35 protein-coding genes (2 of these 35 cut by a window edge) are annotated in these 57,671 nt (G+C 60.3%); 16 read left to right on the forward strand and 19 right to left on the reverse strand.

Going from position 1 to position 57,671, the window contains the following annotated elements:
• The 8 genes in view from LRS11_RS02905 to LRS11_RS02940 are tightly spaced (at most 59 nt apart) and all read right to left on the reverse strand, a layout consistent with a single transcriptional unit that may run on beyond the window.
• Positions 1–444 carry the 5' portion of a hypothetical protein gene (locus LRS11_RS02905; RefSeq protein WP_089361195.1) on the reverse strand. It extends 345 nt beyond the left edge of the window, so only the first 444 of its 789 coding nucleotides appear in the window; it begins with the start codon at positions 442–444; the stop codon falls past the left edge of the window.
• Positions 445–503: 59 nt separating this feature from the next.
• Positions 504–968, reverse strand: coding sequence for a 3'-5' exoribonuclease (locus LRS11_RS02910; protein WP_089361196.1), 465 nt, complete (start codon positions 966–968; stop codon positions 504–506).
• Positions 969–987: 19 nt separating this feature from the next.
• Positions 988–1,329 (reverse strand): hypothetical protein, encoded by a 342-nt coding sequence (locus LRS11_RS02915; protein ID WP_260495427.1) that lies wholly within the window; start codon positions 1,327–1,329, stop codon positions 988–990.
• A 23-nt stretch (positions 1,330–1,352) separates the two neighbouring features.
• On the reverse strand, positions 1,353–1,529 hold the full coding sequence (locus tag LRS11_RS02920; RefSeq protein WP_176443235.1) for a hypothetical protein: 177 nt from the start codon (positions 1,527–1,529) through the stop codon (positions 1,353–1,355).
• On the reverse strand, positions 1,526–1,942 hold the full coding sequence (locus tag LRS11_RS02925; RefSeq protein ID WP_260495428.1) for a hypothetical protein: 417 nt from the start codon (positions 1,940–1,942) through the stop codon (positions 1,526–1,528). The genes LRS11_RS02920 and LRS11_RS02925 overlap by 4 nt, the downstream gene beginning before the upstream one ends.
• The gene (locus LRS11_RS02930) at positions 1,935–2,300 is read right to left on the reverse strand and encodes a hypothetical protein (protein WP_260495429.1); all 366 of its coding nucleotides are present in this window, start codon (positions 2,298–2,300) and stop codon (positions 1,935–1,937) included. The genes LRS11_RS02925 and LRS11_RS02930 overlap by 8 nt, the downstream gene beginning before the upstream one ends.
• Positions 2,300–6,388, reverse strand: coding sequence for a MobF family relaxase (mobF, locus tag LRS11_RS02935; protein WP_260495430.1), 4,089 nt, complete (start codon positions 6,386–6,388; stop codon positions 2,300–2,302). Before mobF ends, LRS11_RS02930 begins: the two co-directional genes overlap by 1 nt.
• Complete coding sequence (locus LRS11_RS02940; RefSeq protein ID WP_260495431.1) at positions 6,388–6,729, reverse strand: hypothetical protein; 342 nt, start codon at positions 6,727–6,729, stop codon at positions 6,388–6,390. Before LRS11_RS02940 ends, mobF begins: the two co-directional genes overlap by 1 nt.
• Positions 6,730–7,045: 316 nt before the next feature.
• Here LRS11_RS02940 and LRS11_RS02945 point away from each other — a divergent pair, with 316 nt between their 5' ends.
• From LRS11_RS02945 to LRS11_RS02970, 6 genes are all read left to right on the forward strand, one after another.
• Complete coding sequence (locus LRS11_RS02945) at positions 7,046–7,591, forward strand: hypothetical protein (protein ID WP_260495432.1); 546 nt, start codon at positions 7,046–7,048, stop codon at positions 7,589–7,591.
• A gap of 3 nt (positions 7,592–7,594) precedes the next feature.
• Complete coding sequence (locus LRS11_RS02950) at positions 7,595–8,395, forward strand: hypothetical protein (RefSeq protein ID WP_260495433.1); 801 nt, start codon at positions 7,595–7,597, stop codon at positions 8,393–8,395.
• 2 nt (positions 8,396–8,397) lie between these two features.
• Complete coding sequence (locus tag LRS11_RS02955) at positions 8,398–9,135, forward strand: hypothetical protein (RefSeq protein WP_260495434.1); 738 nt, start codon at positions 8,398–8,400, stop codon at positions 9,133–9,135.
• Positions 9,136–9,168: 33 nt separating this feature from the next.
• A complete protein-coding gene (locus tag LRS11_RS02960) occupies positions 9,169–9,708 on the forward strand; it encodes a hypothetical protein (RefSeq protein ID WP_260495435.1) in 540 nt (179 codons plus the stop codon).
• Positions 9,709–10,092: 384 nt separating this feature from the next.
• Positions 10,093–10,386, forward strand: coding sequence for a hypothetical protein (locus LRS11_RS02965; protein ID WP_260495436.1), 294 nt, complete (start codon positions 10,093–10,095; stop codon positions 10,384–10,386).
• A gap of 44 nt (positions 10,387–10,430) precedes the next feature.
• Positions 10,431–12,572: a hypothetical protein gene (locus LRS11_RS02970; RefSeq protein ID WP_260495437.1), complete on the forward strand. Its 2,142-nt coding sequence runs from the start codon at positions 10,431–10,433 to the stop codon at positions 12,570–12,572.
• Positions 12,573–12,614: 42 nt separating this feature from the next.
• Here the strand turns inward: LRS11_RS02970 and LRS11_RS02975 are convergent, their stop codons facing one another.
• A complete protein-coding gene (locus LRS11_RS02975; RefSeq protein WP_260495438.1) occupies positions 12,615–13,058 on the reverse strand; it encodes a hypothetical protein in 444 nt (147 codons plus the stop codon).
• Between the two features lie 310 nt (positions 13,059–13,368).
• On the opposite strand from LRS11_RS02975, the gene LRS11_RS02980 reads away from it, so the two are divergent.
• A complete protein-coding gene (locus tag LRS11_RS02980) occupies positions 13,369–14,103 on the forward strand; it encodes a conjugal transfer protein TraX (RefSeq protein ID WP_260495439.1) in 735 nt (244 codons plus the stop codon).
• Between the two features lie 12 nt (positions 14,104–14,115).
• Here LRS11_RS02980 and LRS11_RS02985 read toward each other — a convergent pair whose 3' ends face one another.
• Positions 14,116–15,825 carry a hypothetical protein gene (locus tag LRS11_RS02985; RefSeq protein ID WP_260495440.1) on the reverse strand — a complete coding sequence of 570 codons (1,710 nt, stop codon included), beginning with the start codon at positions 15,823–15,825 and terminating at the stop codon, positions 14,116–14,118.
• A gap of 698 nt (positions 15,826–16,523) precedes the next feature.
• On the opposite strand from LRS11_RS02985, the gene LRS11_RS02990 reads away from it, so the two are divergent.
• Both LRS11_RS02990 and trfA read left to right on the forward strand, forming a co-directional pair.
• Complete coding sequence (locus LRS11_RS02990; protein ID WP_260495441.1) at positions 16,524–16,736, forward strand: helix-turn-helix transcriptional regulator; 213 nt, start codon at positions 16,524–16,526, stop codon at positions 16,734–16,736.
• Complete coding sequence (gene trfA / locus LRS11_RS02995) at positions 16,711–17,694, forward strand: plasmid replication initiator TrfA (RefSeq protein WP_260495442.1); 984 nt, start codon at positions 16,711–16,713, stop codon at positions 17,692–17,694. The genes LRS11_RS02990 and trfA overlap by 26 nt, the downstream gene beginning before the upstream one ends.
• Here trfA and LRS11_RS03000 read toward each other — a convergent pair whose 3' ends face one another.
• The gene (locus tag LRS11_RS03000; RefSeq protein ID WP_260495443.1) at positions 17,695–18,936 is read right to left on the reverse strand and encodes a tyrosine-type recombinase/integrase; all 1,242 of its coding nucleotides are present in this window, start codon (positions 18,934–18,936) and stop codon (positions 17,695–17,697) included.
• A gap of 465 nt (positions 18,937–19,401) precedes the next feature.
• Complete coding sequence (locus LRS11_RS03005; protein ID WP_260495444.1) at positions 19,402–19,707, reverse strand: hypothetical protein; 306 nt, start codon at positions 19,705–19,707, stop codon at positions 19,402–19,404.
• 381 nt (positions 19,708–20,088) lie between these two features.
• Here LRS11_RS03005 and LRS11_RS03010 point away from each other — a divergent pair, with 381 nt between their 5' ends.
• The 4 genes from LRS11_RS03010 (at position 20,089) to LRS11_RS03025 (ending at position 26,969) form a co-directional block, all read left to right on the forward strand.
• Positions 20,089–22,341, forward strand: coding sequence for a M10 family metallopeptidase (locus LRS11_RS03010; protein ID WP_260495445.1), 2,253 nt, complete (start codon positions 20,089–20,091; stop codon positions 22,339–22,341).
• Between the two features lie 222 nt (positions 22,342–22,563).
• On the forward strand, positions 22,564–24,297 hold the full coding sequence (locus tag LRS11_RS03015; protein WP_260495446.1) for a type I secretion system permease/ATPase: 1,734 nt from the start codon (positions 22,564–22,566) through the stop codon (positions 24,295–24,297).
• Between the two features lie 6 nt (positions 24,298–24,303).
• Positions 24,304–25,641: an HlyD family type I secretion periplasmic adaptor subunit gene (locus LRS11_RS03020; RefSeq protein ID WP_260495447.1), complete on the forward strand. Its 1,338-nt coding sequence runs from the start codon at positions 24,304–24,306 to the stop codon at positions 25,639–25,641.
• A 2-nt stretch (positions 25,642–25,643) separates the two neighbouring features.
• The gene (locus LRS11_RS03025) at positions 25,644–26,969 is read left to right on the forward strand and encodes a TolC family outer membrane protein (protein WP_260495448.1); all 1,326 of its coding nucleotides are present in this window, start codon (positions 25,644–25,646) and stop codon (positions 26,967–26,969) included.
• Positions 26,970–26,990: 21 nt separating this feature from the next.
• Here the strand turns inward: LRS11_RS03025 and LRS11_RS03030 are convergent, their stop codons facing one another.
• The 3 genes from LRS11_RS03030 to LRS11_RS03040 all read right to left on the reverse strand — a co-directional run bounded on the left by LRS11_RS03030 (position 26,991) and on the right by LRS11_RS03040 (position 48,646).
• On the reverse strand, positions 26,991–27,830 hold the full coding sequence (locus tag LRS11_RS03030; protein ID WP_260495449.1) for a hypothetical protein: 840 nt from the start codon (positions 27,828–27,830) through the stop codon (positions 26,991–26,993).
• 38 nt (positions 27,831–27,868) lie between these two features.
• Positions 27,869–29,704 (reverse strand): acetylglucosamine transferase, encoded by a 1,836-nt coding sequence (locus tag LRS11_RS03035; protein ID WP_260495450.1) that lies wholly within the window; start codon positions 29,702–29,704, stop codon positions 27,869–27,871.
• A 90-nt stretch (positions 29,705–29,794) separates the two neighbouring features.
• A complete protein-coding gene (locus LRS11_RS03040; protein ID WP_260495451.1) occupies positions 29,795–48,646 on the reverse strand; it encodes a hypothetical protein in 18,852 nt (6,283 codons plus the stop codon).
• A 516-nt stretch (positions 48,647–49,162) separates the two neighbouring features.
• Here LRS11_RS03040 and LRS11_RS22325 point away from each other — a divergent pair.
• Both LRS11_RS22325 and LRS11_RS03055 read left to right on the forward strand, forming a co-directional pair.
• Positions 49,163–51,334, forward strand: coding sequence for a calcium-binding protein (locus LRS11_RS22325; RefSeq protein ID WP_312026992.1), 2,172 nt, complete (start codon positions 49,163–49,165; stop codon positions 51,332–51,334).
• Between the two features lie 218 nt (positions 51,335–51,552).
• Complete coding sequence (locus LRS11_RS03055) at positions 51,553–52,443, forward strand: hypothetical protein (protein ID WP_260495452.1); 891 nt, start codon at positions 51,553–51,555, stop codon at positions 52,441–52,443.
• Positions 52,444–52,705: 262 nt separating this feature from the next.
• Here LRS11_RS03055 and LRS11_RS03060 read toward each other — a convergent pair whose 3' ends face one another.
• Together LRS11_RS03060 and LRS11_RS03065 are read right to left on the reverse strand one after the other, a co-directional pair.
• Complete coding sequence (locus LRS11_RS03060) at positions 52,706–53,026, reverse strand: twin-arginine translocation signal domain-containing protein (protein ID WP_260495453.1); 321 nt, start codon at positions 53,024–53,026, stop codon at positions 52,706–52,708.
• Positions 53,027–53,097: 71 nt separating this feature from the next.
• On the reverse strand, positions 53,098–54,885 hold the full coding sequence (locus LRS11_RS03065; RefSeq protein ID WP_260495454.1) for an alkyl/aryl-sulfatase: 1,788 nt from the start codon (positions 54,883–54,885) through the stop codon (positions 53,098–53,100).
• A 97-nt stretch (positions 54,886–54,982) separates the two neighbouring features.
• On the opposite strand from LRS11_RS03065, the gene LRS11_RS03070 reads away from it, so the two are divergent.
• Positions 54,983–55,888 (forward strand): LysR family transcriptional regulator, encoded by a 906-nt coding sequence (locus tag LRS11_RS03070; RefSeq protein WP_260495455.1) that lies wholly within the window; start codon positions 54,983–54,985, stop codon positions 55,886–55,888.
• A 37-nt stretch (positions 55,889–55,925) separates the two neighbouring features.
• Here LRS11_RS03070 and speB read toward each other — a convergent pair whose 3' ends face one another.
• Together speB and LRS11_RS03080 are read right to left on the reverse strand one after the other, a co-directional pair.
• A complete protein-coding gene (speB, locus tag LRS11_RS03075; RefSeq protein ID WP_260495456.1) occupies positions 55,926–56,879 on the reverse strand; it encodes an agmatinase in 954 nt (317 codons plus the stop codon).
• A gap of 11 nt (positions 56,880–56,890) precedes the next feature.
• Positions 56,891–57,671, reverse strand: partial view of a polyamine ABC transporter substrate-binding protein gene (locus LRS11_RS03080; protein WP_260495457.1) — the 3' portion only. The gene runs 293 nt beyond the window's last position; 781 of the gene's 1,074 nt are visible here — the last part of the coding sequence; the start codon falls outside the window, past its right edge; its stop codon occupies positions 56,891–56,893.

Consider the following 57,671-nt stretch of genomic DNA (forward strand, 5'->3'; position numbering starts at 1 on the left):
GTGAGCCTGTACGTACTCGGCCATCACTGGATCGATCACCTTGAGCTCTTTTACAGCCCTTCCGACTGTAAAAGTGTCCCGACAATCCTTATGAGCTTTTTCTGAATCGTGTCGGTGAAACCAGACATCGGCCTTCGCTTCGTCACGTGCGATCAGAAACGCATAACAGGCCGACTCAAGCGCTGTACGAACAATCGGAAATGTTGACACAACATGCCCCGATAGCGCTTGCCGTACCCCGCCAAGAAGCATGGTGTAGGCGTTCATCACCAGCAGGCCGGCCGTTGGATTCACTTCGAAATCCCGGGCGAATATCTCCTCCTGAAAGATCTGATCCATCTGGTCTACCAGGCACATCAGCTGAGGCGGCTCAGCCGCATGATCCTGAGCGTTTTCAGTGGTTGCCACCAGGTAGTCCCGCAGGGTGCCGGCATTAATTTTCATCACGCTCCGTCCATGTACGTTAAATCACAGATTTGTGATTTAACGTACACGAAGCATCGTCATGCGGGATTGGATTTTTCGGCTAGTGCGGCGAGAAGGCGGGCATCTTGGAGAGCATGGTGGGGCGGCTCGTCGCCGCTGTAGTCGGCATCGAAGTCGATGCACAGCAGCCCGGGTTGAGGTTGCACGTTGGCCGGCAACCCTGCCGGGTCGACGAGCCACAGCAGCAGAGTCCAGTCATAATCGGGAGCGTCAGTAATGACCTCTACCGGGCCGAGCGCCTGCAGGAAAGCCAGCAGCTCGCCCCTAGCCAGCTCCGTAGTGCGCCCGTGCTTAGACAGATCAAGCTGCGGCAGAACGGTTTCCCGAACAAAATCAGAGCAATCGCTCTCATCCCAGTTGTCGGTCAGCTCGGCATAAAACTCGGGGCCTTCTTGCACTACTAGGGCGAGGCTGATCAGCTTTGCCTGGTAGCGGTTGAGGCTCGTAAACTCGGTGTCCAGGTAGATGCGGCGCATCGTCATCCGGGGTTGCTCCTTTGAGCTATGCACCGTGCATAGGTCTTTTGGCCTTCCATTCCGAGAAGGCTCGAATCAGATCCCCTTCGGGCCAGCTGCCAATTTCCACCCTCTCGTTGACCCAAGCTTGAAGCTCAGCAGAATCGATGCCTAAGGCATCCAGAAAGGCTTTGCTACGAACTGCGGCGGCCCGTCCAGCCTGCGCGATAACTTGCTCAATGGCCAGTTCAACGGATTCCTCAGAAGGGATCACTCCGTTTTCATGGCCGCATGCGGGTGCCTCCTCCCAAGCCTTTCCCTCAGCAGACTGTGAAGCGCTTAGATCACCTTGCTTGAGCAGGCCATCAAGATTCTTGCGCTGGCTCATCGGAGACACCTCGTAGTTCGTAATTAATATTCTGTGAGTTGTGATTTGATCTCTGCCAGAACGCCGATGATCCGCGCCTGCAAACGTGGATCGTGAAGTGCTGCCGCTGCTGCGACAGCTTCAGGATGGTCGACAAGAGTACGCAGCGCATCAATGTCGTTAGCGTTTAAATCGAGGCTCAATTTGATCTGGATAGTCATCGTGCAGCACCGTGCAGATAGATCTGGATGCCGGCCGCCCGGCACTTCGCCAGCATTGCGGAATTGTCGTGGGAAAAGAGTTCGACTCGACTGCGCACACTCAGCGGGGCGTCGTCGAACAGGGCGTTTCGCAGATCCAATAAAACCGTTTCTGTCGGAGGCCACACGCTGAATAGCGCCAGGTGCCAGTTGGTGTTGCAGTCGCCAGGCAGGCCGATAGCGTGTCTCGGCACGACATAGGCAGCTGTTACAGGCACAACGAGATTGGCGATGGTCATAGCCAGGATGAAAGGGCCGGCCAGGCCGTTGCCTGGGGAGGTATGCAGCTCTTCGAGTTGGGCCTCCAGGCAGGCGATCTGGTGATCCCGCATCCCCTCGGCCAGGCGCTGGATCTCGATGAGGGTGTCAAACACCGGCGACCTCCAGAGTTCGCGTCTGAGCGTGTTTCTGGCAGCGAGTGCGCAGCCAGCCGACAGGTTGGCCTTGGTCGCCGTCATGCCATAAGTGGCCATCGTCGCCACAGATCTCGCAAACCTGCAGGGAGCGATGCTCGATCGGCTGCAGCGCTTTGCGGACATCAGGAGAGCAGGCGTTCGTGATGACGCGCAGGGAGCCAAACTTCTCTTTGATCTGGAGGATCTCGACGCCGGCAGGCAACACGGCCAGGGCTTCGCGAGCAAGGTGGAGCCAGCCTCGACCGGCAGAGATTGGGGTGATAGGGCGCAGCCGCGCGCCCGGGAAGTCGGCGGGGGTGATATGTAGGTCGGTCATTACATAGATCTCCTGTGTGCTGCCGTCTCTTGCATCTCTTCCTCCGCCGTCGCAGGTTTCGGTGCAGCCTGCGACTGAGGGCTCTCGTCCTGCTGCTCGGGCACTGCCTGGGGGGGCTGACTTTCCTGATGACAGCGAAGGAGGAGATCGTTGGGATCCTCGCCCTCAGTCATCCGGTAGTCGTCACGGTGATCAGCGACCTGCAGACCGGGAGCTTGCTCGGCGAGCAGTTGCTTCAGAACTTCGGTGTGCCGAGTACCTGCATCATCTTGGTCATAAACGAGATCGACCTGCCGAACACCGGTACGGTTGGCCAGGCCTCGCAGGGCACGGGCAGTATCCTCAGCAGGATTTCCGCCCGAGCTGACGTAGAGCGTGCGGGCGCGCTGCTCGGGGGTATCGAGCTGATACAGGCTAAGAGCGTCGAGACCGCCCTCGGTGACCTTGATTCGCTCGGGGTTCGTGCAGCCTGGGTTGGCGATGTAGACGCCCCTCTGGCTCTTCGAGAAAAGTGCCGGGCCGTCGTGCTTGCGCTCGAAGCCGGTGAATTTTCCGTCTTCGCGGACATGCGGGAAAACGGCGTTCCCGTGCCGGTCGGTGCGCCATTTCGTCTCCGCGAGCGTCTGTTCATCAATACCGCGCGATGCGAGGAAAGCGTTGGACTGGTCGTTGGTCTGTTTGTACTGTTTATATGCCACTGCCCGGCGGAACTCGGCCTGCAGAGCCTCCTGCTCCCGCCGCTGCTCGGCCTGTGCGTCACGCTCTGCAGTCGGCACACACTGGTACTTGGCCCCGGATTCGAAGTCGCGGCCGAAGGCGATTTTCCGCAGTTCGTCACGGGTTTCGAGAAAGCCCGCGCCGGTGGCGTGCTGATGTAGGTGGAACACATCGCCGCCGACGCCGGAGCCTTTACCGCCCTTTACGGCGATCCAGCACTCTTCACCGCGTGCGTTGGTGCGCAAAGTGATTTCGCGCATCGGGTCAGCGCTGTCCAGGGTCTTATTTTCGAGGCGCAGTTTCGCACCGGCGCCGCTCACCTGGACGTACCCCAACCGCTCGGCGTGGGCGCGAAGGTCTACACCATCGCGGATTGCCTGGGTCTCCCGCTGCTGATCGGCCTTCGTCCACACCAGGCGTTGTTTCACCGGAGCCGGCGGCGACAGATCGTGAGTTGTTTGCGCGACTGGCTGAGCCGGCAGTGGCTCGGCGAGCAGTGCGACACGCTCAGCACCGGCTGGCAGATCATAGGGCTTGCCGGGCTTGAGGCGGGTATCGGCGGGCTGGTCGATCAGGCCAGTGACAGCAAACCCCCTGGCAGCGGCTAGGTCGTGGTCGGCCTGGGTCGCGGGCATCACGCTGATTTCCGGGGTCGTCTTCGGCTCGGTCTGCGGCTGGCCAGGATACTGGAAGCGATCGCCGGCCTTTTCGAGCAGATCTTTCGTGCTCGGCTGCCGGACCTGGATGGGGTTTTCCGGGGGCATGCCGGCCTGGGCGTTGGCACGGATCAGCTCGCGGAATTCGGAGTCGGCATCAAGGGCGCAGCGCTTCGATTTAAACGCGGCGGTGTTGCGGGCCAGCTGGTTGATCTGCTGTTGGTCGTTTTCGATGTAGAAAGCGCAGGCCTCCCGCGAGCGAGTGAAGGCAACATAGGCAAGGCGGCGGTCTGTAGACTCCGAGGTGAGGTAGAAAGCCCGATCTACCGTGAGGCCCTGGGACTTGTGCACGGTCATCGCATAAGCGTGGTCGAGAGAGGCAGAGTCCGACAAAAGCCAACTCACCTCCTCCCCAGTGCGGTCGAGGCGCGCGGTGAGCCTGGTATCGTAGATCGGCTCGCCGTTCTCGCCGGTGTCGGTCTGCACGCGCTCGATAGCAGCCAGGGTGGCCCGGTCGCCGTTGTAGACGGGCTCACCATCAATCTTCTGGTTTTTGCGCAGCATGATCCGGTCACCAGGGGCGAGATCCAGGTCTGCATAATCACCTCGGCCGGTCTCGACCGGCACACGAATTTGCTGGGCCTTATCCAGCTCGCCGGTCGAAAAACGGTACTCACGCACCTTCGAGTTCAGGGCGCGGACAGACTGATTACGGTCGGCCAGGAGCAGAATATCTTGCCACTCAGTTCCAGCCGCGTGAGCCTCCAGGGCATCGCGCATCATGAGGTCGATGGGTTTTTCTTTACTATCGCCGGCCGGCATTTTCAGTAGGCCGCGGTTCACCATCATGTCCAGAGCGTCAAGGCCGCCCTGCTCTGCTGGGCCTTCAAACCAAGTCTGCGAGATTGCTCGGTCGGCGGAGTCTTTTTGACGAGCGATTTCGATGAGCTCCGCGCAACCAACTTCCTGCGTGAGCATGTCGAGACTCGACGCCGAGCCGACGGCTTCGAGCTGACGGCCGTCGCCGACCAGGATCAATTTCGCGCCGGCCGCATCACAGTACCCCGCGAGCTTGTGCAGAGTGCGCAAGTCGGCCAGGCCAGATTCGTCGCAGACGATCACGTCCGTCGGCCGGATTTTTTCTCGAAATTTCTCGTTGTCGTTTTCGAGGCGCATCAACAGTGAGTGAATTGTTCTCGACTTGATGCCGGCGGAATTTTCCAGCTCGGCGGCGGCTGCCCCAGAGGGGGCCAGACCGATGACTCGGTTTCCGCTCGACTCGTAAGCGAGGCGCAGGGCGGTCAGGCTGGCTGATTTCCCCGTACCGGCCGCGCCTTGAAGGATCTGAAAGCGGGAGCCAGAAGCGCAGAGCTGAACAGCGGCGCGCTGCTCGTCACGCATCCTGAAACCTTTTTCGGCCTCGAAGCGGGCGATCGCTGCAGAAACGCGCTCACCCGGAATGGCGAAGCGCGACGCAGGCACTTGTGCGGCGTGGGCATAAGAGAGCAGTTCGGCCTCAAGCTGGCGATAAGTCTCGGTGGTGAACTCCCGCGCGCGGCCTTCTTCTGGCGGAAGTTCAATTACGCCGAGTTGCTGGACCAGGCCGACGCGGATCGCGGGAATAGCTTGCTCGCCTCCGTGCAGGATCGACAACTGCGCTGCAGCACGGTCCAAGGCGTGAGCACCGAACACCGAGGCGTTCCGAAAAACCAATTGCTCGGCAAACAGGCAGGTCTGAGGGGTCAGGTCGCCTCGCTGCAGCTCCTGCTGCAGGTTCACCAGCTGCTCGCGCCATTCGGCGCGGAGCTCGTCGCTATCCTTCTCTTTTTTGCCATCGCGGCTCCGTTTCGCTGCCCCACGTGCAGCGTCAGCACCGCTCGCGCCCATCGCGTCGAGCGCTTGTAATATCTCGATTCGGCGCGTCGAAAACTCCAAGACCGTTTCCCGGCTGATGCCGGCGACACGCAGACCGTTGCGATCCAGATCGACTTCCAGGTGCCGGCCAACCTGCGACAGATCGCGCTGCAGAGCGCGGGAGAGGTAGGTGTCAAACAGCGCAGCGAATTCAGTTTGACGGCGGAACATCTCACCACCGTCGAGCGGACGCCACTGCCCGTCAGCGCCGAGGCAGGCATTCGGGATCTCGGCGTGGACATGGAGATGCGGCTCCTGGTTGCGATTTGTGAAGTGAAGGTAGGTCGCCGCGACCATTCGGCCATTGTGCCGATCGCAACCGCCGGCGCCGGTGCGATAGCAGACATAGCCCTGCCGCTCCGCGTAGTCAAAGACGCTGCGCGAGGCTTCCATCATCGCCCGCTCGACGATCAGCTGATGATCGCGTGGCAGCGAGGCATATAAAAGCGAGATCGTCTTGTCGACGTTGAAACTCGTCGAGTAGCCCGCTAGGCCGGTGCCTCGATCCAGCTCGCCTTGGCGACGTGCGGAAACATAGGACTCCCCGGTGCGCGGGTTCGCGCCCGACATGAGCGCAGCGTAGTCGCCGTCCTGGGGTGTAACTCCTAGCCCCAGCGCTGCACCGGCACTGCCAGCGTACTCGGCAACCAGGGTTCCGGCGCCCGGAGCGTGGTAATAGTCCTCGCCGCCGCTGCGCGGCTCATTAGCGTCGTCCCGAACCAGGCCCTCTCCGCGCTCGAAATACGCGGCGCGGGCGGCGATGTCGGCGGCGGTGAATTTGTCGATTGTGAATATGGCCATCAGTGCCCCTCCCCAAGAGCCGTGGCCATGACCTCGGCAACCGCGCGCTGCGCGCCCAGTCGGCTCGCGTCCGCAATCCGAGCCCCCAGAAGGGAAAGAGAGGTCTCGATTTCGGCGCGTATCGCAAGAGCTGCGTCAGCGTCGAGGCCGACCGTTTTGGCGTCATGCAAACGCAACTCGCCGCGCAGAAGAGCGACCAGATCGGAAGTCGGCACGGCCTCCAGGATCGCCTGCAACACCCCAGATTTCGGTGTGCAAAGGTCGCGCACCAGGCGCTCGAACGCCTGCTGGGACCGCTCAGTAGCAATGGTCTGCGTATGGTTTTTTCGCTCGAAAGCCATCCTGTGTCCTCCCCTCCTGGGGGGCTACTACGCCTGTAGTAGTCATGCCTAAACCGAATGCGCCCAATTGGCGCGGGCTTACACGGCTGCACCTCGCGAAGCGAGTGCAGCCGTGTTCTGTCTTCGCCGCTGATATACAAGCATTTCGCATCTCTTTACGCAAGTTATGCTTGACTCGCACTAGTTTACAACTAACATGAGAAGCAAGAGCTAGATGTTTGCACCGTGTTTGCAACAAACAACCAAGAAAAGGCGAAACCTTTGGTAGAGTTGGTAAGCAGTTTCCAACCAATCACAACAAACCAAGGTGATCGCCATGTACGACCGACGCACTGACGCCGAACGCGCCCGTGATGAGAAAGAAGAGTTGGAGTGGATCCGCATGCAGCAGGAAGAGGCCGACCGCAAAACGGCGGCATTGAAGGCCGAGCTGGAGCGCATGAAAGCAGCCGCACAATCAGGCAGCGGTCAGAAGAACGTAAGAGGGAGCGTCACGAAGGCTCTGCTCCCGCGAATCGACATCCTGCGCGAAGCAACGCGCTTAGGTACGCCAATTACGCAGCAGCAGGAAATGCTGGATAGAGCCGGGATCATCGTCAGCTACAACAGCCTGCGGAAATTCATCCAGAAATTCCTTGCGCGCGAATACCGGGAGTTTCTAGCGAATGTACGAACTACGGGGGCCGACCCTGAATACGGGCGTGAATTGCACCCGGAGGTAATTCAGAACAACACCCCTCCTGAGTTCGCCGCGCCCACCGCAGCATCTCAGGAGCAGACCACCCCGCCTGCCGAACAGGCAAAAACCAGCTTTCTGGAAGAGGCCGCAACGCCTCGACAGTTCTTCAAGAAGAAGGAGTAGCACATGAAAGATGCAGTCCACCTGGTCGAAATGGATGACCTGAACCTCGATTCCGCCTGGCTCACTCGCTCGACGATCCGGTCGCAGCAACTGGCGGTCGGCAGCGATGCGGGAGCCCCGATCGAGCACTTGATCTACGGGAGCGGACTCGACAGTTTCGTACTGGATATCGGCGGCAACGAAACGGCCTCGAAAACTCTTGCGGCTGTCGGCGAGCAGATGCTTTTCCGCCATTTCGACCTAGTGGTAATCCCTGTTCGCGACGAGGGGCAGGACGTAGACAACGCGGAAAAAACTATTCAGGCAATCCGCGTACATGACGCCGATGTAAAGATCGCAATCCTGCTCAATGACATTTCATCGCGTAGCCAGAATCTGGCCGATCACGCGCTGCGGGAGTCCTTCGCTGAGGTGTTCGATCTGGCCGAACAGGCAGATGCAGAGCTGCTGGTGATGCCGCGCATCGAGCGGTACGGGCGTAGTCGTCGTCTGGGCCAAACGCAGTGGGAGCTGGCAGAAAACCGCGACGAGCTGATCGAAGAGCTGAAAAACACCGTGCTTAGCGCTGAGGCAAATGGTGACCTCGAAAAAGGTAAGCGCTACACCCGTTTGATCCGATCCGTAACCGGTGCTCGCCAGGCTCGCGAATACATCGATGAAGTACACCGTCGCTTGGATGAAATCCTCGAAGCAGAAAAACAGCGCCTGCGCATCATGGTGGTAAGCACCAAGGGCGGTGTCGGAAAATCGGTTGCGAGCCAGCAGTTGATGGCCACCTACTTGCTTAGCCGCCTGAGGGGCTGATCATGGCCGAAGGTCGACGTACGCCAGGCTCCGACGAGATCCAGTCGATCGTTGATCTCGTAGACTCCCTTGATCGCCTGCGATTCAAGATTGATGGGACAAAAGGACAGCCAGGCCTGCTGGATCGAACCGAGAAGATGGTCGAAAGGATCGGGACCGCAGGCGACAACATCTCTGTTTATGTCGATCGCCTGGCCGCCGCGGATCAGCTTCACGAGCAACTCAAAGCCTTACCTAGCCAGTTACTTCGCCCACATGAATCGCAGGCGTTTAGAGAGTCAATGCAGCGAGCACTCTATGAGGATGCCACTCACATTCTCCGAGCCTCCTACGAAGCTGCAATGACGAGCGGCTGCCTCGAAGCTGTCGAAACAGCGGTCACAGAGATTCAGGCTCGGGTCGACACGGCCGCACTGGAGCGCAGCTACGCAGCAAGAGAGGCAAGTCACGCGCTTCAAAGCAAGCTAGATAGTGCGAACGAAGAGATCACCAAGCTAAAAACGGAGTTGAACGCAGCCCATAAGCAGATCAGCGGGCACAGCACGTCGTTGAACAATCTGCGCGATGTTTTGAACTCCCGATTCATCGAGCAATTAGCGACCGCCCGCAAATGGAACTTAGCCATTGCTACCGGGGCGATTCTCGGAGGAATTCTGAGCAATCTCTATCTGACGCCCAAGATAGAAGCCTTCCTAACATCTGAAGTTATCGACAAGCCGATCCACTACGCGCGCAAGTAGCGCGAAAAATCAGTGTAACTGGAGAAAATTCGCATGACTATTCATGGCGGTGATGGGGACTTTCGTGCCCAGAAAAGTCTTACCCTTATTTCTGAGGCAAACGCCAAAGTGGATGGGAAAGTCATTCTTGCTACGGCAGCACTAGTCGATCGTTTCACTGGCCAAGCTGAAACCCGCACGTTTGAATCGCGTGATGAAGACGCAATTGGCGTCTTCGATCTTAGGCAGCCAGGTCAGGCAGTTATGCACATAGGGCTGATTGCTGCGGATTACCGTATTGGCCTGCTTGAAGCTGAGATCCGCTCATTACGCATTGCCCTGATGAGCGGCACTCCACCGAACGATAGCAGCCTTGAGTTATTCCCTAGCCTGGAGGCGCTTAGAGACGCCTACCTTTCAGATCTACTGACGATGAAAACCGGCCGTATGCCTGAGCTAAATCGCTTTGAGCGGCGACTTTCAAACGCGGACACAAGAGCAAAAATTACTGATGCGGCTCGTGCACTCCAAATAGAGAGCGCTCATCTCGCTGCCCGCAAGGCTGCAGGCAAAGCTGAACGGATTGAGGATTAGATCATGCGAGATGTAAACGACGACCAACTGTCGACCAAGCCAGCTGTCCAGACGGACTAGCCGTACATGCAATTCGAGTGAAGGTATCAAAATCGTCGTAATCATTACGAATCCGCGTTATTTGGCATAGATATGCATTTTCTAGTTCTGAAAGAATGCAAATGGTGAATCAAACCTAAAGTATGCAATAGAAAGCGATTAATTTACTTTCAAACAATCGTTTTACCCGCACCATGCGAACACGCACAAATATATATTTGTGCAATTCCAAAAGCACATCATCTAAAAATATTCACCGCGCCCATCTTGAAAGACTTACGGGCATGATTAAACTAACTATACGCCCAGCCTAGCAAGTATTTGCAAACTCTCAAGGCAGCCAGAATGATGAAAATCAAAAGTATATTTAACGCTTTAAATATCACCCTGCTCACTCTCACAATCTACATCAGCAAAACCATAAAAAATATTAGCCCGAAACAATACAAAACCATCACCAGAGCGGTGATCCTGTTTTGCATTTTAACTGCATTTATTGGACCACCCCGACTAGCGCCAGAACTAAGAATTTTTTCATCAAAGAAATCACCACACGCCGAAAGCACAAGACCAATTGAATTCAATTTTCCACCACCACCACAAACCCCTGACTTTACTAAGATAGGATTGCAGCGATGAACAGCTTTTCTACACTAGTATTAGTTTGGCTATTTGGAGCCTGGATGTTTGATCAGAACGAACTGATCGGGATCGGCAGCACCCACATAACCCAGGTAACGCCTCTCACCATCTTCGCGAGTTACTTTGCACTCGTAGGCCTGGCCGGCTTCGGCGTACTGTCGTCCTGGGCCATGTTCCTGGGCATTTTCCGGCTTCGCCAGAACGGGAATTTTTTTGGTTCCCGAGACGGCAATGAAGCCTTTTTCTATCCGCTACGAGTAATCGTCGCCCTGACTCTTTGCGCTCCAGTCATTCCCGTTGCCAGCGCCGGGGGCCAGTCAGTTGTCCTTACGCCTGGACATAGCTTGATTGCAGGCATTGCAAAAAATGGCAGTAAATGGGGCGATGATGCGCAAACGAGCAGTTTCAAGCTCATGCATGCATACAACCTCTTTAACGAACCGAACTATGAAGTTTCAATTAATAGGCCTGAAGCCAAAGGAATGATTGTTAATTGGCTTCACTTAGCTACGGTTGCTACTGGTTATTACATACACAAAAACCCGACTAACGCTCTAAAAGACATCACTGCGACTCAGCTTGCAGTGATGCTCGCGGAAGGGGCTTGGCGCCGACAATACACGGATAGTTCAAAGCCTGGCTATTACGGTGCTTCCAGCACTACAGCCCCTTTTATCAACCAAATCCTGAACCACACAGCGATTCCATTGATTCCTCCGACTGATGCGATTGCCGCAGCGATTAAGCACAGCGACAGCAGCATCCCAGAGGATGTCGGCGAAGGCACCGTCGACCACGAAATGGGGTCAGAGAACTTCCTTTGCAAAGGTAGCGGCACATCGGGCTTCGCAGCCTCAATCGTGTGCTCCGATGAACAGATGGCGCTGCGCGTTACGAACGACAAATCCATATCCCAAGGCCTGGCCGCGGCACAGCGCCAGATGTGGCAACGAATCGTGCAGACGCAGTTCAGCCGACACATGGGCTTCAAAAACAACCAAGACGCAGAAGAAGCTAACGCACTCGCTGCAGCCAGCAAGACGTATCTTGAGAGCGAGGTCGATTGGTACATTGCTAATGCGCAATTTACCATTCGGACCGCAATAGCATCCCAACTCCTAGCCGAGTCGGAGCGATTCTTCGCCTCCCTGGAGGAATGGGGCTGGATGATGGGCGGAACCTTCGTCCTCCGCGCCGCGAACGATTTCACCAGGGCTCAGAGTTATGCTTCTGAGGGTACTTCGAAACTCTACCCAACCAGCGACCTGGCTGACCTCACCTTTGGTGACGACCTCACGAAGCTGACCATGAACAAGGTCGAGCGCGAATTGGAAGATAGCGGTGACTCTACTGATCTGACAGAGCTTCTCGGATTGGACATCCTAGGGAAGGATCCTTCGCAAGCTAACCTGTACACCGTCGCAGCCTTCGGCCGAGAGCTCGCAGGCACTGGCCTGATGTTCATCAGCGGCAGCGGCCTCTCCCGAATCGCAAGCAAAGGTAATGGCGGGATGACCAAGGCCCTGTTCATGATCGGCGTTGTCTTGCTGATCGCGGGGGCCATGATCGGATACGTGCTGCCGGTCGTCTTTGCGATCTTCGGCCTGATGGGCGTTATCAGCTGGCTGACCTTCGTAGCCTCAGCCTTTTTCGGGGTCACGTTATGGGGGGCTGCTCAAGCTGCGCCCAAGGGTGAAGAGCATTCGTCCCAGATGGCCGGCAAAGGCTGGAACACCCTCATCTTCATCGGTTTCTATCCAGCGCTTGCGGTAGGCGGCCTGGCGGCTGCAGTCACCATCACCAGCATCGGTCTGCCGATCGTCAATACCATGATGGCAGGGCTCTGGGGAATGATGGACAACGGCGTAGCAGATCTCAGTCAGCCTTTCGACGCGATCGCAGGACTGCTTATCGGCTCTATCATGATGGTGCTGCTCACCTGCATGCTCTTCTGGTCGGTGTGCATGACCTCCGCGTCCCTGATCACCAACTTCCCGCGGACAGTGCTGAACATGATCTCGTTCTCCGAACCAGGTTTGAACCCATACGAGAACACTGCTCAAGGCGTTATGGGAGGCGTCAGCGGCATGGTGAAAGCGCCTTTGTCGATTGCGACGCAATCTATTGTTCGCAGGATTGTCCAGCCAGGCGGGCCTCGATCCCCCCAAGGCGGTGGTGAGTAAGAATAAAAAAGGCCGCAGAAGCGGCCTTTCGTTTCAAAAACACTACAAGTACTCGCGAAAGAATAATGGATAATTATTCATTAGGGCCTTGTATACGCCTTGTCCATCTTCATGCAGGGTCGAGACCTTATATCCTTCACCCTTTGTATAAACGACATGTACTCCGTCAAGCTGCACCGCCGAAACGCCACCAACCTTGTGTGCACCGTTCGGCCTCAAATCCTCAATGTAACGTCCATCTATGTATAACGTATTGAAATAGAAGTGCCCTTTGCGCTTAACCACCTGATAGTGATAGACCTTACCGGGAAGGTTCTTTAACGGAGGAACATTTTCGTTAAAAAATTTTGTAGCCTCTTCGCTCCACACCTCCGGCCAGACTTCGCCACTTTTCTCACCGCAGCCTGCAAGAAAAATAAATGCTGCAACACAAATTATGGTTGTAACGAGGGCCTTGAAATTACTTTGGATGCTAGATTTTGTCATATCGACACTCCGAGATCTGTTAATCGAATGAATGAAACTAGAGCGTTCCGAAAGGCCAGAAATCAACTGGAATCATATCGAATAACAGCGAGCGTCCTATAGGACATTTCTTGATTTTGCCGCAACCTCCCTGTCGCTGCTCCTGGAGGTTTTGGTGCGCAGCTTTTGCTGCGAGGTACTACACGACTAAATTATCATACCGCTCTCAAATATACACAAGAGCATAAAGCAAATATAACGATGGCAAATACATATCAAGCAGCCAAGCCTGATATATAATCCGAACAACTAGCTTTCAAATGGCAGCGCAATGAATAATTTTGAACGCAATAATTCCCTTGATTTTATTAAGTGGATTGCACTGCTATCAATGATCATTGACCATGCCTGGTATGTCATCCCCAGTGAGTTGCAAGAACCTTTCCGGTGGATGCGTACAATTGGTCGACTTGCTTTTCCGCTCTTCTGCCTCGCGATCTCAGCGAACGTTTATCGCCAACCAGTTGGATATTCAGGTGGCTTGAATTATCTTGGGGGTATTTTCTTTTTTGCGCTTATCAGCCAGCAACCCTATTCAAGATTCTTCGAGGGGGATCATTTAAATATTCTTTTCACTCTCGGGCTTGGTCTTGTCATCACCCAAGCGATACATCACCGAAAGCCAACGCTCATCGCAGCCGGCATTACGGCACTGGTTATCGCCGTCGTTTACCGGCCAATTCTGAGCTTCGGCCTTTGCGGGGCGCTACTGCCGGCGGTACTGCTGCTCGCGATCCAAGCACGCTCAGAAGCGGCAGTCTCTGCTACCTGGCCACTCGCTGCACTACTTGCCGTTCTGGCAAACACCGGCTCAGGGCTCCTGCTGTGGACCGATCTGCCGGTTACCGCACAAACTGGCATCGCTACTGCCGCCCTGGCTCCGATTCTCGGCCTGGCACTACTTCAGATCCGCTTACGCCTGGTCTGGCCTGTCGGCACCTGGATGTACCCGATTTATCCGGGCCACCTGTTACTACTCGGCCTGCTCCCACTCGCCTGGGTTTAAGCGGCACAAGGACTAGTCAGCAACCTCAAAGCCAAGGACATCCAGCACTTTGTCTAGGGCCTTGTCGCAACCTTCAGCTAGATTAAAAAACTGCGTTCGAAAGTTGCCGTGAGTGGTGCGAGCCTCGCGGATTGCGACTTCCTTCTTTTCGTTCGTGGCGTGGCCGCGGATTTCAGTGCGTAGGTCATGGAGCTTTTTCAAGGGTGCCAACAATTGCTTGGCATCGGCAGGGCTCATGCCGCTTCCCACCAATATCTCGTAAAGCAACTTCAGGGAGCGCCACCCATCTTCAAGCACGCGTCCTTTCTCTTTCGCGGCAGCGCGCAGTGGTTTGTCTAGGAAGCCTTCAACCAGGACTTGATCGAGCGCCATGATTTCATCCCCCCATTCCTTGGGGGAGTCAGTTGCAGGTGCGAGAACACTGTCAATGAGCGCCTCACCTCGCGGACTCCACCATTCCGGTTGCCGCTCATCGAGCGCCCGGACCTTCGATTTCAGGGACCACAGGGGGTTGTAGTCGGTATTCCAATCGCCCTCAATGTCTGTCCGGTGCGCTCGCGCTGAAATCGTGCCCTTGGGCCATTCGTTGAACGTCTTCCAGTAAATCTGCTCTTCGTAGGGAAGCCGAGCGAGGTCGCCAATGTAGGCATGAACCTGTCCAGCGTCATTGATGTCATAAGACTTCAGATACCAGGCTCCGCGGCAGGTGATGCTGCGCTCTTCGAGCGTGTATTTTTCAGGATCGGCCTTGAATCGCTGCAGCACCTCCGGCCTGAAGAACGCTGGAGAGATGTGCCAGGGTAGGTCGCTATTCTCAAAGTAACTGACGATGTGGTTCGGGCTGCAAGAGGTTTCAACGTTACGGTCGTTCTTGCGGTCATAGATTTTGTATACCGCGTACTCCCGCTCCTCGTCTCCATCGCATTCTTTACGCCAGGCTTCTTCTTGCTCCGCCACGCTCACCTGCGACCGGACCACCATTGCACCATGAGCGAAGCTTGCACTCCCAGTAACGCCGCCGTGATAGAACAGGTCTTCTTCGTAGCGGTGATAGCGGCTCGCACCATTCCAGCTCCCAAAATTACTGGGGATGAAGCGTGTGAAATCGAATTTTAATACGAGGGCCATGTCCGCAAGCGCCATATAGTCATCCAGATCCTTGCGAAGGATTGTCACAACCTCGCGGCCTTCAAGGGTGTCAGGCATTTGAAGCGTCAAAATCCGAATCACATCTTCGATGTCACCATTCTTGTCGAGGCGGCAATACGCCTTACGCTCGGGGAGGTAGTGCACGTCAAGGCAGTGAACAAGCTTCTGGCTCAGCTCAATAGGCATGGGGCCTTTTTGCACCCCGCTCAGGTACCTGCGATGCACCAAGGGCTCACCGCCAGCCAGCCCCTTAGACTCGTTCCCCGGGAAAGGCGGCTCTAGGTACACGCGGTATCCATCTGAACTCCAGGACTTCTGAACCTTCCAGCTAGCGTCCGTGAAGAGAGACTGGTTTTGCAGGTCGCGTCCATCAGGCGGTGTGACGTTTGCCGTTGGGACGAGGGCTCCGACAATCAGCACAGATGGCGCTGACGCATAGATCACGATCTCGGCGGCCACAGCGTTGGCCTTCATGAATTGGACAGACTTCTCAGCCTCTGCGAGCCAGGAGGTTTCTTCTCCCGCAGGCGCAGTAGCGATTGCGATCAAGTCCTTCGATTCAAATCTGCGCATGTTGTCCCCTCTTTTTCGGACTATGCCACGTTCCAGTCATGGTGGTAGATGTCCGCAATTGGTCGGCCTTCGCCTCCAGGTCATCATCAATGCAATTGGCTGGTCAGTTTTCTTCAATTACACCACTCCCCTTTTGGGGGCTTTCACGCCGAAGGCGCACTCAAGCGGAGGCGCAAGCCTCTGCGCTGGTCAGCCCCCTTTATATGTAAATACATGTAATACATGATAAGGGGGGGCGAACATCTCTGGAACCCAAGTGCCGCGAGGCCTCCAGAAAACCCAAGGCGCAGCTAGTACGAACTTTTGCGCAGCTAGTACGAACTTCCGCGCAGCTAGTACGAATCTATTTCCTGGGTCGGCGCAGCTAGTACGAACCGTGTGGGTAAGTGCTCTCCCCCCATAAGCCCAAAGGCTTTCAGACTGGTTAGATGGAGTTTTTTTACAGCTCATTGAAGAGAGCACTTTCGCAGCTAGTACGAACCTTGTGGATAATCCCGCTCTCTTAAGTTTTTAGCGGAAACTGACGAACGGTAGTGGCATATATAAATCAACAACTTACGAAAATAGTGTTGCAGTAAAAATTTACTCGCGCAATCCCAATAATAAAACATTAACAATATTCAAAACATCGCCCTCATTGACTTGATAACTCGGTCTAGCAAAATGGACTTAGCCCCATGCAGTTCCGAGGAAAGCTCATGAATAATTTAAAGCGTCAAATCAAGCGCCAACCACTCTCAACGATCAGTGAAATCTGTGAGTACCTGCATATCGGTAAAACGACATTTTACCGACTATCCGCAACCCCAGGCTTTCCTGAGGCCATCCGCTTTAATCAGCGCGTAGTTCGCTACGATCTCGCAAAAGTGATCGATTTTATCCAGGATGACTCACTTAAAGAATCAGCTTGATTTCCCGGGCTTTGCTGTTATGAGTCGCCAAAGAAGTGCACATGCTCAAGAATCCAGACTGAATAAGAGTAATAGCTCCGTCTTCAGAATACTTCGAAACCATGCTGATAGACTGGCTTCGAACAATGAACTTTGTGAAGACTTGCTCAGAGAGCTGGAGTCAGGACTATTACCGCCGCTTCCCGAAACAATCACTATCCCCTCGTTACCGCAACGAGCCTCCGCGATGCCCACGAGCTGGGTGCGGACATCTCTATTTGTTAATAAGACGCAAACACAGGTCAAGTACTTGAGAAACCAGGTTCTTGAAAGCATCAACGACACTAAGATTGAGTTTACTGGCGAACAACTCAATATGTTCGACAATGATGTATACCTAGAAGTGATTCGCCTAGCTCTGAGCCGAGCACCAGGTGAACAGATACTATTCACCCGACACTCATTTTTACGCACTATGGGAATGTCTGGCGGAGATAATAACTATAAGGCGCTTAAAAATTCGTTGCAAAAGCTTAAGGCAAATACCATAACAATTGAGAACCTTAAAGCTGGCAAATCATTTAGCCTAATTGATGAGTTTTCATGGGATGAAAATATCGGCTATTGGTTTTCCGTCGGAAATGTAGTCATTGACATATTCTCCAGAACAGCTCTTTCGTACATAGACTTAGACGCTCGACGGATGTTGTCAAACTCTCTTTCAAAATATTTGCAAAACTACATGTCTGGTAGCACAGCAGGCGAGCAAGAAGTCAAAGTCCATAATTTAATGAGATTAAGCGGCACTACTAGCCAACTTAAAGATTTTCTTGGGAAAGGGAGAGGGCTCCTGAAAGCACTGGATGAAGTCAAGGCGGCTGGGCTGATCAGCAGTTACGCTATCAGAAAGAACAAGAATGACGAGCACGTTGTTACATGGATTCGTATTGCCCACAAAAACTCTAAGCGGGCTTTATAACTAGTCGAGTACCGCACTAAGAGCCGCTTCGAACCCAGCCATTGCTTTTGATTTTTCTGGTAAGTAGGCCTCTGGATTATTCCTATAATGCTGTCCAACTACACCAGTCTGACCATGGGACTGCAGCAAATCACTCAGCCGATCGTCTACACCATTGCGTTGCATGAGCTGCGCGCAGGTCCGTCGCAGATCTCTAGGCGTAAAGTGCGGGATTTGTTCGTCATCGATCTTTCCGTGCTTTGACCCGAGCCAATCCCTGATTGCGTGAGCGAAGCTGGTAGTAGCGAATGGCTTCTTCCCATAGCTCGTCCACGGCCATTCAAAACCGCCTGTAATCGCCTCAACCTGCTCAAGCAACTCCAATGCTCGATCAGTTAGCGGCACGAGATGAATTCGCTCAACCTCTCCTCGCCCCTTCCTATCCACCAGTCGCAAAGTCCGGTTTTCTTTGTCGTAGCTCGACCAGGGCTCTCGCGCGACTTGCTCAATCCGCTGCCCCCCAAGGACGATGACGAATTGGAATAGACGACTGATGACAGGGCCAATGCCGTCGGTTTCGGTAATCGTCGTCCAGAAATGCTTTAGCTCTGCATCTGTAAGTGCCCGAGTGCCAGGACGGCTCGTATTGGGAACCAACACAGCATCGACCGGGTTCGACTCCAGCGCATAATTTTTACCGCTGGAGCGGCCAAGGGAATGCTCAGCAGTCATTCCGTACTGGAAGGCGGCGCGCAGGAACGAACGAACTTTATCCGCTTGTCTCGTAGCCCCCCGGCTCCAGATTGTCTCTAGAACTTGTCGAACATGTGCTGGACGAATCTCTGCCGCGCGCAGGGCCAAAATACTCGGGTGGGCCTCAAGAAGATCGACCTTTAGAATGCGCTCATACTCACTAATCTGGTCATCTCGAACCCTCCCGCGACGCCCATCGACGTATTCGCGAAACAGCTCTTCGAATGAGCCCTGCACACGCAACGCATTGATTTCTCGCTCTCGCTCATTCCGAGCTAGTTCAGCCTGATTTTCGAGGTCCTCCAAGTGCGCCCGAACATCTCCATGCTCGACAGCGACCTTCGCCAACTCGCGTGCACGCTCCCGAATCTCGGGCAGAGTCAGCCCAATACCCCGCGCATTGAGCTTGCAGACCCCGATTTTGATTAAGCTGTCCTTCCCATCCAATCGATAGCGATAAAAGGCCATCGGCGGCGTCTCGCCTTGACGCTTAAAAATCAGTGACCCCATCCCCCGTCCCGGTAAGCTCTCGGTGAGCTTACCGGGACCAGGTTTCATCCCTCGGAGCTTTTGCTCGTTAACTGTACCGACCATTTTTGCTAGTCCCCGAAAGTCCCCGTTTCAGTCCCCATTTTACGCAGGACTCAACGGTACTAAGTGGAACCATACGGCACAAGAAAAACCGCAAAGGCTAGTAAAATCAGTGCATATACAATCCACACGGAACTATCAGAATCAATGAGGAACTATTAAGCACCTCCCTCATAATCCTTTGGTCCACGGTTCGAGTCCGTGTGGGCCCACCACCTTTAAAGCCGCGCGCTGCGCGGCTTTTCCGTGTCTACGACAAAATCAGCAGGGCTAGGCCAGCCCTGTGCCCATGTTTTGTATAGGTAACAAACAAGACTAGATGTCACGCCGACCTCACCTTCAGCGGCATCAAAGCAGCCTCCCACTCAAACGCGAGAGCCCTCACTACGTTGCCATATAGCGCGCCACCACCACGTTCAACTCGCGGCTCCGCTGGCGGTAGGTCTCAAGCACTTGCTGATACGTCTCTACGCTTGCGCCGGGTAAGGAGTACTGCAGGTCAAACGCTTCGCTGTCCATGGCATCCCACTGTGCGATCAAAGCCAGGTCTGGCTGCGCTTTCTGGCTTTCGGCATGGATCAGATAAGTCAGACCGGAGACAAAGAAATCAATCGTGTCCTCGACACTCTCCAACAACGTCAGGCATTGGCTGTGGGTCATTCCCTGCTCTTCAGCGCCCGGTAAAAACATGTTGCCTCCTTGCGACTCATCAGTGCCTTATGCGGGGATTGATCGAGGCTGTCGCGGCAACGCCTGATCCTCAAGACGACCAGCGGCATCGTCGCAGTCAGCGCCTCATGGAAAATAAAAACCTGACCGTTTCGTGGCCCAAGAGCCTTACGTTAGCGGTACCGCGCCCAGCTTTCGCGCAATGACGCCAACCCCATCTGCAGCCCTATTTCTCCCTAACTGTACCTAAGCCAACCCACCCGTGATTTCAGCGGGTTTACAGCCTATCCAGGCAAGTGATAATTCTTTGATCAACAGCTCAGGTACGTGTAGCCTGCGCACCTTTTATCGTACCGAGCAGGATGCTCCCTGCCTTCCTCGAATTACCAGGATGGTGACTAGATGCCAAGCCCAACCCAATCCTCGCCTTACTCCTTTGTCACCCTGTCCGGCAAGACCGAAACCGACGGGCTGATTCATGGCACCAAATGGGGCGGTGGAACCGGTAGCGGCACGAGCATCAGCTACAGCTTCCTGGGCCAAAGCTCCTATTTCATCGAAGACTACTCCTACGACAACGAGTACCTCTCGGCCTTTGTCCTGACCGCAGGTCAGCAGAGTGCGGCAATCCAGGCTCTGGCCGACTGGAGCGCGGTTGCCAATATCAGCTTCAGCAAAGTTACCGATAGCAGCACCCAGGCCGGCATCCTGCGCTTCGGCGGCTACCTGGATATGGGCGAGGATGCTGCAGCCTGGGCCTACCTGCCCGGTTCCGAACCGTCCGCCGGCGATATCTGGATGAGCCCGAGCACCGGCGCCAACCCAAAGCCCGGCGACTTCGACTACCACACCTTTGTCCATGAAATCGGCCATGCCTTGGGTCTGAAGCACCCCTTCGAGACCAGCGATCGAAACAGCGTATCCCTGGCTGGCGGCCAGTACGACGATGTGCGCTACACGGTGATGAGTTATACGGACCCCTACAGCTTCGAGCCGACCGGGCCAATGCTGTTGGATATAGCTGCCATTCAGCACCTGTATGGCGCCAACATGCAGTGGCAAACCGGCAATAACACCTATAAGTGGGATGCCACCAGCAGCGTGTTCGAAACCATCTGGGATGCCGGTGGTGTCGACACCATCGATGGCAGCAACCAGAGCAGCGCGGTCAAGATCAACCTCAATGCCGGCAGCTTCAGCAATATCGGCAAGACCTTCTGGGATGGCAGCGCCTATATCAACAACGGCCTGGCCATTGCCTACGGGGCGCAGATCGAGAACGCCACCGGCTCCGCATACAACGACAGCCTGACCGGCAACGCACTGAACAACGTGCTCAATGGCCTGGCCGGGGCCGACAAAATGACCGGCGGCAATGGCAGCGACACCTACTACGTCGACAACAGTGGCGATGTGGTCAGCGAGACCAATGCGGATGCCAGCAGCGGGGGCAACGACAACCTCTGTAGCTACCTGTCGTCCTACATCCTCGGCAGCAATATCGAGAACCTGCGCCTGATGAGCAGCGCCGCGGCCAACGGCACCGGCAACCTGCTGAACAACTACCTGTATGCCGGCAGCGGCAACAATATTCTCGACGGCCTCGCCGGCAGTGATACCGCCTCCTACAGCTATGCGACCCAGGGCGTTTCACTTAACCTCGGCATCACGACTGCGCAGGCGACTGGCGGCTCAGGCAGCGACACCCTGCGCAATATCGAGAACCTCGCTGGCAGCAAGTACAACGACAGCCTGGTAGGCAATAGCGCAGCGAACCGGTTGACCGGCAACGCCGGCAACGACACGCTCAACGGTGGCGCCGGTGCCGACAGCATGACCGGCGGCGACGGCTCCGATACCTATTACGTCGACAACAGCCAGGACGTGGTCAGCGAGAGCAATGCCGATAGCTCGCTCGGCGGCAAGGACCTGGTGCACAGCTACCTGGCGGCATACACCCTGGGTAGCAATGTCGAGAACCTGCGCATCCTCGCCACGGGCGCCGCAAATGGCACAGGCAATGCTCTGAACAACACGCTCTACGCCGGTAGCGGCAACAATGTCCTCGATGGCGGTGCGGGTGATGACTTGCTGGCCTACACCTATGCCAACCTGGGCATCTCCCTCAACCTGGGCCTGACTACTGCACAGGCCACCGGCGGCTCGGGTAGCGACACCATTCGCAACTTCGAGCGGATCAGCGGCAGCAACTACGCGGACACCCTTACCGGCAGCAGCGCTGCCAACAGCCTGTACGGCAATGCCGGCAACGACACGCTCAATGGTGGCGCCGGCAATGATCTGATCAGCGGCGGCAGTAACACCGACCAATTGAGCGGGGGCAGCGGTGCAGACACCTTCGACTTCGATGCACTCACCGACAGCGGCCTTGGCGCCCTGCGCGATGTGATCAGGGACTTCAAGCTCGGCGAAAGCGACAAGATCGACCTGTCCACCCTAGACGCCAACCTCGCCACCAGCAGCAACGATGCCTTCACCTTCATTGGTAGCAGTGCGTTCAGCAGCAATGCCAGCGGACAGCTGCGCTTCAGCAACGGCATTCTCTACGGCAGCGTCGATGCCGATACCGCGGCAGAGTTCGAAATCCAGTTGCTCGGCGTCAGCAGCTTAAGCAGCAGCGCCCTGATCGCCTGATTCGGTCAAGAGCCCCCTCACCACAGCGGCGCCAGCGGGCAACTTGCCTGGGCTGTGGCCAGGTGAGTGGGCAGCGATACGTGCCGCCCAAGTTACCCGGGACGCAGCCGATAGCCTGACTAAGTGCCTGAAATTTTCCTGCTGGCTACACTGATCAGTGCCATCACGCAGGAGCACATTTCATGGCAACATGATGGCCCCCGAGAGATGCCCTGACACTCCATGCGCCTACGCTTTGATCCGACCCGTGATATCGACGCAGCCCTGCTGCGTTACCGCAGCCTGTTCTGGGTAATCGCGCTATTCAGCGGGGTCATCAACCTGCTGACCATCGTGCCGGCCATCTACATGATGCAAGTCTTCGACCGGGTAATGGCTAGCCGCAACGAAACCACCCTGTTACTGCTGACATTGCTGGCCCTCGGCCTGTTCATGTTGAGCTCACTGGTGGAGTGGATTCGCGGGCAAGTGATGATCAAGATGAGCGTCGGTATCGACCTGGATCTTGGTGAGCGCCTGTTCGGTGTGGCCTTCCAGAAGAGCCTGAAGGAGCACAACGCCAACCCGGCCCAGGTGCTCGGCGACCTGACCGCCTTGCGCCAGTTCCTCACCGGCTCGGCCGTCATCTCCCTGCTGGATCTGCCCTGGATGCCGATCTTCCTGATCGTCACCGGCCTGCTGCACCCCTGGCTCGGCCTGTTCACCCTGCTCGGCGCACTGATCCTGTTCGGCCTGGCCTGGTGGAACGAGCATGCCACGCGCAAAGGCCTGACCGAGGCCAATCAGATCTCGGTGATGTCGGCCAAGTACGTCAACAGCACCCTGCAAAATGCCGAAGTGATCAAGGCCATGGGCATGCTCGGCAACCTGCAGAAGCGCTGGGCCGGCATGCAGCAGCGACTGATCGGCGCGCAGAGTTCGGCGAGCGACAAGGCCGCGCAGATCTCCACCGTCACGCGGCTGGTGCGTACCGCCTGGCAGTCATTGGCGATGGGGCTGGCCATGCTGTTGATCCTCGATGGCCAGATCTCCGGCGGTGTGATGATGGCGGCGGGCTTCCTGATCAGCAAAGCCATGCTGCCTGCCGAGCAGGCCATCAGTTCCTGGAAGCAACTGGACGGCGCCAAGGCCAGCTATGACCGCCTCTGCCAGTTGCTGGAAGAATTTCCCAAACAGGTCGAGCGCATGGCCCTGCCCGCCCCAAGCGGGGCGATACGCATCGAGCGCCTGGTGGTCACTCCGCCCGGCAGTCAGCGTCCCTCGGTCAATGGCATCGATCTGGTGCTAAGCAAGGGGGAGGTGCTGGCGGTGATCGGCCCAAGCGCTTCCGGCAAATCCTCCCTGGCGCGAGCCATGGTCGGCGTTTGGGTGCCGTCGCACGGCGCGGTGCGACTGGATGGTGCCGAAATCGGCCAATGGTCCAGCGAGGCGCTGGGCCCACATATCGGCTACCTGCCGCAGGATATCGAGCTATTTGACGGCAGCGTGGCAGAAAATATCGCCCGCTTTGGCGAGATGGAGGCCGGGCAGGTAATCGAAGCGGCCACCATGGCCGGTATTCACCAGATGATCCTGCGCTTTCCGAATGGTTATGACACCCAACTCGGGCCTGGCGGGCTAGGCCTATCCGGGGGACAGAAGCAGCGCATTGCCCTGGCTCGGGCGCTTTACGGCAAACCGGCACTGATTGTCCTCGACGAACCCAACTCCAACCTCGACGATGCTGGAGAGGCCGCTCTGGTTAGCGCCATCGATGCCCTGCGCAGCAACGGTTCGACCGTGGTCTTGATTACCCACCGTCCCAATGTGCTGGCTGTAGTAGACAAACTGCTGGTGCTGCAGGACGGCACGCAGAAGCTGTTCGGCCCGCGCGATCAGGTACTCAAGGCCCTGTTGCCGGCGGCGGCCAACGCCCAAGCCGCAGCTGCCGCACACTCCAGTTCGCCGACGAGTTAAGCCTTGATGAGTACCGCCCCTATTACCCCCGCCCCTCCCGCGCTACCGGCCGCCGTCAGGGATGCCGCCGCCACGGCCAAAATAGGCGTGTGGATCATTCTGCTGGGGCTTGGCGGGTTCCTCCTATGGGCCAGCCTGGCGCCCCTGGCACAAGGCGTCGCGGGTAGCGGTACGGTGGTGGTTGCGGGCGAACGCAAGACCGTGCAATCACTGGCCGGCGGCTCGATCGAGCAGATCCTCGTGCGCGAGGGAGATCATGTCAAAGAAGGCCAGCTGCTTATTCAGCTCAATACCGTGCAAGCCCAGTCCCAGCTCGATGTCGCCCTTGGCCAGTGGTTCAGCGCGCGCAGTGTCGAAGCCCGGCTGACTGCCGAACGCCTGGGGCTTGAGGCTATTCGCTGGCCTGACGAACTGCTGGCCAGAGGCAACGATCCTCGAGCCCGCACGGATATGGAGTTGCAAGGCACGCTGTTCGAAACCCGCCGCGCCGAGCTCGCCAGCCGCCTGCAGATCATGCAGAACGAGACCGAGTCGCTGCTGGATCAACTCGCCTCGTACCAGGAAATCAAGAAGCATCTGGAAACCCAGCAAAGCTACCAACGCCAGGAGCTGGAAGGGTTGCGCTCACTGGCCGAGGAAGGTTATGTGCCGCGCAATCGCCTGTTCGAAGCCGAACGCAATGCCGCGCAGCTAAGTGCCCAGATGGCGTCCGGCATCGCCGATATCGGCAAGACGCGCCAGGCCATCAATGAAAGCAAGCTGCAGATGCTGCAGGTACAACAGGCCTTCCGTATCGAAGCGGAATCGCAGCTGACCGCCACCTCTGCCGAGGCCTCCAGCCTTGGCGAGCGGATCAAGGCGCTCGAATTCGAGGTGCGTAATGCGGCGATACGCGCACCGGTGACAGGCCAGGTTATCGGCCTCGCCGTGCATACCGAAGGCGGGGTGATTCCTGCCGCGCAAAAGCTCATGGATATTGTGCCCAAAGGCTCGGCCTGGATCATCAAGGCCAAATTCGAGCCTGTGGTAGCCGATCGCCTGAAACCGGGATTACCGGTCAACCTGCGCTTTTCCTCGCTGACCAGTGCCACCTTGCCGGTAGTGGAAGGCAAGGTACTGACCGTTTCCGGCGACCAGTTGATCGACGAACAGACCCGCCTGCCCTATTTTGCCGTGGAAGTCGAAGTGGGCAGTGACGCCGTAGCCCAGTTGTCGACCCATGGCCTGGATGTGAAACCGGGAATGCAGGCCGAGGTCATGGTGCAGACCGGCGAGCGTACCTTCATGAACTACCTGCTCAAACCACTCCAGCAGCGCATCCGCGGCGCATTGAAGGAAGAGTGAGGATGCGTGCCAGCCTGTTCCTGTTCGTCGCATTGAGCCTGCCCGTCCCCTGGGCCGCAGCGGCCGAGCCACTGTCCCTGTTGGAAGCCTATGACCGCTCGTTGCATAGCGATCCGGCCTTCCAGGGCGCGGCCTTCGACTATCAAGCCTCCCAGCAGGAAGAGTCTATCGGCCGTGCCGGTCTACTGCCGCAGATCAGTATTGGCGCGCGCTATGGCGATACCAAGCAGTTGAGTGGCCAGGATGTCGACAGCAGTACCGCAGAGGCACGCTACAGCAGTGGCTCTGCGGGCCTGAGCGCACGCCAGGTGCTCTTCGACAAGGCCAAGGTTGCCTATTTCGAGCAGGCGCAGGCCCGCGGCAAAGTTGGCGAGGCACTCTACGACGATGCCTCCCAGGAGCTGTTCAATCGGGTTAGCGAGGCCTATTTCGAGGTGGCCCGCCAGAACAACGAACTCAAGCTTTCTTCGCAACAGAAGGCCGCTATCGAAGGCCTGGTGAAACAGACCAGGCGCCTGTACGAAGCGGGCGACGGCACCATTACCGATATCGAGGAAGCGCAGGCGCGCCTCGACCTGATCAAGGCTCAGGAAATCGAGAACCAGGCGCGCATTCGCGCCGCATTGCGCACACTGGCAGGACGGACCGGCCTAGCGAATGGCGAACCCCTGCCAATGCAGGAGAGCCTGCCGGCTACAGCCCCGCTGGATAGCCGCGCTGATCTGGAGTTCTGGCAACGCCAGGCTCGCTACGCCGCCCCCAAACTGGATGCCCGTCGCGCTTCGATCGAGCTGGCCGAAGCCGAGCTGCAAACGCAGAAATCCGGCCACTATCCTTCCCTGGCCGTGGTCGGCGAGCTGAACAAAGCCCAGCAAGACAATCTGTCCGAAGACTATCGCAAGCAATCGTCCTACTACGTCGGCCTGTCACTCGATGTACCGCTTTTTGCTGGCGGCGGGGTTGCAGCGTCGGTACGCAAATCCCAGTACGCCCTCTCCAGCGCCTCCGCGCAGTACGATACGGAACGTCAGCAACTGACCGAGAACATCGAACGCGACTATCTGGGGGTCATCAGCGGCTACGAGAAATGCAAAGCCTTGCAGACGGCAGTGAAATCCAACCAACGCGCCCTGGAGTCAGCCGAGAAGGGCTATCAGGCTGGCGTGCGCTCCACGGTGGATATCCTCAACGCCCAGCAGGTGTTGTTTACCGCGCGGCGGGATTTGCTCAACACCAAGCTGCTGATGCTGCAGAGCTATGTCAGTCTGCATGCCCGCAGTGGCCTGATGCACCGCGGCATTCTTGAGCAGGTACAGCTGCTGTTCTAGGAACCGGCAGAAACCAGCTGATCAGACCCCTGGCACATAGTGCTGCTCGCCCGCCGGGACCAGCAGGTTGAGCTGGCCCGTGTGTCGAGTCAGCCAGTCCGGTCCGCTTGCGGCCTGCGCACGCAGGTGGCGCAACAGAAAGTAACTGCCTAGCCGCTCGGCACAGAACGCCCAGACCCGCCCCTGCAGGTCAGGCCGTCGGGTGTCATGCAACTGCACGCAGCGCCGCACCACCGACTCGATGGCGGTGATATGGCTGACCCAGAACTCCGCCGGCAGCACGCCCAGCTCGATGCCACCGGGGAAGAACACCTTTTCGTCGAAGAACGGGATCACCTCCTGCTTGCTCAGCACGCCCAGCTCGACAGCAACGGCGGTGAAACGCAGGAAGTCCTCGACATGGTGGACATCCTTGTACTGATACAGGTAACCGTGGTTCTGCCCGTTGAGGGTGAACTGCCCCGGCTTGCCGATCAGAAAATCCGACTCGCTGGGCAGCATCAGGTCGGCCAGGGCGAACTCCCCCATCTGCTCGGCCGAGAGCACATCCATCACCTGATAATTCTGCGCCTGGGCACCGATGCGCTCGCGCGAGAGAAACTTGCGGTACTGGCAGATGCCCACCTGGCGAATGCTGCCCGGCTGGCTGAGCAGCAGGTTTTTCAGGGCAAAAGCGCCCGCCGTCGCCCCCAGTACCGGGTGATAGGGCTCCCACTCGGGGGCCAGATCACGCAGGTTAAGGCGCCCGGCCCCCTGCGCCTCGCCCATGTAGATGGGCGTGACATAGCTCGGAAACTCGACCTGCAACGGCACATGGGTGAGGCAGGCGTACAGCAGGTTCTCGGGTGGGCAAACAGGCATGGAGGGACTTCCTGGATAAACGATAAGGCCGCAGGGACTCAGTCTGAGCGTTTGCGCTGATGGGCTGCCAGCAGGCCGTCCTCGAAACTGCGCACGAACCGCGGCATGTCGAACAGAGGCGAAGCATCGCGGCCGCGCTGTAGCCGCTCTTTCAGCGCCTGCAATACTGCCGGAGCGCTAGCCAACTCGACGGCACGCTGCTCGTAACTGGCCAGGTCATTGGTGATCAGCTCCGGCAACTCCAGTGCCGTCAGCAGGCTACCCGCCATGCGCGAGGCGAAGGTACGCCCCGAACGGGTCAGCACCGGCAGCCCCATCCACAGGGCATCGTTGGCCGTGGTGCCGCCATTGAACGGATAGGCATCGAGGAACAGGTCCGCCGCCGTGTAGCGCGCCAGGTAGAGTTCCGGCGCCACCCGCGGGGCAAAGATCAGCCGCTCGCGGGCCACGCCATGCTGCTCGGCGCATGCCAGCAGGTTGGCCTGCGACCACTGGTTGTCGGCCAGTAGCCAAAACACGCTGTTCGGTACCTGGGCGAGGATACGCATCCAGCAGCTGAACATCTCTTCGTTGAACTTGTAGTTATTGTTGAAGCAGCAGAACACGAAGCTGTCTGGCGGCAGGCCACATTCGGCGCGACTCGGCAGCGCAGCCACCGGCCGCTGCCGATCGCTGCACTGGAAAGCCGGCAGATACAACGGCGTTTCGCTGTAGAAGGGCTTCTCGGCATCGGGAATCAGGTAATGATCGGCGATCACATAATCGATGCAAGGCAGACCGGTCGGCCCAGGAAAACCCAGGTAAGTGATCTGCACCGGCGCCGGACGATAGGCCAGGATGTTCGGTCGCGCCCCGGAAGTCAGGCCCTGCAGATCGACCAGGATGTCGATTTCCTGCTGGCGGATCAGCTGCGCGGCAGCGGCATCATCCAGCGCGCCGATCGGGATGAAATGATCCATGGCCGCCTTGACCCGCGCGCGCAGGGCCGAGCCGTCTTCACGGCTCCAGCAGAAACCGTAGACCTCGAAACGCTGACGATCGAGCAGCTCGAACAGCTCTACCGTCAGCAACGACACTGCGTGCAGACAGAAATCGGAGGAGAGAAAGGCGATACGCAGGCGCTCGTGCTCATAGCCCCGCGGCGCCAGTTCAGCAACTCGCTGGTTCACTCGCTCGCTGACAAAGCGCAGGGCCGTGGCCAGTTGCAGCCCAGGGTCATCGGTGGCCGAGAGCATGGCCAGGGGTGAAGTGGCCTTGAGCAAGTCACCCACGGACAGCTGGACCAGTGGGGTGAACACCGGCCACTCGCACTGTTTCTGGCGTAGATGCACCCAGTGCTGGATTACCTTCGGCTGCTGCGGGTCGGCCTGCAGGCTGGCCAGCAGCTTGGCTTCCGCCGAATTGAGCTGACGCACTTCCTCCATCAGGCGGCCCATGCTGTTGAGCAGCATGATGTACAGCTCGGTATTCAACTCCGGCCCCACCAGCGGGTGATCCAGCATCGACTGCCAGATGACCAGCGCGTTCTCCGCCCGCCCCTGGCGCTCGATCACCGCGCCCAGATTGAACCAGGCCTGGACGAAATCCGGCTTGCGCATGATCGCAGCACGATAAGCCTGCTCGGCCGCCGGCAACTGCTCCAGCTGGGAAAGGGTCACGCCCAAGTTGAACTGTACGATGTAATCGGCGGTCGAGCTGCAGTGCCCCAGCCAGCACTGGTAAAGGCGCACCGCGTCGGTCAGACGCTGCGCAGCCCCCAGGCGCTCGGCCACGACGATCAACTGCGTCGGCTCCAGACTGGCTTGTTCAGCCAACTGCAGAGCATTGAGAAAGGCGCTATCGAGGTTTGCGGTTGTAACGGGGTTTTCCGGCATGCACACGCCTTAACGAGAACAGTCCATCCGACAGACAGGCAAGCAACCCTGCCAAGTGCACCATCTCACCTGGCAGGGCTACTCCAACGTTTACGAATAGAAGCTGGTATTCACGCTGGTTGCAACCAGCAGCTGAATCTCGCCATCGTTGTAGACGTTGTACTCGGCACCCTCGACCTGCACGCTACCCGCCGCTTGCCAGGCACCCGCCGGACCAGTGATCACCACACTGTCATTGGCGTTGCCATTGATCAGCATCTGCACCGGAGCCGAGGCACCCAAGCCGGTTTCGACCAAGCCCACCTGACCAAACTGGCTGACACTTTGCGCATCCAGCGTCAGGGTAGTCGCCAGCCCGCCATCGCCGGCCAGGTTGATCTGGCTGAGGCTATTGGCCGCGACGATATCCGGGTTGACCGCAGTCAGGTCGATGTCCTGACCGTCGCTGCCACCGTTGCGGAACCAGGCATCGACGATGCTGTGCACCTGACCATCGACGGTCTCGTAGCTGGAACTCAGGCCGATCCAGTTGCCATTGTTCAGCTGCGAGGTCTGCTCGGCGCTCAGGTTGATGCTGGCGATCCCCAGGGAAGACAGGTTGTACAACTCGTCCGCCTGGCTGACGCCATCCTGATTGCCATCGACCCAGACGCGCAGTGCAGCAAAGTCCTGGTCATCGGCACTGATGCGCCCATCCTGGTTGCTATCCAGCTCGGCCAGGGCGGCGAAACCGTCCTCGGAACGACTGCCATCAGCCAGCTCGGTAGCGTTACCGAACAGCTCACCACCATCGTTGATCACGCCATCAGCGTTGCGGTCGATGGCCAGCAGGCCGTCGCCGCCAGCTACCCAGCCGGTGTTGTCCAGATCGCCATCGGCATCGATGTCGAAGTGAGTATTGGCCGCCCAATGCAGGGTCTGCACGCCGTCGCCGTTCAGATCGAGGATCAGCGGCGAGGTGTTCAGCACGGCAATCTGCTCAGTCGCCATCGCCGCCAACTGCTCAGCAGTGAAGGCATCAGCCTGGGTCATGCTCAGCGCGGTCAGTTGATCCGTGGTCAGGGCCGGGACATCCGCCACATCGATCGCCACCAACTGCGCGGTATTCAGCAGGGCAAAGTCGCCCACCTGAATGGCGCCGATCTGGGCCGAGGTCAGTGCGGCGATATCCGCTGTTTCCAGCGCCTGCACCTGCACCGACGTCAGCGCAATGATCTGATCGGTGGTCAGCGCTTTAACCTGCGAGGTAGTCAGCGCGATGATCTGTGCCGTAGTCAGCGCCGCGATCTGAGCGGAGGTCAGCACCGCCAGGTCGACGTTCTGCATCGCCTGGATCTGCTCGGTGGTCAAGGCCGCCACATCGCGGGTCTCCAGGGCAGCCACCTGTTGCGTGGTCAAACCGGAAATCTGCGAGGTGGTCAGCGCACGGATCTGATCGGTGCCGAAGGCAACGATCTGCGCCGTGGTCATCGCGGCCAGGTCGGATATCTGCAGCGCGGCAATCTGCGCCGTGCCGAGTGCCGCCACATCTGCCGTTTCCAGCGCAGCCACCTGGGTCGAGGTCATGGCCACCACTTGCGAAGTGGTCAAGGCAGCCACCTGAGCAGTGGTCAGGGCAACGATCTGCGCGGTATCCAGCGCTTGCAGATCGGAGGCCTGGATGGCGGCGACCTGCGCCGTGCTCAAGGCAGCCAGATCCGCCGTTTCCATGATCGAGAACTGCTCGGTGGTCAGCGAGACAATCTGAGCAGTGGTCAGGGCACGCACTTGTTCCGTGGTCAGGGCCTGTATCTGGGCCGTGGTCAACGCGGCCACGTCAGCCCCCTGCATGGCGGCAATCTGCACCGTGGTCAGGGCCTGCAGCTGCGCAACCTTCAAGGCCGCTACCTGCTCCGTCGTGAGTGCCACTATCTGCGCCGTGGTCAACGCCGGCAGCTGGTCGGTGGTCAGCTCACGCAGCTGATCCGTACTCAGCAGGGCCAGATCGGTAGCATCCAGCGCAGCGATCTGCTCGGTCTTCAGCGCCACCAGATCACGGGTTTCCAGGGCTTGCACCTGGGCACTGGTGAGGGCCGCGATCTGTGCCGTGCTCAGGGCACGGAACTGATCGGAAGCCAGGGTCTGGATCTGTTCGGTGGTCATGGCCGCAATATCACGGGTTTCCATGGCCACCAGCTGCGCGGTCGACAGCGCGACTATCTGGTCGGTGGTCAGTGCGGCCACCTGGCCAGTCGTCAGGCCGGCGATAGCGACGCTGCTCAGGGCGTTGAGGTCTGCTGTTTCCAGCCGGACGATCTGCGCCGTGGTCAGTGCGGCTACCTGAGCGGAACTCAGCGCGGCAGTTTGCGCGGTAGTCAAGGCCACCACTTGCGCGGTGGTGAGATTCGCCATGTCGGCGGTCTGCAGGGCAGCGATCTGCGCAGTGCTGAGCAACGCGAAGTCCGGAGTCTGCAAGGCCGCGACCTGGGCGCTGGTCAGCGCCACGATCTGCGCCGTAGTCAGTACCTGCACCTGATCGGAGGTCAGCGCCACGATCTGGGCAGTGGTCAGCGCCTCGATATCGGCAGTTTTCAGCGCCACTACCTGCTGGGTTTCCAGTGCCGCCACCTGAGCGGTGGTCAAGGCAGCCGCTTGTTCCACGGTCAAGCCTTGCAAGGCTTGCGTGGTCAGTTCCACCAGGTCCGCGACCTCCAACTGGGCCAATTGCGCCGTGGTCAGTGCCGCCACTTGTGCAGAACTCAGGACTGCAGTCTGCGCGGTGGTCAAGGCAACGATTTGCGCCGTGGTCAGTTCGGCCACATCGCGGGTTTGCAGGGCCGCAATCTGCGCAGTGCTGAGCAGGGCGAAATCAGCCGTTTCAATGGCCGCGACCTGACTGGTGGTCAGCGCGACAATCTGTGCGGTGGTCAACGCCTGGACCTGATCACTGGTCAGGGCAGTGATTTGCGCATTGAGCAGCGACGCGATATCGCGGGTTTCCATGGCCGCGATCTGCGCCGTGCTCATCACCGCCAGATCGGCGTTCTCGATAGCCGCCACTTGCTCCGTACTCAAGGCCACCACTTGCGCGGTGGTCAGCGCCGCGACCTGGGCGGTAGTCAGAGCGACGATCTGCGCCGTGGTCAGGCCCGCCAGATCCGGGGTCTGGATCTGACGGATCTGCGTGGTGCTCAGGGCCGCGATATCGGCGGTTTCCATCGCCGCCAACTGGTTCTTGCTCAGCGCCTGGATCTGCTCGCCGGTCAGCGCACCGACCTGAGCGGTAGTCAGCGCGACAATCTGGTCGGTGGTCAGCACGCTGATGTCGACCGCTTCCAGGCCAGCAATCTGTGCCGTAGTCAGCGCGACCAGATCGGCAGTTTCCAGCGCAGCAATCTGGCTCTGCGTCAGGGCCTGCAACTGGTCAACGCTCAGGGCACGCACCTGAGCCGTGGTCAGACTCTGGATTTGTCCGGTGGTCAGCGCCGCAATCTGCGACAACTGCAGGCCGGCGATCTGCGTGGAGTCGAGCACCACCAGGTCAGCGGTCTCCAGGGCACGAACCTGAGCAGTAGTGAGGAAACCGATCTGATCCGCGGTGATAGCCGCGACCTGAGCAGTGGTCAACAGCGGAATCACCGTGGTCGACAGCGAAGCCAGGTCCTGGCCCTCCAGGGCGGCAATTTGCGCAGTGGTCAGGTTGACCACCTGAGCCGTGGTCAGCGCAGCGGCCTGGGCGGTGGACAGCAGTTGCACCTGATCGGCCGTGAGCGCAGCGATATCGGCGGTTTCCATGGCCACGATCTGGTCAGTGGTCAGCGCGCCAATCTGTTCCAGGGTCAGGGCACGAGTCTGCTCGGTGGTCAGCGCAACCAGCTGTGCCGAGCTCAGGCTCTGCACGTTGGCAGTGCCCAGGGCAGCGATCTGCACCCCGGACAGCTTGCTGAACTGCGCGGTACTCAATGCGCCCGTTTGTGCCGTGGTCAGCGCAGACACTTGCTCCTCGGTCAATGCGGCAATATCGGCCGTGGCCATTGCGGTGATCTGACTGGTGGTGAGCTTGACCAGCTGCGCCACACTCAGCGCGGCAAAGCGATCCGGCGTCAGGGCGACAATCTGGTCGGTGGTCAGAGCAACGATCTGCGCGGTAGTCAGCGCCGAGATCTGCGCGACGTTGATCGCCGCGACATCGGCCGTTTCCAACGCTTTGATCTGCGCCGTGGTCAGCGCGGCCAGTTGGCTATTGGTCAGCGAGACAACTTGCTGGGTGGTCAGAGCCGCCACTTGCGTGGTGCTCAGGGCCTGCAGGTCGGCAATTTCGATGGCCGCGATCTGATCTGGCGTGAGCGCGGCCAGGTCGGCAATTTCCATGTTGCGGAACTGCGCTGTGGTCAGCGCCTCGATCTGCTCGGCGGTGAGCGCAGCCATCTGCTCGGTGGTCATGCCCTGTATCTGGCTATTGGTCAGCGCCTCGATCTGCACGGTGCTCAGGGCGGCCACCTGCGACAGTTTCAGCGCAGCAATATCGGCAGTTTCAATGGCCCGAATCTGAGCGGTATCCAGCGCTGCCAGCTGGGCGTTGGTCAGCGCACCGACCTGCGCAGTGGTCAAGGCGATCAATTGCACGTTGCTGAGAGCGGCAACGTCCTCGGTTTCCAGCGCAGCCACCTGGCGCGTGGTCAGGCCGGCTACCTGTGCGGTAGTCAGTGCGACCAGCTGCTCGGTACTCATGGCGACGATCTGAGCAGTGGTCAGCGCGGCCACATCCTGGGTTTCCATGCTGCGCACCTGGCTGGTGGTCAGCGCGGCTACCTGGGCCGTGGTCAGGGCCGGCACGTTAACCGTGGTCAGGGCGTCGACCAGGTCAGCACCAGCTGCGGCAATGGTGCTCGCATCCAGCGCCGCCAATTGGCTCGGGCTCAAGGCTGCCAGTTGGGCACTGGTCAGTGCTGCCACCTGGTCGCTATCCAGCACGGCCAGTTGTTCGGCCGCCATCGCGGCGATATCCGCAGCCTCCATGGCCGAGATTTGCACGCTGGTCAGGGCATCGATCTGCGCCGTACTCAGGTTGGCCACCTGGTTGGTGGTCAGGCTCGGCAGTGCCGCCGTGGACAGCGCAGCGATGTCAGCCACTTCCAGGCTGGCAATCTGGTCGGCACTCAAGGCCGCCAGTTGCGCACCGGTCAGGGCTGCCGCTTGCTCGGTGGTCAACGCCACCAGTTGAGCACTGGTCAGGGCAGCAATGTCGACCGTTTGCAGGGCCGCGATTTGGGCGCTGGTCAAGGCAGCCACCTGAGCGACCGACAGCAGTTCTACTTGCGCCGTAGTCAGGGCGACGACCTGGGCGGTAGTCAGGGCAGCCACCTGGGCAGTAGTCAGGGCGACTATCTGATCCGAGGTGAGCAGGGCCAGGTCGGCGACTTCCACGGCACGAATCTGCGCCGTGGTCAGCGCCGCCAGATCGGCGGTTTCCACCGCGACGATCTGCGCCGTGCTGAGGCCGGCGATTTGCGCCGTGGTCAGGGCTTGCGCCTGCAGGGTGGTGAACGCGGCAATCTGCTCGGCACTCAGCTTGGCCAAATCGGCCAATTCCAGGGCACGCAGTTGCGCGGTGGTCAGGGCCGCAATCTGCGCACCACTGAGCGCCTGCACCTGAGCCGTGCTGAGGGCCACGATCTGCGCGGTAGTCAGGGCCGCCAGGTCATCGGTTTGCAATGCCGCGACCTGGGTATTGCTCAACACACCAATTTGTACGGTGGTCAGGGTTGCCGCCTGCGCTGTCGTCAGTGCGGAAATCTGGGCGGCGGTGAGGGCCGCCACATCCGCCGTTTCCAGAGCGCGGATCTGCGCCGTGGTGAGGGCGGCAAGGTCAGCCGTTTCCAGAGCAGCCACTTGCACGGTGGTCAGGCTAACCACCTGATCCGTGGTCAGCGCGGCGGCCTGCTCGGTGGTCAGCGCACGCACCTGCAAGGTCGTCAGTGCCTGCAGATCCTGGGTCTCGATCACGCGCAGCTGCGCCGTGGTCAACGCAGCAATCTGCTCGGCGCTCAGCGCCCGCAGCTGAGCACTGCTCAAGGCAATCACCTGGGCATTGGTCAGTGCCTGCAGATCCGCCGTTTCAATGGCGCCCACCTGTGCCGTGGTCAGGCTGGCAATCTGCGCCGTACTCAGCTTGCTCAGCTGCAGCGAAGTCAGCGCGGCAATTTGCTCGACGGTCAAGGCAGCCAGATCGGCATTTTCCATCGCGGCCAGCTGGGCAGTGGTCAAGTGTGCCAGGTCGGGAGTTTCCAGAGCCACGACTTGCGCGGTGGTCAGGGCAACGATCTGCGCCGTACTCAGGGCCGCGATTTGATCGCTGGTCAGCGCAGCAATCTGGTCACTGGTCAGCGCCGCGAAGTCGGCGGTTTCCAACGCACGCACCTGGGCGGTGGTCAAAGCCTCGATTTGCGTCTGGGTCAGCGCCTTGACCTGGGCAGTCGTGAGCGCAGCCACCTGGCTGGTGCTCAGGGCTTGCAGGTCGGCCACTTCCAGGGCAGCAATCTGATCCGTGGTCAGCTTGGAGAGCTGCAGGGTACTCAGGGCAGCGGCCTGTTCCGTGGTCAGGGCGGCGATCTGCTCGACGCTGAAGGCCACCAGATCGGCGGTTTCCAGGGCCGCTACCTGATCCGAGGTCAGGGCCGCCACCTGAGCGGTGCTGAGCGCAGCAATCTGCGCAGCACTGAGGCTGGAGATGACTGCCGTGGCTATCGCGGCCAGATCAGCCTCTTGCAAGGCGGCAACCTGGTCGACGCTGAGGGCAGCCAGTTGAGCAGAATTGAGTGCCCCAGCCTGGGCAGTGGTCAGGGCAATGATCTGCGCCACCGTCAGCGCTGCCACATCTGCGCTTTCCAGCGCACTGATCTGGGCCGTAGCCAACGCGGCAACCTGCGCAGTGGTCAGCGCCTCGACCTGGGTAGTGGTCAAACCCACAACCTGGGCGGTAGTCAGTGCTGCAACCTGGGCAGTGGTCAGCTTGACCAACTGAGCGGCGGTGAGCGCAGCCAGATCGGCCACTTCGATGGCACGGATCTGCGTGGTACTCAGTGCCTGCAATTGGTCACTGCCGAGCGCTGCGACTTGCGCCGAGGTCAAGGCAGTGATCTGCGCCGTGCTCAGGGCATGCACATCAGCGGTTTCCAGGGCGGCAATCTGGGCCGTACTCAGGGCCGCGATTTGCGCGGTAGTCAGCGCAACAACCTGTTCGGTGGTCAGCGCAGCAACCTGAGCGGTTTTCAGACCGGCCAGGTCGGCTACTTCGATGGCGCGAATCTGGCTACTGCTCAGCACCTGCAGATCCGCCACTTGCAAGGCACCGACCTGCTCACTGGTCAGGGCGGCAACTTGCGCGGTGGTCAGGGCCGCCACCTGGGCGGTGGTCAGCGCAACGATCTGCGCGGCGGTGAGGGCCGCAATATCGGCGATTTCCAGCTGCGCGATCTGGCTCGGCGACATCGCCGCCAGATCGACCGTCTCAATCGCAGCCACTTGTTCAGTGGTCAGGGCCTGCAATTGCGCAGCACTCAGCGCCTGGATCTGTACCGAGGTCAGACCGGCAATCTGGTCGCTGCGCAGCGCGGCGAGGTCAGCCGTTTCCAGCGCCTCGATCTGTGCAGTGCCCAGGGCCTGCAGGTCAGCCAGTGCCAGAGCAGTCATCTGCGCGGTGGTCAGGGCCACGATCTGCGTGGTGGTCAACGCCGCGGCCTGGGCCGTGGTCAGGGCATCGATCTGCTCGGCGGAGAACACGGCCAGGTCGGCCGCTTCGATGGCACGAATCTGCGTGGTGGTCAGCGCGGCGATCTGGGCCAGGGTCAGGTTCTGCACCTGGGCCGTGGTCAGGGCGGCAATCTGCGCCGCCGTCATGGCGACCAGATCCTGGGTTTGCAGGGCGGCCACTTGGCTGACGGTCAGGCTGCTGACCTGAACGGTGGTCAGGGCGGCGACTTGGCTGCTGGTCAGGGCGGCCACTTGTTCGACAGTCAGGGCACGCAGATCGGCGGTTTCCAGGGCACGAATCTGCGCCGTGGTCAGCGCAGCCACGTCGGCCACTTCCAGGGCGGCGACCTGGGCGGTGCCCAGTGCAACGATCTGATCGGTGGTCAGTGCGGCCATCTGCGCCGTCGTCAGGCTTGTCAACTGGTCAGCCGAGAGCACGGCGACATCCGCCGTATCCAAGGCACGTACCTGCGCAGTCGTCAGGGCCGGGATCTGCTCCTGGGTCAGCGCCTGCACCTGGGCGGTAGTCAGCGCGGCAATCTGCGCGGTGGTCAGGGCTGCCAGGTCGGCCGTCTGCAGGGACGCGATCTGCGCGGTTGGCAGGTTGGCGATCTGCGCCGTGGTCAGGGCGGTAGGTTGAGCGCCGCTCAGGGCGATCACCTGTTCCTGACTGAGGGCCGCCACATCCGCGGTTTCCATGGCGGCGATCTGCGCGCTGCTCAGGGAGGCGATTTGCGTGGTGGTCAGCGCCTGCACCTGAGTGGAGGTCAGGGCCACGATCTGCGCGGTGGTCAAGGCTTGCACGTCGACCACTTCCAGTGCGGCGACTTGCGTCTGGGTCAGGGCGGCGACCTGTTCGGTACGCAGAGCAGCTATCTGCTCGGTGGTCAGGGCAACCACCTGGGCGGTGCCCAGCGCTGCCAGATCAGCAGTTTCCAGTGCACGCAGCTGGACAGTGCTCAACGCCTGCAGCTGTGCCGTGCTCAGCGCCGCAGCCTGAGCCGTGGTCAGAGCAACGATCTGCGCCGTGGTCAGCGCAACCAGGTCCTCGGTCTCCATGGCACGAATTTGCGCCGTGGTCAGCGCAGCCACCTGAGCCGTATTCAGTGCCGCTGCCTGAGTGCTGGTCAGCGCCACGATCTGAGCGGTACTCAGGGCTACCAGATCAGCCGTTTCGATAGCGCGCAGCTGCGTAGCGCTGAGCGCCGGCAAATCGCCGACTTCGATGGCGGCAATCTGGGCCGAGGTCAGGGCAACGATCTGCGACGTGGTCAAAGCGGCCAACTGGTCGCTACCCAGCGCAGCAATCTGATCGCTGGTCAGCGCAGCCAGATCGGCAGTTTCGATCTGACGAATCTGCGCGGTGCTCAATACAGCCAGGTCAGCGGCTTCTACCGCAGCCATTTGCTCAGTGGTCAGGGCACGAATCTGTGCACTGCTCAGGGCAGCAAACTGGGCGGTGCTGAGGGCGGCGATCTGGGCAGTGGTCAAGGCGGCCAGATCTTCGGTTTCCATGGTCAGCAGCTGAGCGGTGCTCAGAACCTGCAGATCGGCGATCTGCAAGGCGGCCGCTTGGGCCGTGGTGAGTGCGGCAATCTGCGCAGTGGTCAACGCCGCTGCCTGGGCAGTAGTCAGGGCAATGATCTGATCGCTACTCAGGCTGGCCAGATCAACCGTCTGCAGGGCTTGCACCTGAGCAGTTGTCAGGGCACTGATCTGCGCGGTGCTCAGCGCCTGTACCTGGGCGGTGCTCAATGCCACCACCTGGGCCGTGGTCAGAGCAACCAGATCCTGGGTCTGCAGGGCCGCGACCTGGGCGGTGGTCAGGCTGGCGACCTGCGCGGTAGTCAGGGCCGCCACTTGTGCTGTGGTCAGTGCCACCACCTGGGCAGTGCTGAGCGCTACCAGGTCGGCAGTTTCCAGGGCACGGGCCTGGGCCGTGGTGAGGCCGGCAATATCTTCCAGCTCCAGCGCACGAACCTGGGCGGTAGTCAGCGCAGCAATCTGATCGGTGCCCAGTACAGCGATCTGGGCCGAACTCAACGCCACGATCTGCGCGGTCGACAAGGTTGCCAGATCGGCCGTCTCGATCGCCTTGATCTGGCTGCTGCTCAACGCTGCCAGCTGGTCGGAGCTCAGCGTTTGCAGTTGGGCGCTACTCAACGCCACCACCTGAGCAGTGGTCAGAGCAGCAACATCAGCGGTTTCCAGGGCAGCAATCTGCGCCGTAGTCAGGGCTGCTACCTGAGTAGTGGTCAGCGCCGCTACCTGGTCAGTCAGCAAGGCCTGGATCTGATCGCTGGTCAGCCTGACCAGGTCGGCGGTTTCCAGCGCAGCAATTTGTACCGTGCTAAGGGCCGCAGTCTGTTCGGTAGTCAGGGCCGCTACCTGGGCAGTACTCAGCGCAACAATCTGGGCCGTGGTCAGTGCCTGCACATCCTCCACTTGCAAGGCCTGCACCTGCGCAGTGCTCAGCGCCGCCAGTTGCTCGGTGCTCAATGCCGCGACCTGGGCGGTGGTCAGCGCAACGATTTGCGCCGTGGTCAGGGCCGCCACATCGACGGTATCCAGGGCACGAATCTGCGCGGTACTGAGTACGGCCAGATCCTGGGTCTGCAGGGCCGCCACTTGGGCGCTGCCCAGGGCAGCAATCTGCACGGTACTGAGAGCGGCATACTGTGCCGTGCCAAGAGCAACAACCTGCGCGGTAGTGAGAGCCGCCAGATCTTCGGTCTGCAGGACCTGCAGCTGAGCATTGCTGAGTGCCGGGATATCCTCGACCTCGATGGCGGCAATCTGTGCACTGGTCAGCGCCAGCACCTGAGCGGTACTCAGGGAGCCAATCTGATCGGAGCTCAGGGCCGCAATCTGCGAGGTTTTCAACGCCGCCAGGTCATCGGTGGCCATGGCCCGTATTTGCACGGTGGTCATGGCATTCAATTGTTCAGGCGTGAGGGCACGCACCTGCGCGGTGGTCAGCCCGACCACCTGCTGGGTGCTAAGTGCTTCCACTTGCGCGGTGCTCAGGGCTTCGATCCGATCGGTGCCCATGGCCGCCAGATCGACCGTTTCGATGGCGCGCACCTGGGCGGTCGACAGAGCAGCCAGCTGTTCAAAGGTCAGGGCAGCAGCCTGCGCCGTGCTCAACGCGGCAATTTGTGCGGCGCTCAGCGCAGCGATGTCCACGGTATCCAGGGACGTCAGCTGGTGGGTGTTGAGAGCCTCGATCTGCGCGGTCTTCAGCGCAGCGACCTGAGCCGAGTTCAGAGCCACCACCTGATCGGTGGTCAGCGCCGCCACATCGACGGTCTCCAGGGCAGCGACCTGGGCGGCTGTCAGTGCTTCGATCTGCTCGACAGCCAACGCACGCACCTGGGCGGTGGTCAACGCGACAATCTGCGAGGTACTGAGCGCTGCCACCTGGGCCAGGCTCAGGGACACCAGTTGGGCGGTGGTCAGTGCCGCGACATCGGCGGTTTCCAGCGCACGCAGTTGAGTAGTGGTCAAGGCGGCCAGCTGGCCAAGGGACAGCTCACGCACCTGAGCGGTGGTCAGCGCGGCAATCTGGCTATTATCCAGTGCGACAATATCAACCGTGTCCAGAGCCCCCAACTGAACAGTCGTCAGGGCGGCAATCTGCTCGGTGGTGAGCGCCGCTACCTGCACGGAAGACAGGGCGGCAATCTGCGCGGAACTCAAGGCGCGCAGGTCGGCTGTTTCCAGTGCGGCAATCTGCGCAGCAGTGAGGGCGGCGACCTGTTCAACCGTGAGTGCAGCCGCCTGAGCAGTAGTCAGCCCCGGGATACTGGCGGTCGAGAGCTTGGCGATGTCCTCAGGTTCCATGGCGGCCAACTGGGCCGGGGAAAGCGCAGCCAACTGGGCTGAGCCCAGCGCCCGCACTTGAGTCTGGGTCAACGCAACAATCTGGTCGGTGGTCAGGGCCGCGACGTCCTGGGTTTCCAGGGCGGTGATCTGCTCGGTGGTCAATGCCGCGATTTGCGCCGAATTGAGCGCAGCGACCTGGGCACTGGTAAGGCCAGCGATAGTGGCGGAGGACAGCGCCGCCAGATCGACAGGTTCCAGGGCAGCGATCTGCGCGGTGCTCATCGCAGCGATCTGTGCCGAGGTCAGCGCCGGAGCCTGGTCTTCAGTCAGGGCATAGATTTGCGCAGTGGTCAGCACCGCGACCTGCGCAGGAGTCAGCGCGCGAATGGCCGCAGTAGAAAGCGCGGCCAGGTCATTGGTTTCCAGCGCCGGAATCTGATCGGTAGTCAGGGCAACCAGTTGTGCCGAAGTCAGAGCGACCACCTGGTCTTCGCTGAGGGCGGCAATCTGTGCCGTACTCAAGGCACGGATATCGGCGGTTTCCAGCACAGCGATCTGCGCCGGAGACAGCACATTGAACTGCTCGGTAGACAGTGCCTGAACTTGGGCGGTGGTCAGCGCAACGATCTGCGCCGTGCCAAGCCCCGTCAGGTCATCAACCTCCAGCGCGGCGATCTGCTCAGTACTCAAGGCAACGACCTGAGCGGTGCTCAAGGCTGCGACTTGCTGGGCACTCAGTGCCTGCACCTGTTCGGTGGTCAGGGCCGCAATCAGGCTGGTGCTCAGCCCACGAATCGAGGCGGTACTGAGCAAGGCCAGGTCACCCGCCTCCAGAGCAGCAAACTGCTCGCTGGTCAGCGCCCCCAGTTGCGCACTGGTCAAGGCCACGACTTGTTCATTGGTCAGGGCAACGATCTGTGCGCTGGTCAAGGCGCGGAAGTCCTGGGTTTCCAGGGCGCGCAACTGCACAGTGGTCAGAGCCGCTATCTGCTCTGTGCTCAGCGCCGCGGTCTGTTCCGTGGTGAGGGCGGCGATGCTGGCCGTCGACAGCACGTTGAGGTCATTCAGCTCCAGAGCGCCCAGCTGTGCCGTGGTCAACTTGGCAATCTGCGCGGTGCTCAGCGCCGCCGCCTGGGCGGTGGTCAGGGCGATGATCTGCTCGGCACTCAGGGCTTGTAGGTCAGCGGTTTCCAGCGCGCGAATCTGCGCCGTGGTCAGCGCTTCGATCTGCTCGGTGGTCAGGCCAGCCACCTGGGCGCTGCTCAGGGCGGCAATCTGCACGGTGCTCAGGGCACGCACCAGCGCGGTGTTCAGCGCACCGACTTGGTCAGCGGAAAGCACCGCCAGATCCTGGGTTTCCAGGGCACGCAGCTGCGCCGTAGTCAGCGCGGCTACTTGCTCAGTGGTCAGGGCGACCACCTGGGCGGTGGTCAGCGCCAAGATAGATGCAGTCGACAACTCGCTGAAATCAGCGGTTTCCAGTGCGGCCACTTGCTCTGCCGTCAGCTTGCTGATTTGGCTCGAGGTCAGGGCAACGACCTGGGCGCTGCTCAGGGCCGCAATCTGTGCGGTATTCAGCGCCAGCAGCTGATCGCTGCTGAGTGCCGCAATCCCCGCGGTAACCAGTTGCGCCAGATCCACGGTTTCCAGCGAAGCCAGTTGCGAGGTAGTCAGCGCCAGGATCTGCGACGAAGTCAGGGCAGCCGCCTGATCGCTGGTCAGGGCAACGATCTGCTCCTCATTGAGTACGCGCACCTGTGCCGTACCCAGGGCACGAATGCCGGCAGTACCCAGCGCCTGCAGATCCTGAGTCTGCAGGGATGGCAGTTGCGCGGTAGAAATGCTGGCAACCTGCGCGGTGGTCAACGCCGCCACTTGCTCGGTGGTCAGCGCGATCAGCTGCTCATTGCTCAGAGCACGCAGATCTGCAGTTTCCAGCGCGCGCACCTGGGCCGTGGACAGCGACGCCAGTTGTGCGGTGGTCAGTTCCGCCACTTGTGCGGAAGACAGGGCCTGTATGGCGGCGACAGTCAGCTGGGCCAGGTCGATAATTTCCAGCGCGGCAATCTGCTCGCCAGTCAGGCTGGCGACCTGGGTGGTGGTCAGCGCCGCGACTTGAGCGGTGGTCAGGGCCTCGATCTGTTCCGGGCTCAGGCTGGCCAGGTCGGCAGTTTCCAGGGCGCGCACTTGCACCGTGGTCAATGCGGCAATCTGCGTGCTGCTCAGGGCCGCCAGCTGAACATTGCTCAAGCTACCGATGGCGGCAGTGGAGAGCGCAGCCAGGTCGGCCGTTTGCAGAGCGGCAATCTGCGTGGTGGTCAGTTTGCTGACCTGTTCGGTGCTCAGCGCTGCCGCTTGAGCAGTGGTCAGCGCCACAATCTGCGCGGTACTGAGCTGGCGCAGGTCACTGGTTTCCAGTGCACGGATCTGCGCAGTGTTCAGGGCCGCCACCTGGGCGGTGGTCAGCGCCTGGATATGGGCGGTACTCAAGGCCACCACATCGGCAGTTTCCAGTGCGGCAATCTGCGCAGTGGTCAATGCCCGCACCTGGGCCGTAGTCAGAGCCTTGATGTCTTCGGTTTGCAACGCACGGATCTGTGCCGTGCTGAAGACCGCCAGATCCGCGGTTTCCAGCGCCGCAACTTGCTTGCTGGTCAGCGCAGTAACTTGTGCAGCTGTCAGCGCTTGCGCCTGTGCAGTGGTCAATGCGACCAATTGCGCAGTGCTGAGCTGAACCAGATCAGTGGTTTCCAGCGCGACTACCTGCTCTGTAGTCAGGGCTGCGACCTGCTCGGTACCCAGCCCCTTGATCTGTTCGGTGGTCAGCGCCTTGATCTGGGCACTGGTCAGCGCCTGGGTCTGCGCAGTGGTCAGAGCCTCCACCTGGGCAGTGGTCAGAGCTGCGATCTGTGCGGCGGTCAGCTTGCTTATAGCCAGCGTACTGATAGCCGCCAGGTCGGCAGTTTGCAACGCGCGCACCTGGCCCGTGCTCAGACTGGCAACCTGAGCCGAAGTAAGAGCCGCGGCTTGAGCGGTCCCCAGTGCGACCAGCTGTGCAGTAGAGAGTGCCTTGATATCGGCAGTTTCAATCGCCTGCACCTGGATGGTGGTGAAGGCCGCCACCTGTGCGGTGGTCAGGGCCGCTACCTGTGCAGTGGTCAGACTGCGCACAGCGGCGGTATCCAATGTGCGCAGGTCAACGGTTTCGATGGCACGAACCTGCGCGGTGGACATCACCGCGATCTGGGTCGAGCTCAGCGCAGCAGTATGCGCAGTGGTCCAGGCAGCGATCTGCGCGGTGGTCAGTGCAGCGATCTGCGCGGTAGTCAGCGCGCCAACCTGGCGGGCGATCTGCTGCGAGGCACTCAGTGGGTCATTCAGCGCGGCCACTTGAGCGGTACTCAGCGCCACCATCTGCGGAATGGTCAGGGCCGCAACCTGGGAAGCCGTGAGAGCGTTGACCTGGGCAGTGGTCAGCGCCTTGATATCAGTGGTTTCGATCGCCTGAATCTGGCGCGTAGTCAGGTCATCAATCTGGGTGGTGAGTACGCTGGCAATTTGCGCCGTGGTCATGGCCGCAATGGCCGAGGTCGCCAGGGCCGCCAGATCGGTGGTTTCCAGCTTCTGTACCTGGGCGGTGGTCAACGCCGCTACTTGTGCGTTACTCAGGGCAGCAGCTTGAGCGGTAGTAAGGGCAACAATCTGCGCAGTGGTCAGGCTGACCATTTGCGCCGCCGTGAGCCCCTTGATGGCCGCGGTGCTCAGGGCGGCCAGATCGGCCACCTCCAGTTTCTGCAGTTGCGCAGTAGTGAGTGCGGCAACTTGCGCCGAAGTCAGGGCCTTGGCTTGCGCCGTGGTCAGCGCAACGATCTGCGCCGTAGTCAGACCCTTGATGTCTGCCGCGTCGATCGCGGCCACTTGTGCGGTACTCAAAGCCGCCAGCTGAGTCACGCTGAAAGCGCCAATCTGAGCAGAGCTCAACGCTTTGATATCGTCGACTGCGAGCGCCGGCAGGTCTGCCGTGTCGATGGCAGCAATCTGTGCGGTGGTCAGGCCAGCCATCTGCGTCGGAGTCAGCGCAGCAATCTGCGCAGAGCTCAACAAAGTGATATCCGCCGCGCTGAAAGCCTGAATATCGGCTACGTCCATCTTGCTCAGTTGCGCCGTGGTCAGGGCCGACACTTGTGCATCGGTCAACGCCACAACCTGAGCGGTGGTCAGCCCGGTGATGGCTGCCGTCGAGATGGCGGCCACGTCCGCCACCTGCATGGCGGCAATTTGTGCCGTGGTCAGGGCTCCAACCTGAGCAGCGGTCAGTGCTTCGGCCTGGGCAGTGGTCAGCGCCTGCAACTGGGCGTTGCTGAGTTTCTGTAGCTGGGCAGCGGTCAAGCCCTTAATAGCCGCCGTAGTCAGCGCCGCAATATCAGCCACTTCGATAGCTGCGACCTGGGTCGTGGTCAAAGCCGCCACCTGGGCAGCGGTCAACGATGCAGCTTGCGCCGTGGTCAGCGCCACAATCTGGTCGCTGGTGAGCTTGGCGAAATCAGCCGGTTCCATGGCCGCCAACTGCGCGGTGGTCAGGGCGGCAATTTGCTCATCGGTCAACGCCACGACCTGGGCGGTCGTCAAGCCAGCAATAGCAGAGGTCTTGATGGCGGCAAAGTCCGCCGTTTCCAGAGCGGAAATATTGTCGGTGCTAATGGCGCCCAACTGGGCGGCTGACAGGGCTGCCGCCTGTGCGGTAGTCAGAGCAACCAGCTGAGCCGTGGTCAGCGCGTTGATTTGCGCAGTAGTCATACCGGCGAGCACGCCGGGAGCCACGACCGGAACGTCTGCAGCATCAATGGCTGCGACCTGCGCAACACTCAAGCCTGCCACCTGGGTCACGCTCAGGGCGCCGATCTGCGCCGAACTCAGTGCAGCCATGTGCGCAACCGTCAGAGCCTTGACATCGGCCAGATCCAGCTTGGCGATTTGCGCGGTGGTCAGCGCCTGCACCTGGGCATTGCTCAGGGCGGCAATTTGCGCGGTAGTGAAGCCGGGGACCGCAGCCGTCGACAGTGCGGCAATATCCGCTACCTCAATCGCCGCCACCTGCGCCGTACTCATGGCGGCAAGCTGGGTCGACTTCAGAGCCTGCACCTGGAGGGTGGTCAGGGCCGCAATCTGGCCCGCACTGAGCGCAGCGACCTGGGCGTTGCTCAAGGCAGCCACTGCCGCCGTGCTCAAACCGGCGATATCCACCACTTCAATCGCCGCGATCTGGGCGGTGGACATGCCACCCACCTGCCCGGCAGTCATTGCACCCAACTGGCTGGAAGACAAGGCCTCGATATGATCGGTGGTCAGCGCCTGTACATCGGCAATATCCAGTTTGGCCATCTGCGCGGTGGTCAAGGCCTGCACCTGAGCATCGCTCAGGGCGGCAATTTGCGCCGTGGTGAAGCCGGTGATAGCGGCTGTAGACAGGGCGGCAACATCTGCCACCTGCATCGCCTGGATCTGCGCAGTGGTCAGCGCTGCCAACTGGATGGCGCTGAGATTGCTGACTTGCAAAGTGGTCAGGGCCACCACTTGAGCGGTGGTCAGGGCACCAAGCTGGGTGGTGCTCAGGCTATCGATAGTCTCGCCACTCAACCCCGGCACATCGGCCACTTCAATGGCCTGCACCTGGGCGGTACTCAGGCCGGCAATCTGCGCGGCAGTCAGCGCGCCAATCTGGGCGGAGCTCAGAGCCACCACCTGCGCGCTGGTCAACGCCTGTACATCTGCCACATCCATGGCCGCTACTTGCGCGGTGGTCAGGGCCGCCACTTGCGCAGTAGTCAAATTGGCGACCTGGACGGTGGTCAGGGCTTTCACCACCAAAGGATCGAGCACCGCCACATCAGCAACTTCCAGTGCAGCCACCTGAGCGGTAGTGAGCTTGGAGATTTGTGCCGTGGTCAGCTCTGCCGCCTGCGCGGTGGTCAGGGCCACCATCTGTGCAGTGGTCAGGGCCACGATCTGCGCGGTAGTCAAACCACTGATGACACTGGGGTCCAGAGCAGGAATATCGGCCGCATCGATGGCCTGCAGCTGGGCCGAACTCAACCCCTTGACCTGCACGCTACTGAGCGCGCCAATTTGGGCAGAATCCAGCGCGGCAATTTGCGCCGTACCCAGCGCACCCAAGTCGGCAGACTCCAGCTTCTCGATCTGAGCAGTTGTCAAAGCCGCAACCTGAGCAACGGACAAGGCCGCGGCCTGGGCAGTCGTCAGGCTGGCGATCACACCCGTAGACAGACTGGCCAGGTCGGCCGTCTCCATGGCTACAACCTGCGCGGCAGTCAGTGCCTTGACCTGGGCACTGGTCAGTGCGGCCGCCTGCTCAGTAGTCAATGCGACGATCTGCGCGGTGGTCAGCGCGGCCACATCGGCCGTTTCCAATACCTGCAGCTGATCGGTCGTCAGCTTGGCAAAATCTTGGGTCTCCAAGGCGGCCGCTTGGGCAGTAGTCAACGCCTCCAGCTGCGCATCGGTCAGCAGCGGAATCTGCGCGGTGGTCAGCGCGGCGATCTGGGCGGTGGTCAATGCGGCAAAATCTGCCGGCTGCATGGCTACCAGCTGGGCACTGGTCAGCGCAGCGATATCTGCCGCATCCAGCGCAGCAGCCTGCGCAGTGGTCAGCGCGACTATCTGCGCGGTGGTCAGTGCCGCCACTTGAGCAGTGGTCAGCGCCTGAATTTGCGTAGTGGACAGCTTGGCGAAATCAGCGGTTGGCACCACCACCAACTGAGCAGTGGTCAGCGCAGCGATATCTGCAGTCTCCAGAGCCACCATCTGCGTGCTGCTCAACGCCACGATCTGGGCAGTAGAGAGCGCGGCAACCTGGGCGGTGGTCAACGCCTGAATCTGGGCCGTGGTCAGCACAGCCAGGTCGGCAGTCTGCATCGCCTGGATCTGGGCGACGCTCATGTTAGCCAGATCCGCGACTTCCAGGGCCTGAACCTGGGCAGTGGTCAATGCGACCACCTGAGCCGTAGTCAGCGCTGCAGCCTGTGCAGCCGTCAACGCTTCGATCTGAGCAGTGGTCAGCGCCGCAAAATCAGCGGTTTCGAATGCGCGAATCTGAGCAGTGGTCAGCTCCGCAAAATCCTCAGTTTCGATTGCCCTGGCTTGAATGCTGCTCAGCGCAATGATCTGGTTGCTGGTCAGCGCCGGCACCTGCTCAGTGGACAACGCCACCACGCTAGCAGTCGACAGTGCCTGGATCTGGGCAGTGGTCAACACCGCAAGCTGCTCGGTGGTGATACCGGCGACATCTTCAGTCGTCAAAGCCGCGATCTGCGCAGTGGTCAGCGCAATTACTTGGTCCGAGGTCAAGCCGGTGAAGATGCTGCTCATTTTTTATTACCTACACAGAGTGAGTCCGCATCGGCTTCTCTATCAGGCAGAGCCGCAGCAGAAATTATCCCAACTTGGGTTAGCGGCTGGACTCTTCAGTTCTTGAGAGTCCGATGGCGGCCCAGATCATCTATCTTGCTTGCTTCTTGAGGTGTCTATTTTTTTGGCGTCAAAGATCCACAGGTGATACTACTCTGATAGCACATGGCCACGCCATTGACCATCCAGACTAGCCGACGAACCGACAACCAGCACAAGCCTTCACCCGCCACCGCATCATCAGCGCCCTTGCAAGCGCCTCCCAGAGCCAGGCAAGACAATGCCTATACCGCGCCACACGCGGCTGTAGACATAGAGCATAGGCCGGTTTTCCACTTTCAATGGCTATCCGCAGACCGAACAACACCCCTCGCAAAGGCGTGGGAGCCAACCCTTACACGCCGATAGTGGCACTTTGACGCCAAAAAAATAGCAACGTACGATGTGCGCCTTCCAACCTGTCAAATGGACCTTGTCATGCCGACCCTCACCCTGGGCGAAACTCGCATCAACACCACCACCACTGGCTATCAGAACGAGCCCAGCGTCACCGCGCTGAAAGACGGAGGCTATGTGGTGGTTTGGGCTGATCAAAGCAGCGCTAGCGCCGACTACATCTTCACTCAGCGCTACAGCGCCAGCGGCGTGAAAATTGGCAGCGAGTCACGTGTCAACGCCTCCACCACGGGAGAGCAGGAAGATCCCACGATCACGGCCCTGGCCAATGGTGGTTATGTGGTGGCTTGGAAGGTCGATAATGGTGGCGGCAATGTCGACATCCGCATGCAACGGTTCGACGCCGCCGGCGCCAAGGCCGGCAGTGAATCACGCGTCAATACTTACACCACTGGCGAGCAGGACAGCCCCGAAATTACCGCCTTGATAGATGGTGGCTATGTCGTGTCCTGGGCGTCCTACCAGCAGGATGGCAGCGAGTGGGGCGCATACCTGCAACGCTATGACGCCAATGGTGCAAAGGTTGGCGTCGAAACCCGGATAAACACCACCAGCGCTGGAGAACAGGACGGCCCCACCATTACCAGTCTCGCCGACGGCGGTTACATGGCTGTGTGGGAAGGCAATGGTAGCGGCGACACCTATGGCATTTTCGCTCAGCGCTTCAATTCAGCAGGCGCCAAAGTCGGCGGCGAAACCCGTATCAACTCGACTACTAGCGGTTTCCAGCAGGATCCCGTGGTCACAGTACTGGCCAATGGCGGCTACGTAGTCGCCTGGCAGTCGTACCCTGATGACCTGGACAATAACGAAGACACCCAAGCGCCCAGCGATATTTACACCCAACTGTATAACTCCAGCGGAGCCAAAGTCGGCAGCCAGACGATGGTCAACACCACGACCTCAGGCTCGCAGGAAGAACCTCGCGTGGTCGCCCTCAGCGACGGCGGATACCTGGTGGCTTGGAGCGGCAATGGTAGCGGCGACGCCTCCGGCGTATTCATCCAGCGCTATAACGCCAGCGGTACCAAAGTAGGCACGGAAACCCGAGTCAACACCACCACGACTGGCAACCAAGAACTCACCAGCATTGCCGCGCTTGCCGACGGCGGCTATCTAGTTACTTGGGAGTCCTATAGCGCTGACGGGACAAACTCCGAGGTCTATGCCCAACGCTTTGACGCCAACGGCAACAAACTGACCAACCTGATTGGCGATACCGCCGACAACACCCTGACCTGGTCCAACAGCAGCAGTGCGATTATCGATGGAGCCGCCGGTAACGATAAACTCACCGGAGGCGGTGGCAATGACCACCTGAATGGGGGGAGCGGCAACGACGTGCTGAATGGCGGCGCGGGCGGCGACAGGCTTATTGGCGGCGATGGTTCCGACATCTATTACATCGACAACACGCGCGATATCGTCAGCGAAACCAATAGCACAGCCAGCACTGGCGGCACTGACACTGTCTACAGCTACCTTTCTGCCCACACCCTTGGCGCCAATATCGAAAACTTGCGCGTCATGGCGACTAGCACCGCCAGCGCGACAGGTAACAGCCTCAACAACGTGATTTATGCGGGGACAGGCAACAACACGCTGAATGGCGGCACAGGCACTGACACCGCCTCTTACGCTCATGCAACCAGCGCTGTCACTGCGAGCTTGGCCAGCACAGGCGCCCAAGCTACAGGCGGTTCCGGCAGTGATACCCTGCTGAGCTTCGAAAACCTCACCGGCAGCAACTTCAATGACAATCTGACCGGGAATACCGCTGCCAACACCCTGAGTGGCGGATCCGGGAATGACACGTTGAGCGGGGGCGCCGGGAATGACCTGCTATTTGGCGGGGTGGGCACCGACAAACTCAGCGGTGGCAGTGGCGCCGATCGCTTCGACTTCAATGCCGCCAGTGAAATGGGACTCGGCTCGCTGCGTGATGTTCTGAATGACTTCAAAACCAGCGAAAGCGACAAGATTGATCTGTCCACCCTGGATGCCAATCTGGCAACCTCAACCAACGACGCCTTCAGCTTTATCGGCTCAACGGCTTTTAGTAGCAACGCAACCGGACAACTGCGCTATGCAAACGGCGTGATCTACGGAAGCACCGATGCCGACACCAGTGCCGAATTTGAGATATCCCTGATAGGTGTGGCATCGTTGAGCAGCACAGACTTCATTCTTTAAATTTCGTTAGCCCGGCCTGTAATGAGCTCAAGGCCGGGCGGCTCCACATCCCCCAAGAGCAACCCGGCGCCAGCCTAGCTAGACGACCCAATATGCAAAGGAACTGTATGAACAGGCTCAGTAAAAGCACCCTACTCCTCGCACTCTTGGCACCTCTTGGCGTGCAAGCCGCCACTACGTCGACCTCCTGCAACTCGACAGCGCCCAGTGGCTATGTGATGACCAAGATCCAGGAGCGCTCCAACTCCTGCAGTGGTGGCAACCTCTACACCTATACCAGGCTGGCCGGGGAAACCGTGCTGGATACCTGCATCCGCACCACCCCCACCGGCTGGGTGAACACCAAGGAGCGCAGCTACACCGGAAGCGGTATCTGCGGCAGCTCCAGCGGCACACCCAGACTGATCTGGCAGATCACCAACAGCTACGGCCAGGTCAAGCTCAACTCCTGTCTGCGCACCCTGCCTACCGGCTGGGTCATCACCCGCCAGACCAGCTACTCGGGGCCTGGCGATTGCGGCACGGCCAGCGGCAGCAAGCGCATCAAGTACGAAGCGCAGAGCACGGCGGGACAGAGCCAGATGAGCGTGTGCAATGCCTCGATCCTGCCCAGCGGCTGGGAAGTTGGCGCCACCTCCAGCAGCACTAACTGCGGCACCGGGTCGGGCAATCTGTGGAAGATCCTCAATACCAAACCGCTGACCAAGGTGGCCCTGCACAACTACGTCGGCAAGACCGGCGACAACCTGTACGTGACCAAGCGCGATGACGCCGGCATGGCCCTGTACAAGTACAGCTACAACGCCATCGCCGCCCAGGTGCCCAGCAGTGCGGCGTTCGGTACCACCGTGCTGCATCGCTACTACAACGCCAGCATCTCCAACAGCCTCTACACCATAGGTCGTGACGACGCCTACTACAGCAAAGCCGGCTATGCCTATGTCGGTGCGGCAGCCAACGTGTTCACGGCCAAGGTGCCCAACGCAACGGCCTTGCACCGCTACTGGAACCCCACGACTAAGCACCACCTGTATAGCGTCGTGTACTCCAGCACAGGCATCAATGGCTTCAAGTACGAGAAAGTCGAAGGCTACGTGTACAAGCCCTGAGCCAGTCCGGTCACAAGCCCTGACGCTTCTGCCAACACGTCAGGGCGGCTTGGTGCGCAGGCACAGTACACCGAACAGCACCAGCGCGCCTTTCGCAACTCTCAGCATCCATCACTCTCTTGTTCGTTATAGAGAAAGCCCAGGGCGGATGTTTGTAGCCGTCATCGACACCGACTTCGCGCTCGACCAGGGCATTCAGCCGGCCATTCGACGCTCGATCAGCGCGCGCTGTTGTTCGGGATCGCAGGCCAGGTTGCTCAGCTCATCCGGATCGCTCTGCGGGTCGTACAGTTGCGTTTGCTGGCAGTAAACAGCACCGAGCGTGACGGCGAGAGGGCGTGGTGTTGACGTGGAAGTTGCCCAGGCTGACACCGCGTTTGAGCAGGCGTTCATGCCCGGGCAGCGCCACGGCGGCCGGCAGGTCCTGATGGGCGCGCTGCTGGTCGGTGGCGATCAGCAGGATATTCGGCTTGCGCCCGGCGGATCGCCCCAGCGTCGGGGATGCCTGCTGGCTCAGCAATGGCGCGCAGACTCCGGCGGCGGACAGCACACCGGCTAACTTCAGCAGTTTGCGACGTTGCATCCTGTGTCCTCCTTGGCGTGACTGGCCGAGCGTACCCGGCCAGCCAGCCAACCGATGATCGCGCCAGTGACTCAGCGCACCGTCAGGGCGATCGGCGCATCCTCAAAGTCGAAGCAGCCGAGGAAGGTCTTGATGTCGAGCAGATCGCCATCGACCTTTACATCGCCCAGCAGTGCCCCCTTGAGCAGACCGTTCTCGCCGCTCATCACGGTGTCCAGATAGCTTTTGTCGAGGGTCAGCTTGAGCGTGGTGCCGGCAGGAATGCCCTGGTGCAACTGCACCACGCCACGGCGCACTTCCAGCGCCCATTCCTCGCCGATATCCGGGAAGCTGAAGCCCAGGGTCAGCTGCACATCATTGGCCTTGTCCGGATCGATGCGGGTGATCCAGTTCTGCAGGAAGACCCGCGCCGGGAAGTTCTTCAGCATGTCCGGGGAGAGGAACGCACTGCGCATGTCCTGGGCCAGCTGCTGCACCTCGTCACCGTCGAATTTGCCCTCCAGCTCCATGGCGCTCATCAGGTACCAGTTGCGCCAGTTGATGTTCATGCTGGCGTAGCCGAGCTTGCGGAAGCTGCGCGCCTTGATGTCGCGGGCCAGTTGATCCTCGTTGTCCAGGCTGATGACATAACTGGCCAGCTCCGCAGCCCACTGGTGTTCACCCTTGAGATAGGCCTCGCCGGCGGCCAGCAGCACCTTGTCATGCCCACCCATCAGGGCGATCAGCCGCTCGGCTTTCTGCTTCGGCGGCAGCGGATCGAGCGCCACCGGGTCGCCCTGGAACCAGCCCAGGTAGCCGTTGTAGATCTGTCGCACGCTGTGTTTCACCGTGCCGTAATACTCGCGCAGGTAGGGCGTATAGCCGGCCAGATGCGGCGGCAGTTTGACCTTCTCGACCAGCTCGTCCGGGGTCAGGCCCTTGTTCATCCAGCGCACGCTCTGGTCGTGGATATAGGCGATGCCGTCGCGGGTCATGCGCAGCACCTCCTCGACCTGCGCCTGGCCGCTGACCGGACGGCCGTGCAGCGGCACCATATGCTCGGCTTGATAAGCGCGTAGCTTGTCCAGGCTCTCGACCCACACCACCGGGTCGCGGAACTTGGTGCCGCGCAGGGTGTGGATATTCGGCAGGGTCGGCCCCTGCTCCACCTCGGCGCTGATCAGCACGCGATTGGCCGGCAGGTAGACGGTGATCTCGTCCGGCGCTTCGCTGGGCACATGCAGGAACTGCAGATCCAGGCCAGCGATACGCGTATCGAGCCTGTCCTTGAAGGTCAGGGTCGGCGCAATAAAAGTCGAGGCCTCGACCTTGGCCAGTGGGCCGATGCCGGCGTTCATCTGCTCGTGGTCACTGTCCGGCAGGCCGGCACCGAAGCTGTAGCCGGAACGCACCGAGAGAATCGGCCCGACCAGCGCGCCCTGGGCCACCACGTTGGCCAGCAGGGTGTCGTGGGCGATGATCTGTACCTCGCCGCTACGCACCTGTTCCTCCGTGACGAAAGCCTTTACGCCATTGATATGATCCGGGTGGAAGTGGGTGTAGACCACGGCCTTGACCGGCTTGTCGCTGATCTTGCGGAACTCGGCCATGATCTTGCGCGACTCGCTGACCGCCTCGCCGGTATCGACGATGATCAGCCCTTCCGGCGCCTCGATCATCGCCACGTTGCCCAGCTGCCAGCCGACGGCGGAATACACGTTGCCGGCCACCTGGTAGACCTTCTGCGCGAAGTGCTTGGTGTGCTCAGCCAGCTCCGGGTGGATCGAGGCGGTAATCTGTTCTTCGGGCAGGGCGGCATGACCGGCCAAGGGTAACGCCAGGCTCAGCAGCACGGCGGTAGTTCGGTTGCGTGAAAACATGCGCAGACGCTCATTGTGGTGGGCAGTGCTGGCAGATTGGCCAATGGCAGCCAATAATTCCAATGCATTCCAAATCAACTAATGATGCAAGTCACGCATGAATGACCTTCGCCAGCTCCGCCACTTTGTCGCCCTTGCCGAGCATGGCCACTTCGCCCGTGCCGCCGAGGCCGTGCATCTCAGTCAGCCAGCGCTGAGCCGCAGCATCCAGGCGCTGGAAAGCAGCCTCGGCTGCAACCTGGTCGACCGCCACAGCCGCGGCATCAGCCTCACCGCCCATGGCGAGCTGGTGCTGGAGCATGCCCGCCGCCTGCTCGCCGGCAGCCGGGCACTGAGCAATGCGGTGAGCCAACTGGGCAATCTGAGCAGCGGCGAACTGCGCCTGGGCGCCGGCCCCTACCCCGCCGCGCGCCTGGTGCCGCAAGCCCTCGGCCAGTTCGCCGGGCGCCACCCACGGGTGCGCGTGCAGTTGCTGATCGACAACTGGCAGCAGTTGCGGGCACGCCTGCTGGACGACGAGATCGAGCTGTTCGTCGCCGATACGCGCGAGTTCCACGACGATCCCCGGCTGCAGGTGACGGCGCTGCAGAGCCACCACGGCGTAGTGTTCTGCCGCCCGCAGCACCCACTGTGCCAGCGCCAGCCACTGCCGCCGGCCGCTCTGGGCGAATTCCCCCTGGCCGGCACGCAGATGCCGGTGGAGGTCGAGCGCCTGCTGCAACGCCTGGGCGATGGGGAAAACCCGCTGAGCATCCAGTGCGACAACTTCATGGTGCTCAAGGAGCTGGTGTCGACCAGCGATGTGCTTAGCCTGGCGCCCTGGGATGTGGTGGCCGCCGATGTGCAGGCCGGGCGCCTGGTTACCCTGCGCCTGGCCGGCGACCCGGCCCTGGCCCGCTCGGCCTACGGCATCGTCAGCCGCGCCGGGCACAGCCTGTCGCCGGCGGCCGAGCAATTGCAGCGGATCATTTGCCAGCAGGATGGTCAGACGCAGCCGGCGTAGGGCGGGTGCAACCCGCGGGTTTCACCCACCCTACGGATTACCGCTTATGCCGCGCGGCGTACAGGCAGACCATCTCCATGGCTAGGGTGGCGCCGGCCAGGGCGGTGACTTCGGCGTTGTCGTAAGGAGGCGCCACTTCCACCACGTCCATGCCGACCAGATTGATGCCGCGCAGGCCACGCAGGATCTCCAGGGCCTGGTGACTGGAGAGACCGCCGCACACCGGGGTGCCGGTGCCGGGGGCGAAGGCCGGGTCGAGGCAGTCGATGTCGAAGGTCAGGTACACCGGGTTGTCACCGACCCGGGCGCGGATCAGCTCGGCGATCTGCTCCGGGGTGCTGCGGTTGACCTGCCGTGCATCCAGCACCGCAAAACCCATCACGTCGTCATTGGTGGTACGCAGACCGACCTGCACCGAGCGCGCCGGGTCGACCAGGCCTTCCTTGGCGGCGTGGTAGAACATGGTGCCGTGGTCGATGCGCGCGCCCTCCTCGTCCGGCCAGGTGTCGCTGTGTGCGTCGAAGTGGATCAGCGCCAGCGGGCCGTGGCGCTTGGCATGAGCCTTGAGCAGCGGGTAGCTGATGAAATGGTCGCCGCCCAGGGTGAGCATGGCGCAGCCGGCGGCGAGGATTTTGTCGGCATGCGCCTCGATGGCGGCCGGGGTGTCCTGCGGGGTGCCGTGGTCGAAATAGCAGTCGCCGTAGTCGATGCAGGCCAGCAGGTCGAACGGGTCGAACTCCCAGGGATAGTGGCGGGCCCAGGCCGACTGGACCGAGGCGGCGCGAATGGCACGTGGACCGAAGCGGCTGCCGGGGCGGTTGGTGGTGGCGGTGTCGAACGGCACGCCGCTGACCACCAGGTCCACGCCACGCAGGTCGCGGGTATAGCGGCGGCGCATGAAACTGGTGATGCCAGCGTAGGTCGGTTCGGCGCAGGTGCCGTACAGGCTGTCGCGGGTGATGGCCTGGTCGTTGTCGAAGGCTTGGTCCATGGTCGGTCTCCTTAATATTGGGTGCGGAAGCTGGCCCATAGCCGGGTGCGTTCGCGCTGGGCGCGCTGCGGCAGGATCTGCTCGGCGAACAGCTTTTCGCGCACCAGGCGTGGCGGGTAGATATCCGGGTCGCCGCTCACCGCCTCATCCAGCAACGGGGTGGCCGCGCGGTTGGCGTTGGCGAAGTACAGCGCGTTGGTCAGCTCGGCGATGGCCTCGGGCTTGAGCATGTAGTCGATAAAGGCCCGCGCCGCCTCGGGGTGCGGCGCATCCACCGGGATGGCCATGGTGTCGAACCAGATCAGCGTGCCTTCGCGGGGGATGCGGTAGAGCACCTCGAACGGCTGCTTGGCCTCGGCGGCGCGGGCGGCGGCCATGCCGGCGTCGCCGGTGTAGGTCAGCGCCAGGCAGATCTCGCCTTTGGCCAGGTCGTCGATATGCCGCGCGGTCGCCACGTAGCGCAGGTTGGGTTGCAGCGCGGCGAGCAGCGCCTTGACCGCCTTGAGGTCATCCGGATTGCCACCGTAGGGCTTCTTGCCCAAGTAGTTGAGGGCGATGGCCACCACTTCCTGCGGCGAATCCAGCACGGCGATGCCGCAGTCCTTGAGCTTGGCCGCGTATTCGGGCTTGAACAGCAGGTCGAGGCTGTCCAGGGACACGCCAGGCAGGCGCTGCTCCACGGCCTGGCGGTTGATGCCCAGGCCGACGGTGCCCCAGGTGTAGGGCACCCCGTAACGGTTGCCCGGATCGATGAAAGCCAGCTTGGCCAGCATCTCCGGGTCGAGGTTACCG

The sequence above is a fragment of the Pseudomonas sp. J452 genome (assembly GCF_024666525.1).
Taxonomy (GTDB): Bacteria; Pseudomonadota; Gammaproteobacteria; order Pseudomonadales; family Pseudomonadaceae; genus Aquipseudomonas.

Bases quoted from the DNA above. Each gene is read 5' to 3' on its own strand.
- LRS11_RS02910 (WP_089361196.1), bottom strand. From the start codon at position 968: ATGACGATGCGCCGCATCTACCTGGACACCGAGTTTACGAGCCTCAAC.
- LRS11_RS02915 (WP_260495427.1), bottom strand. From the start codon at position 1,329: ATGAGCCAGCGCAAGAATCTTGATGGCCTGCTCAAGCAAGGTGATCTA.
- LRS11_RS02920 (WP_176443235.1), bottom strand. From the start codon at position 1,529: ATGACTATCCAGATCAAATTGAGCCTCGATTTAAACGCTAACGACATT.
- LRS11_RS02930 (WP_260495429.1), bottom strand. From the start codon at position 2,300: ATGACCGACCTACATATCACCCCCGCCGACTTCCCGGGCGCGCGGCTG.
- mobF (WP_260495430.1), bottom strand. From the start codon at position 6,388: ATGGCCATATTCACAATCGACAAATTCACCGCCGCCGACATCGCCGCC.
- LRS11_RS02940 (WP_260495431.1), bottom strand. From the start codon at position 6,729: ATGGCTTTCGAGCGAAAAAACCATACGCAGACCATTGCTACTGAGCGG.
- LRS11_RS02945 (WP_260495432.1), top strand. From the start codon at position 7,046: ATGTACGACCGACGCACTGACGCCGAACGCGCCCGTGATGAGAAAGAA.
- LRS11_RS02950 (WP_260495433.1), top strand. From the start codon at position 7,595: ATGAAAGATGCAGTCCACCTGGTCGAAATGGATGACCTGAACCTCGAT.
- LRS11_RS02955 (WP_260495434.1), top strand. From the start codon at position 8,398: ATGGCCGAAGGTCGACGTACGCCAGGCTCCGACGAGATCCAGTCGATC.
- LRS11_RS02960 (WP_260495435.1), top strand. From the start codon at position 9,169: ATGACTATTCATGGCGGTGATGGGGACTTTCGTGCCCAGAAAAGTCTT.
- LRS11_RS02965 (WP_260495436.1), top strand. From the start codon at position 10,093: ATGATGAAAATCAAAAGTATATTTAACGCTTTAAATATCACCCTGCTC.
- LRS11_RS02970 (WP_260495437.1), top strand. From the start codon at position 10,431: ATGTTTGATCAGAACGAACTGATCGGGATCGGCAGCACCCACATAACC.
- LRS11_RS02975 (WP_260495438.1), bottom strand. From the start codon at position 13,058: ATGACAAAATCTAGCATCCAAAGTAATTTCAAGGCCCTCGTTACAACC.
- LRS11_RS02980 (WP_260495439.1), top strand. From the start codon at position 13,369: ATGAATAATTTTGAACGCAATAATTCCCTTGATTTTATTAAGTGGATT.
- LRS11_RS02985 (WP_260495440.1), bottom strand. From the start codon at position 15,825: ATGCGCAGATTTGAATCGAAGGACTTGATCGCAATCGCTACTGCGCCT.
- LRS11_RS02990 (WP_260495441.1), top strand. From the start codon at position 16,524: ATGAATAATTTAAAGCGTCAAATCAAGCGCCAACCACTCTCAACGATC.
- trfA (WP_260495442.1), top strand. From the start codon at position 16,711: ATGACTCACTTAAAGAATCAGCTTGATTTCCCGGGCTTTGCTGTTATG.
- LRS11_RS03000 (WP_260495443.1), bottom strand. From the start codon at position 18,936: ATGGGGTCACTGATTTTTAAGCGTCAAGGCGAGACGCCGCCGATGGCC.
- LRS11_RS03005 (WP_260495444.1), bottom strand. From the start codon at position 19,707: ATGTTTTTACCGGGCGCTGAAGAGCAGGGAATGACCCACAGCCAATGC.
- LRS11_RS03010 (WP_260495445.1), top strand. From the start codon at position 20,089: ATGCCAAGCCCAACCCAATCCTCGCCTTACTCCTTTGTCACCCTGTCC.
- LRS11_RS03015 (WP_260495446.1), top strand. From the start codon at position 22,564: ATGCGCCTACGCTTTGATCCGACCCGTGATATCGACGCAGCCCTGCTG.
- LRS11_RS03020 (WP_260495447.1), top strand. From the start codon at position 24,304: ATGAGTACCGCCCCTATTACCCCCGCCCCTCCCGCGCTACCGGCCGCC.
- LRS11_RS03025 (WP_260495448.1), top strand. From the start codon at position 25,644: ATGCGTGCCAGCCTGTTCCTGTTCGTCGCATTGAGCCTGCCCGTCCCC.
- LRS11_RS03030 (WP_260495449.1), bottom strand. From the start codon at position 27,830: ATGCCTGTTTGCCCACCCGAGAACCTGCTGTACGCCTGCCTCACCCAT.
- LRS11_RS03035 (WP_260495450.1), bottom strand. From the start codon at position 29,704: ATGCCGGAAAACCCCGTTACAACCGCAAACCTCGATAGCGCCTTTCTC.
- LRS11_RS03040 (WP_260495451.1), bottom strand. From the start codon at position 48,646: ATGAGCAGCATCTTCACCGGCTTGACCTCGGACCAAGTAATTGCGCTG.
- LRS11_RS22325 (WP_312026992.1), top strand. From the start codon at position 49,163: ATGCCGACCCTCACCCTGGGCGAAACTCGCATCAACACCACCACCACT.
- LRS11_RS03055 (WP_260495452.1), top strand. From the start codon at position 51,553: ATGACCAAGATCCAGGAGCGCTCCAACTCCTGCAGTGGTGGCAACCTC.
- LRS11_RS03060 (WP_260495453.1), bottom strand. From the start codon at position 53,026: ATGCAACGTCGCAAACTGCTGAAGTTAGCCGGTGTGCTGTCCGCCGCC.
- LRS11_RS03065 (WP_260495454.1), bottom strand. From the start codon at position 54,885: ATGTTTTCACGCAACCGAACTACCGCCGTGCTGCTGAGCCTGGCGTTA.
- LRS11_RS03070 (WP_260495455.1), top strand. From the start codon at position 54,983: ATGAATGACCTTCGCCAGCTCCGCCACTTTGTCGCCCTTGCCGAGCAT.
- speB (WP_260495456.1), bottom strand. From the start codon at position 56,879: ATGGACCAAGCCTTCGACAACGACCAGGCCATCACCCGCGACAGCCTG.